Origin of the sequence: Lysinibacillus sp. NPDC093197 (assembly GCF_044754025.1) — a bacterium.
GTDB lineage: Bacteria > Bacillota > Bacilli > Bacillales_A > Planococcaceae > Lysinibacillus.
The window spans coordinates 173,015-230,685 of the sequence record NZ_JBIVOH010000003.1 but is presented as its reverse complement, the minus strand read 5'-3'; the positions used below and the strand labels follow the sequence as shown (position 1 = coordinate 230,685).

The window sequence follows — 57,671 nt, the reverse complement described above, 5'->3', positions numbered from 1 at the left end:
ATCCACCGATAAACGATGTAATGAATGCATTTACCTGTACGGCTTTTCGTGATGTAAAGGTTGTAATTTTAGGACAAGATCCATACCACGGTCCGAACCAAGCTCATGGCTTAAGTTTTTCTGTAAAGCCAGATGTTCCACACCCGCCAAGCTTACGCAATATGCTACAAGAATTACAGGATGATATAGGTTGCCCAGTTCCTCAGCATGGTACATTAACGAAATGGGCACAGCAGGGTGTATTGCTTTTAAATACTGTACTAACAGTAAGAGCAGGACAGGCCAATTCCCATAAGAACCAGGGTTGGGAACAGTTTACGGATGCTGTTATCGAAAAACTTGCAGCGAGACAAAAACCAATTATCTTTGTGCTATGGGGCAAGCCGGCACAGCGCAAAAAGCAAATAATTTGTCAGCATTCAACATCCCATGTGATTTTAGAAGCACCACATCCTAGTCCACTAAGTGCCTATAGAGGATTTTTTGGAAGCAAACCGTATTCAAAGATTAATGAGCAGTTAATTGAATGGGGAGAGCAACCAATTGATTGGTGTTTAGGATAAAGTGGCACAAATCGTTTGCTTTATACACTATAAAAATAATGATACAGTTAATAATAGAAGAAAGAGAGGCACACAATGCAGGTAAATTGTTTTAAATGTCAATATTTTAAAGTAACATGGGACCCGCAAACACCGCGTGCTTGTGTAGCATACGGCTTTAAAACAAAGCAAATACCATCAGTTGTTGTCAAACAATCATCTGGCACGGACTGCCTAAAATTTGTACCAAAAGTAGAAGGTGAGAGAGCGCAATGATTTCATATGAAGCTGTCATACAGCAACTTGAAAAACAATTAGCCAGTGCAAAAAATACAACGAATGACCAGCAAATTCGTGAGGCATTGACAGCCATTCGTGCATTATGTGATGTGGTACTGGATTTACCAACAGATAGCGCACAAATTCAGCCAAAGCATTTACCGCAAATGTTAAGTACAGAGCAAATGCCATCTACATTAAACACAGTAAAAATAAAACATGACGATGGCGCAAACGGAGATTCAATTTTTGATTTTTAGATTGTTTGCTAAACGTTCCTAAAAACTAGCGATGTTGAGCATTAAGATGAAAAAAGGTAGGGTAAATGAGATGAAAAAATTTATTGTCACAGGTGCACTTCATGGTTTTTTAGCAGTAGCATTAGGTGCATTTGGTGCACATGCATTAAAAGATATAGTAGATGAATATGGTCTGGGCATTTGGGAAACAGCTGTGCAATATCAAATGTTCCATGCTACAGGTCTACTTATAATTGGTCTATTAATGAGCTCGAAATTGCTAGGTGAGGTTAAACAATTAAAGTTAGCAGGTATCTTCTTTAATCTAGGGATTGTATTTTTTGCCGGAAGCCTATATGTGTTAGCGGTCAGCGGCATTAAAGTTCTAGGGGCAATTACACCAATAGGTGGAGTGTTATTTTTAGCAGGCTGGGTACTGATAATCGTTAGTGCCTTAAAACATGCCAAATGATTAACGGCTATTTTTTACACCACTTTTGTACAGTAATATTCCATTAAAATCAAAAAAATTAGTATGCTAGGTAATACTGGCATGCTAATTTTTTATAGATAAAACAACCACTGTTTGTTTATATTTTAATTCCTATTGTTTTTGTAAGGATTTGTAGGGTACACTAGTATTACTAAAAAAAGGAACAAAAAGAAAGCGGGGTTAAAGTTATGGAGAAATTATTTACATTACTTAATGAGAGCTATGATGAGATGGTAGCAATTCGCCGCCATTTACATCAGTATCCGGAAATATCCTTTGAAGAAGTGGAAACACCAGCTTACATAGCAGCTTTTCATAGAGCATTAGGGCATGAAGTACGAGAGCAAGTAGGCGAACGAGGTGTTGTTGCAACGTTACGTGGTGCCAAGCCAGGAAAAACTGTGGCGTTACGTGCTGATTTTGATGCATTAGCTATCCAAGAAGAAAATGATGTGCCTTATAAGTCTATGGTTGACGGTAAAATGCATGCTTGTGGACATGATGGACATACCGCGACTTTACTTGGACTTGCCAAGGTGCTAAATGCTATGAAGGATGAGCTTGCTGGCAATGTAGTGTTCATTCATCAGCATGCAGAAGAGGTTGCACCAGGCGGAGCAAAGCCGATGATTGAAGATGGTTGCCTCGATGGGGTCGACGTGATCTTTGGTACGCATTTATGGGCACCAACACCACTAGGGGACATTTTAGTGAGAGAGGGAGCTATAATGGCTGCCGCTGATAAAGCTGAAATTCTTATTCAAGGAAAAGGAGGGCATGGTGCAGAACCACATCATTCCATCGATGCGGTTGTACTAGCGTCTCAATTTGTTATTAATGCACAGCAATTAGTTGCTCGTCGTATAGACCCATTAAAATCTGCTGTCTTAACAATTGGCCATTTTGAGGCGATAAATCCATTCAATGTAATAGCTGATCGAGTAGCTTTAACTGGTACTGTAAGAACATTTGAGGAAGATGTACGTACACAAATGGAACAGGAGCTTGAGGCAATATTAAAAGCTACTTGTCTTGCCTTTGGGGCAAGTTATGAATATCGTTATACAAGAGGATATCCACCAGTTTATAATCATGCGAAAGAAACAGAATTTGTTGCACAGCTTGCAGCGGATATTCCAGGAGTAGAAAATGTTATTACGTGTCCACCGTTTATGATTGGGGAAGATTTTGCATATTACCTTGAGCGCATTCCCGGCACGTTTTTCTTTACGGGTGCCAAAAAACCTGAGTGGGAAACAGCCTATCCACATCATCATGCACGCTTTGATTTTGATGAACGTGCAATGCTAATCGCTGCAAAAACGTTAGGGAAAGCGACTTTGCAATTTTTGCAGGAAAATAACTAGTTAAAATGAGATTTAGACATAGCTTTATACTTAAAAACAACAAAATTGTTAATAAATTTCTGCCATAAAAGATGAAAAGTTGTTGGTAGCAAAGGCGGTGATTCCTGAGGAGGGCATTCAGCGCGTTCGCGACGGTTACGGCTGATACGGTGTGCACACGGAAAGCAACGCCGTAGTGGACAACAACTGCACAGCAAAAAAGTGTTAGATTGATTGCGGTCAATCTAACACTTTTTCTCTTTGGTTCAAACCTCATTTCAGTTATGGATTTTGATTGAAATAAGACATTTCCTCATCGAATTCAGCGAAATCAAAGTAAATCATTGGGAATAAAAAGCGATGATTTGATTTAATTTCTCTTAAAATAACGTGATCCCGACCTGCAGCTTCTACCACACCACGTACTGTCTTTGTATTTTTCCCTTGCTCAACAGCATGTTCAAAAGAAAAGTGGAAAGTACCAGGTTTTCCTCGATTCAAACGTAAGATATTTTCAATGTACGACTCCTCACGTCCAGGTGGCCGTCCGCTTGGAAGCGTCACTGGAGGAGGTGTCATTTGTTGTTGAGTTGTCGGTGTCCAATAGTAAGGCATCATAAGTATCGACCTTCTTTCATTTAAATTTGAGGACAATCTTCTTCGGTTGGTGAGAAGAAGCAATGCGATTTGTAACGCCCCGTATTCCATTGACCATACCATTGTTCAGGGCAATCACCCTCAGGTCTGAAAAACCACAGCGAGCGAGTAGCCGGATGGAACCTTTCACCTTCAATAACTCTTTTTGCTAATCGAATGTCTTGATCACGTGCCCGTTGATAAAAATAACTTTTTGTTGTTGCTTCAAACCCCCCTGGACGTTGATAAATCATTTGCTCGAGTGTTCGAATATCACCAAAATCTAGACAATCTGCTCGTACACGATTGACGCCAACATTGCCGACCATTAGCATGCCTAACTGACCTTCGCCTTCAGCTTCCGAACGCATAAGCCTTGCAAGCAAAGCTGTTTGTGCATCATTCGTTTTTATAACAGCGATTTTCAAACCTCCTCGCAACCAGTATATGCATGAAGGTATTGGAGACATGTTTAATTTTGATAAGAAAGAAATTCACATTTCAAATTGCTGAAGCATATATTAGTAATAACGAATAGTCCGTGGAAAAAAGGGTGTTTATAGATAGTTTCCATCTAAATGGGGTAAAGAAAAAATAGAAAAAGTTTAACTTGATTCAGCAGAAGTCCTTCACTTTTTAAGTTGGAGAAGAATGCCAAATAGCCACATGAGCGAAGTGGAGAGCAAACTCCTGCTGAATCAAGTTAAAGGCGCTGGCAGATGTCGCAGATTTTTCTAAGTATACTCGAAAAATTCTGGGCGCAAATACGCCGAGGCGTTATTGATGAGGGAAATGTAGATAGAAAATTGCATGTGTATTAATACATGTGAGGTGGAAGGGCATGGAAATTGGTGTTTGGATTGGGATTTTATTGAGTGCTGTACTAGCTTTTTTGCTCGGGAATATCTACGGTCAGCCTCTCCATTGGTATCTTTTTATATTAATAATTGTAGTTGGCTTTTTCATTAATACGATTATTATAATCTTAAAAGTTAAGGATGAAAGCTCGTAAAGTTTTTAATGTAGGTGAAAGCAAAGTAGTAGGTTGAACATTGTTAATAGGGTGCTTCCAGTTCAGTTTTGAACAGGAAGCACCCTATTTTATTGTCGTATTGAACGCATTAAATAATTTCAATGATGATATAGGATTAGTGTAGTTTATGAAAGATATTTGCGGATTATTGTGAAAAAACTTGTGGTTTGCAAGTATATTGAAATTTATTTGAGCCATACTAAATTGGATGATATAGCTTTCATAAAGGAGTAGTACTATGCGTATTTTCAGTATGTTTGTAGCAATTATCGTAAGTGCATTCATGGCTGTTGGAATTGCTGAGTATTACCATCAGCCATATAATTGGTATTTAGTATTTCTAATGATCCTTATAGGTTTTTTTATTCATACCATTATTTTAATAATAGAATCGGAAAACAGTGAGGAACATGAAGTATAAAAAAATGCGAGCCCATTTTATATGGACGCGCATTTTTTATTTATTTAACTGATAGGAAGTTCACTAATTTATCGTTATCAAGTAGGTTACCAACAAAGAATGCACCGAACTCACCGTAGCGAGCAGATACTTCGTCGAAACGCATTTCATATACTAATTTTTTAAATTGTAATACATCATCTGCGAATAAAGTAACGCCCCATTCGTGATCATCGAATCCAACAGACCCAGTAATAATTTGTTTTACTTTTCCTGCATAGCCTCGACCAATCATACCGTGTGAACGCATTAAAGACTTGCGCTCATCCATTGATAACATGTACCAGTTATCATTACCTTGACGACGCTTGTCCATTGGATAGAAGCATACATACTTAGAACGAGGAAGTTCAGGGTATAAACGTGCACGCACATGTGGATTTTGATAAGGATCTTCGTTTGATTCACCAGCTAAGTAGTTTGAAAGCTCGACAACAGATACATAAGAATATGTAGGAATTGTAAAATCAGCAATTGCTAATTTGTTAAATTCCGCTTCAAGCACTTGTAATTCATCCATCGTTTCACGTAATGTCATAATCATAAAGTCGGCCTTTTGACCAACGATTGCGTAAAATGCATGAGCACCTGTTTTAGCAACATCTGCTTCATTTAGCTTCTCTAAATAAGCAATAAATTCCTCAACTGCTGCTTGACGTTCTTCAGCAGAAACAAGTTTCCAAGAAGCCCAGTCGATTGAGCGGAATTCGTGTAATGCGTACCAACCATCTAATGTAATTGCTGCTTCATTCATTATTCAAAGCACTCCTTTATAAGTGAAAATCATTCTTAATTTAGTTTATCATAGTTTGTACGAAATCCCTAAATTGATGAGTGAATTTCACGAATTTGACACCTTCGTCGGATGATGTATGCTAAAGAGAAGAGATGTAAATAGAGGAGTTTCAAAAAAAATGAACAGTAATTTACTACAGCCGATTTGGCGTTTATATGATCAATCTATTAGCTTGAAAAACAGCACACCACTTGAATCATTTGCAACCGATGATACGCTGTGTCAATTAGTAGGACAGCTTGTATCGCCCCCGACTATACGAACTTGGGTACATAATGCCTCTGTGGTGCTCGGGATTCAAGATCATCGTTTACCATTTGTACAGCAAGGAATGGAGTTGCTTGAGGAACGAGGCTATCACCCAATCGTACGCAACTCAGGCGGGCTAGCCGTTGTGCTGGATGAAGGCATACTAAATATTTCACTTATTTTATCTGAACAAGCAACGGCAATTGGTATTAATGACGGCTATGATGTAATGGTAGCGCTAATCAAAGCATTACTACCAGAAGCTGCCGATAAAATTGAAGCCTATGAAATTGTAGGTTCTTATTGCCCAGGGTCCTATGATTTAAGTATTGAAGGTAAGAAGTTTGCCGGCATTTCACAAAGACGACTACGTCAAGGTGTTGCAGTGCAAATTTATTTATGTATTGAGGGAAGCGGTGCAGAACGTGCTGCACTAATTCGTGATTTTTACACTGAGAGTTTACGAGGAGAAGCAACGAAATTTACGTATCCCCAAATTATACCGGATGTAATGGCTTCATTAAGTGAACTGGTCGATGCCTCATTAACGGTAGAAGACGTTGTGATTCGTCTACAACAAATTGTCCAGACATTTGCCGATGAAGTTCGTATGGAGCCTTTTCATGATGAAGAATTACAACTATATGCATTTTATTTACAGCGTGTGTTCGAACGAAATGCTAAAATGCTTGAATTGAAATAATAGTAGCAAATCCTGAAAAAAAAAAAGGCGATTGTGCTAACTAAGCACATCGCCATTTTCTTTTTGATATGTTGGACCGCTAACAACTAGATTACCGTTTTTCTCCATTTTGAAAACAGGCGCAATACGTTCTTCCTCTTCATCTAGCGTTACAAGGCGTCTAGCACGGTTCATAATTTGTACAAACTGCTCATAATCTTTGCGAATCGCTCGATTTTCCTCTTCTAGCTGAGCAATTGTTTTCTCTAGTTTTTTATTTTTCTCAGAGGTTACGTGTACAAGTTGTCTCCATTTTGAAGACTCATTACCTATTTCACCAGAATGTTGTAAACGTAGTAAATATGCTATGACAATATCAAGAGATAGTGCAGATAGTGGAATTGACTTGCTATCTGTATCACTATTATTAATTGTAAACATATTTGTGGAACGACGTCTTGCTGGTGCACCCAACACTCGCATTCTCTCTTTTCTTTCTTTTTTCGCTTCTGCTAATTGCTCTTCATAAGTTTTACGAACAACTGCATTCCAGCGAAAACCACATGCTGCAGCAGTACGATTTAACGCATCACCAGCTTCTTCAAAGGCATTTAACTGTGTGCTACCTTCTGTTACGTGACGAATTACTGCCTCTGCTAGCAATTCATCGTTTTCTTCTAACCAAGCATCTTGTCTTACTTTACTCATCATATAATCCTCCCACCTTTATTTGGAACTTCCTTATTTATGTCTAGCATGACCAATCTTTTAACCTTTTATTCATCCAAGTGGAAGGAATTATGCTTGAATACAAGGGGAAAAATGCGATACAATACCGGATGTAGGATTGTGCGTATGCTGCATACTTAAATATGTGAAGGTTATGCGGACATTAGAAAATGTTATTTAACAAAATACTATATAGAAAGGGTTGTTGACAAAATGGCAAACGAATTTAAAGTTTGCGATGAATGTCAGGCCGTTAACTTAAAAACGTTAATTCCAAAATTAAAGGAAATCGATCCTGATGCAACCATCGAAATTGGATGTCACTCTTATTGTGGCCCGGGACGAAAAAAAACATTTACATTTGTAAATAGTCGCCCTGTAGCTGCATTAACAGAAGAAGAACTAATGGAAAAAGTTTTAGCTAAATTAAAAAATAGGTAATAAAAAACTATCTTCACATAGCTGAAGGTAGTTTTTGTTTTAGAGCGATAGTAACCTATTTAAAGTAAAAATTGCGTTCAATTAGGTTAATAGTCTCTGTAGTTACAGTGCAATCCCTATGCTAGTTCTATATTGTTTGCATATAATAGAAGAAAGATGAAATGGAGGTGCTGTACAATTGACACATTATGCAAAGGCAAAATTACAAGAGGAAAAAGTATTTAAAGATCCAGTACATCGTTATGTACATGTCCGTGATCAGGTTATTTGGGATTTAGTAGGGACAAAAGAATTTCAACGTTTGCGTAGAATTCGCCAACTTGGCACTACGTTTTTAGTATTCCACGGGGCAGAGCATAGCCGCTTTAGTCATTCACTTGGTGTTTATGAAATAGTGCGTCGTATTGTCGATGATATTTTTGTAGGTCGTCCGGATTGGGATGAGGACGAGCGGCTACTAGTGCTTTGTGCAGCCCTATTACATGATCTAGGGCATGGCCCATTTTCACATGCATTTGAAAATGTATTTGAGTTAGATCATGAATTTTATACGAGGCAAATTTTACTTGGCGATACAGAAGTACATGCAGTGCTAAAAAAAGTAGCACCAGATTTTCCTGAAAAAGTATCACAAGTGATTGAAAAAACGTATCCGAATAAGCAAGTCATAAGCCTAATATCAAGCCAAATAGACGCTGATCGTATGGATTACTTACAGCGTGATGCTTATTTTACAGGTGTAAGCTATGGGCATTTTGATATGGAGCGCATATTGCGAGTAATGCGCCCACGTAAAAATCAAGTAGTCATTAAAGCAACAGGTATGCATGCGGTTGAGGATTATATTATGAGCCGCTATCAAATGTACTTACAAATATATTTCCATCCTGTATCTCGTAGTGCAGAGGTTATTTTAAATAATATACTAAAACGAGCGAAGCAATTAAGCAAAGCAGGCTATAAGTTTAAACATGAGCCTACACATTTTTTAGCATTTTTCCAAAACTCGATTACGTTGGAAGATTATCTTGCTCTTGATGAAAGTATTCTTTTTACATATTTTCAACTATGGATGCAAGAAGAAGACGCGATATTAAGTGATTTAAGTCGCCGCTTTGTCAATCGTAAGCTATTCCAGTACATCGATTTAGATCCAGGCGTGGAACTAGAGAAATATCAAAAGCTACAAGAGTTATTTAAACAAGCAGACATAAATCCAGAATATTACCTTGTGCATGATACAACGGCAGATCTTCCATACGATTTTTATCGCCCAGGGGAGGAAGAAGTACGTGTTCCTATTTTTTTAGAGATGAAAAACGGGGAATTACGTGAACTATCAAGGGAATCTATTATTGTCGACTCCATTTCTGGTCGAATGAAACGAGATCATAAAGTATATTTCCCACTCGATATTTTAGAGGATGATAGTACAAAAGTGGGGGTTAAACAACAGATTTTAAAGTTATTACAAATGCAATAAAAGAAAAACTGAGGAATTATATCTATTTTAAGAATATACAAAACCAAATTGTATATATATAATATAAAAGCACTAAACTCACTTGAATATAGTGATAGTTTAGTGTTTTTTATTATGTACAATTTCTTATTAGTTTGAAGCGTTGGTGATATATCTAGGAAAAGATAATGAAAAAATATGGTAATGTTTAGAATTTGTTTAGATTTGTTTTTTATAATGAAGTAAAACCTAAAAGGGGGTGAGGCCATTATATTTGTAAAGGCGTCACATCAGCTTAGGATACATACAACTGTTTACAAACACAATGACTAGGCAGCATGAGAATTGACCGCGTGTAAGACGGTTTTAAATGTATTCGTAACGACGACGAGTTATTTAAGGGGAAGAGGGGCAAACCGAATGTTTGAAGTGAAGCTTTCGAGGTTGAGAAAGCATGCAAAGTCGTCAGCAAACGCCTATAGGAATCTCTCTGAACTTAGAAAAGGAGAGAAACATGAAAAAATTAAATTTAGCAATCATTACATTATTGCTTGTGTTCCAAACCGTACTTTCACCGATATCCGTATTTGCGGAAGAAGGAGATTCTTCTTTACCTCCATCAGTGGAATCCGGAAATGATGGAACTACTTCTGATACGACGGGCACGGGCGACCCAGATTCAACAGTGACAATACCAGGGGAAACGGGGGAAGCTGGTGGAGCAGATTCTGGTAGTGACTCAACTGAAATACTTCCAGATGAAACAGAAAAAGATGATGTGACTGAAGGTGAAGAAAAGCCAAGTGGCGAGAAGCCTGAGGAAAATACACCTGACGAAGAAGCATTGAACGTGGCGCCATTAGCATTAACTGCGGGCGATATGCAAGGTGATGTAGTCGCAACATTAGCAGGCATTCGTCTAACTGGTCCATCTGGCGATGTTATAACTGAAGCATCAGCAATTCCAGCTGACACTGCACCTAAAAAAGGGGACAAAGTATATTTAAATTATGTATTTGAAGTCAAACCTACGCAAGATTATGGTGTAGGCTCTACATTTGAGTTTAACTTACCACAATATATGATTGAACAAGTAGATAACTCTTTTTCTGGATCGAAATCAACGGATTATGCTACTTATTCTTATAGCTATGCTGCTGGTAAAATTATCGTAACTTTAGAAAGTGAGATACAAGATGGGGTTGATGGAGATATTGACTTCAACTTCATGGCCCAGTTTGGCAATTTCCAAGACGAGTCAACACTTGATCAAGTATTAGAGATGCCTGTTTTAGGAGAAGCAAATATTACATTACCATTTAAATTTAAACCTAAAGGTAGTGGTGATCCAATTACTAAAACTGCTGGTGCAATTACACGTGCAGCGGATGGCGCTGAAATGGATTGGACAGTCTGGGTAAACACAGAAGGGAAAACAATCGTTTCAGGTGCTACAGTAGCGGATACGCCAGATGCAAACCATGCATTTAAGGCAGGAAGCTTGCTAGTGGAGAAATATCCAATTGGATTAAATGGTATTGATAAAAATAACCCTGGAACGCCTGTAACTTATAACAGTGCTTCAATAGCGTTTCCTGTCGCTTTAGATGCTGGAGATTTTGCATATAAGCTAACGTATAAAACGAAAGTAACAGAAGATCCAACAAGCTCAAATATGACGTATAGAAATACGGCTGAATTTACAAACAATGGCGTTTCTAAAACGAGCCCAGGACAAACGAATATCACTTATGGACCAGCTTTACTAAAAACGATTACGTCTAATGATAAATACGAAGCATCTTGGGAAATTAAGTATAACTGGTTAGGAGAAGATCTTAGCAAAAAGAACGCCCAATCTTTAACGGATTCAATTCCAGCAAATAGCAAAGGTGCAAAGCACAATATACAATATGATGCTAATTTCCAAGTGTACCGTGTAACATTAAATGACAACGGTCAAACAGCCGCTTCAGAAACATTGTTAACAAAAGGTACAAATTACACTTTAAGTAATGATACGGCACAAGGATTTACAATTGATTTTTCAAATGACGTTGCCTTGAATCCTCGAGCAGCTTATTTGATTAAGTACAATACGAAGTTTGATCAAGAATTCGTGACAGATGCGAACGCAGGGAATATCCAAAACACTGTAACGCGTTTAGACGATAATAGCTCAAAATCAGCAACTGTCAATATTGCATCGAATATCTTTAAAAAAGAAAGTGGTGCAATTGATTATGTCAACAAAACGATTACGTGGAAACTGACAATTAACGCGGAAAAACCTTTAACAAACTTTGTGATTGCAGATACTATTTCAACGAAAAATGCGAACGGTAAAACGTTAAAGCATAAATTAATGTCGTGGGATGGTACAAGCAAAGTATTCGAAGTAAAAGGTAGTACCGCTCCAACAATTAATAGTGGTGGGCAAGTAGACGATGAAGCATTTACTATGACATTCGCATCTATCCCATCAGGAAATGTAACGATTGAATACAAAACGAAGTTTGATATTGAGTCAAACGGTGGCGTGGCACTTAGTTATGACAACGTTGCAGACGCTACATGGGATGGACAAACAAGTACAAATAATGAAGCGCAAAAAAGCGCTACCTATAAACCATCTGCAACGTCACCAACAAGTAAAAATGGCTATAAAGACAATGCAATAGTGGATAACGACAAACAAGAGTTTTCTTGGAAAATTGGTGTAAACATCAATAAGCAAAACATCGAGGGTGCAGTACTAATTGATACATTAGGTACAGGACATCATATTGTTATTCCAGAAGGGCAAACATTAAAACAAGTTATGACTGTAAGCAAATTAAAATTAGGTGTGAATGATGAACGAGGAAAAAAAGACGGTTCATTAGATCCTGCTAAATGGAATGCAGTCCCTGTTACACAGGATGCTAAAGGAAATGTTACAAGCTATAAACTAACATTTACAGGATTAACTGGAGCAGAGAATAACGAAGCGTATTTAATAGAATACAAATCAAAAGATTCAGATGACGTTTACGGGAATGGTAGTACGAATTCTCAAAAATATACGAATCATGCTGTTTTAGATACACCTGATAATGGTAGCTATTCGTATGATGCAGAGGCAACAATTACAAATAATGCGAACAAGTTAATTGAAAAGTCTGCTAATCCTCAACCTGCATCAGATACGATTGAATGGACAGTGAAAATTAATGAGTCTAACTCAAAGCTAGGTAACATTACGTTAACGGATAAGCCTTCAGCTAACCAAAAGCTATTAACAAACACATTTACAAAGCAAGAAATTAAATTAGATGCAGCAGGGAACACGCAAAATGTTGGGCTAGCCGTTGAAATTAGCCCTAATGATATTAAAATACAAGCCGATGGTTCATTTACATTAGATTTAGGAAATGTAGAAGGCAAGGGTTACATCATTAAATACAAAACATATTTTATGGGTGATCCTAATGCGGGCGAACAAGTTTCAAATGAAGCATCCATAAACTATGCAGGTGCAACTTCAGCGGGTACATCGTCCTCGGGCGGAGATAATAAGTTATTTAAATACAGCACATCTGATACAAATGCTTCAGGCAAAAAAGGTACATTTAAAATTAAGAAGCAAGGTGTTAACCCTAATACAGGTGTGACAACAACACTTAATGGCGTTGAATTTAAGTTATATAACCGTGATGGATCAATTGTCTTAGCAGAAGGTACGACAGTTGATGGTGAGCTTTCATTCGAAAATTTACGCTATGGTATTTATAAATTGGAAGAAAAAACTCCTACAGGCTATAAAGCAGTAGCAAAAGTTGATGTTAGGTTCAATGATACGAACAACTTCGAGGTAACAAACAAACCTTATACAATTATTAACGTTGAAGATGTTGCTCCACCAGCGAATGCCTGTGCGGAATTTGAATTAACTATTAAAGATATTGATGGTGCTTTAATAGCTGACCAAAATGTAACATTTAAAGATGCAAATGGTACTGTTAAACATACAGGTCCAACTATTGATGGAGTTGTCAAAGTTCCGAACACTGTATTGGCGGGTCAATACGATGTTTACGATTCAAATGATATTTGGCTAGGAAATGTGACTGTAAAATATACAGATGGCTGTAAAGATGAAATTGCACCATTACCGGCATGTCCAATATTTACAATTACATTGAATGAAAACAAAGCAGGTGTTGACGTACCTCGTCCAGGTGTTACGGTCACATTGAAAGATTCAGTAGGTAACGAAATCACAACAGTAACAACAGATAAAGATGGGAAATTTACTGTACCATCAATTCAAGTAGCAAATGGAGTTAAAGCAGGCGAATACTATTTATATGAAGGTAATCAATTCTTGAGTAAAGTTGATATTTCATATAAAGGTAATTGTGAGACTTCTCTAACACAAGCACCAAAATGCGAATCGTTTAAACTAACTGTAAAGGATGTTGACGGTAACTTAGTTGCTGATGGTACTTCTGTAACAGTTAAAGATGCTGGTGATAATAATGTTGCTACTAAAACTACAACTAACGGCGTTCTAGAGTTAAAAGATTTAGATCCGGGGATTTATACAGTAGTAGTAGATGGCAAAGAAATTGGCAGTTTCCAATCGAATATAGATTGTGAAGCGACAGTGCAACCAGCACCTTCTTGTCCAGAATTTACTTTAACTGTAAAAGATGAAAATGGAAATGTACGTCCTAATGTAAGCAACATCATTATTAAAGATAAAAATGGTGCAACTATTGCTGCCAATAAAACAACAAACGCATTAGGTCAAATTACAATACCATCTACAAATATTCCATCAGGTAAGTATGATGTATATCAAGGGGACCTATATATTGGACAAATTACAGTTCAATATTCAATTTCTTGTAACGCGGAAATTTTAGCAGCACCTACATGTCCTTCATTTACATTGACTGTACAAACTGCATTTGGCACACCTCTTGCAAATGCAGAAATAACAGTAAAAGATGCTAATGGTAATGTCATTAAGGATGCAGCGAACAATGAAAATTTAACTACTAGCATTGCAGGAACAATTGTTTTACCAAACAAGGCAATTCAACAAGGAACGTACAATGTATATGAAGGCAGTCGTTTAATTGGCTCATTCACAGTTAAAGATACATGTTCTGCACTTGTAAAACCGACATTACCAGGTGGCGGTGGTGGCGGCGGAGGTGGTGGCTCGACACCTGATCCAGAGAAACCAGTAGATCCAAACAAGCCAACACCAGATCCAGAGAAGCCAGTGGATCCAAACAAGCCAACACCAGATCCAGAGAAGCCAGTGGATCCAAACAAGCCGACACCAGATCCAGAGAAACCAGTGGATCCAAACAAGCCAACACCAGATCCAGAGAAACCAGTGGATCCAGATAATCCGTCAACAAATCCAGTTGACCCAGGTAATCCAGAAAATCCGTCAACAGATTCAAAAAATCCAACGACACCTGGAAAACCAGAAACGTCTAAACCATCTGTCCAAGATGTTATTGATCAAGGTAAAAACTTACCGCCATACAATCCTTCTACTGCAAATAAAGACACACTAGGTGCGTATAAGGATTTCCTTGATAAATATAATAATTTATCAAAAGAGGATCAGGCGAATGTTGCAAAAACACTTGATATTAATAAAATCAAGGAAGATGCGAGACGTTTGGAAGCTCAATTAAAAGCACAAGGTAAACTGCCACAAACAGATGGAGCAAATCAAACAGCACTTACTCTAACAGGTGTCATGCTTGTTTTAGGTGCATTGTTCTTCTTGCGTCGTCGTAATGCAGAAATGAAATAATGTACAATAATAACCCCCAAGACAATGAAGTCTTGGGGGTATTTCTATACTAAAAAGCTTCCGATAGTTTTGCAGGAGCATTATTCAATGGATATTGCTCCACAAAATCTGCTTGGATAGCAAGGCGTTTTGTGCCATTATCCGCACATGTAATAAGGGTCAAAACAGTTTGATTTGGGATATCATCAATGACATACACATCTGTTGCTGCAATCACTTTTTTTATTGTTAATTTGTACTCATAAATATTTTCCAAATCCGTTATGTAAATTACATCACCAATGTTTGCTTTATATAATGGACTGAATAATATATTTTTTTCTTCAAAATAATGACCAGCTAAGGCGTAATTGCCTTGTCCTAATGTTTGATTAGACTTCATGGTACCTGCTCCGACTGCAAGAGAAGCATTGCCGACTCCTTTGATAATAGGAAGGTGCATGTCTACATTAGGTATGGCAATACTTCCGATGACAGGTAAATGATCGATCTGTGTCTGTGCTTTTAAAACTTCTGCGATGGACAAAGATTGGACATCTTCGAATTCAAAATTTGCACTTGCATTATTGTTCATTTGCAACTCTTCTGCACTGTAATCAGTCGTATTTAGCTGTTTACTTAAATGAGCGATAACTGAATTCTGGATAGGATTGATAAAAATAAGTAATAAACCGATAATCAGCATACAAATGAGTAGTGTCATTTTGATTATTTTCATATTTTGTAGGATCACTTCCTTTAGTATTTAAGAATCGCCGATAGACTCCATGAAATCGCCGATAAATTAATGTTAATCGCCGAAAGAACACGAGGAATCGCTGGTAAACCTAAGTAAATCGCCGATAAATCCCTGATATTAGACACGGTAAATTTATATATACTAAAAAAAAGGGTAGAGCGGTATGTTGCTCTACCCGGGGTATTATTTATCGCTGAAGCGGACGCCTGCAACGCCGTAATGGTTTTTAGACATTTCTTCGATAAAAACTGTTACGTTTTCAACTGGTGCGTTTACTGTGCGTGAAACGGCTTCTGTTACTTCTTTTACTAGTGCGCGTTTTTGTTCTTCTGTACGACCTTCAATCATTTTTACTGTTACGTATGGCATAATAGTGCCTCCTTTTTGAATTATGTTGTATAGTTAGTTTATAAGAAATAATAAACTTCTTACTTATGCACAAAAGCGCAAGAATATGCTTTACTTTATAATAGCAGAATGGAGGGAATTAAAGTATGGCAAATGAAGAGAAACCGAAACAAAAAATGGGCTTTACGATTATAAAAAATGACCCGACAGATGGCCATAAAGGATATGGTATTGGTTCGCTTTCGTTAGAAAACGTATCACCGGTCATTATTGATATAGAAGAAGGTAAGGCTTCAGTTGAAGTAGGTGCGATGCATGCACGTAGCGATATAGAACGAGGCATCAAATTTACGACAAATCGTGCTGATTCAGAGGGTGGAAAACCTTACTGGTTAATATGGGTAACAATTGATCATAAAGCAGACGGCCCTTACTATGCAGGTGTAACTGCATGTGAAATGGTAGTAAATCGTGAAAAACGTCGTGGTTATAAAATTTTAGCTGACCACGTGAATAAGATGGATAAGTCGATGAAACGACAAATTATTGTTGATCATATGGATGAAGCCTCTAAAAAAGTGTTAGCTTCTTTCTTAGCGGAGCTAAATCCGGAACTTTGGGAGCGCAGTGACAATCAATTACGTCAAGACTTATTTGTATAAAAGACTATCAATGATTGAACAATCTGTGACATTTTGCAATCGCTTTCGATATTAGGTTGAAAGTAGATATGAAAAAAAGTACACTTGATTCAGAGCTTACATTTTAGTAAGCTAGGACACTTGGTTCCAAGAATGTGATGAGGGCTATGCGACATTTGACAACCCAAACCCAAGCCAAATGCCCCATGATTCTCATCCTTTCCCGGGCCAAAAAATAAGAAAAGCTTTCTGTTCCCACGGACACGTCTCCGGGGAAGAGAAAGCTTTTCTTTTTTCGCTTTATGTCTATAACTTTGTCGAGAGCTTTTCAATAAAATAAAACGATTATTCGAGAAAAAGGTTGCGCATTATTGTTTATTTTTGAAGAACGGAATCATATTCCAAAATTCTCCCCACGTATTGCTATCCAGAATATCAAAGTTAGTACATTTTTCAGTTGGTACATCTTTGGTATCTAAATAAACGAGACGTTGTTTAGGGCACGCATCTGTAGCGAGCTTTCCTGTTTCAATATCTATGACCACGCCTTTCACACCTTTTGGTTTTATGAAGTCCTCGTTTTTAGTACCTTTATTTACGCTTTCCATAAAGTCAATCCATATTTGCTTTGTAGCAGCTGTATCTTCTTTCGTAGAAAGGTTTTTACCTTGATCGTAGCCGTTCCAAACACCAGCCGTTAAGTTTGGTGTAAATCCGATAAGCCACTGATCACTATTTGTCGAGCCAGACTTTGCAGCATACGTATGAGTCATGCGTGAACGAATGCCAATCCCTGTAGCAGGAGAGTAATCACTAAATACAGGATCGAAAATACCAGTCATCATTTCTGTTAGAATATAGGAATTTTCTTTTGAAATCACCGTTTCATCCTGTTTTTCGACGTTCTTATTATCGTAAATAATGTCTCCATTGGCATTTTTAATGGAGATAATAGTTGTTGGAGCTGTTTCTTGACCTTCTGACGCTAAAATATTATACGCATTTGTCATTTCGTACAGTGTCGTTTCCATTGTTCCAAGAGCAAGCGATAAATTGTCCTTCGTACCAATCGTTACTCCAAAGCGGTCCGCCATATTATGAAATGCTTTAAATCCGATATCTTCTAATGTTTTAACTGCATAAATATTATCGGAAATCGCAATGGCTTGTGCCAACGACATATCATGGTCGGCAAATTGACCGTTTACGTTTTTAGGGGAGTAGGTCCCACGTCCATTATCATAAGTAAACGTTGTTTGTCCTACATCTAAAAACGTTAAAGGCGTATAGCCATTTTCTAATGCTGCTGCATATAAAACCGGCTTAATGGTTGATCCCGGTTGACGTTTTGCTTGTGTTACGCGGTTAAAGGAGCTAGTGGCATAATCCTTACCGCCAACAAGTGCTGTGACGGCGCCTGTTTTAGATTGCATACTAACAAATCCTGTTTGCAGATCATTAGCGGGCATATTTTTAGCTACTGCTTCTTCCGCAGCTTTTTGGTGGCCGAGGTTAAGTGTTGTTTGAATAGTCCAACCACCTTCGCTAATGTCTAGATTTTTTGCTTTTAAAATTTCACTTGCTTCCTGCCAAGCAACATCTAGGAAATAAGGTGCAACAGATTTGGAAGCAACCCACATATCATTCTTTAAGACAAGCTGCTCTTCCTCAGCACGTGTTTTTTCGTCTTGCGTTATTGCTCCTTGGTCTGCCATCAGTTTCAAGATTACGTGCTGGCGATTAGTAGCTTTTTCAATATTGGCGATTGGCGAATATATACTTGGACCTTTAGGTACGCCTGCAAGCATAGCAGCCTCTGCTAGCGTCAAGTCTTTTGCAGATTTCCCGTAATAATAACGACTAGCCGCTTCGATTCCGTACATTCCGTGTCCATAATATACAGTGTTTAAATAACCTTCTAATATTTCGTCCTTGTTATAAAAAACTTCTAATCTATAAGCATACAACGCCTCATTTGCTTTTCGAGTCCATGATTTTTCATGAGATAAATATAAATTTCGAGCATATTGTTGGGTGATAGTACTTGCCCCTTGAACTTTACTTCCGGCTTTAATATCAACTAATACGGCACCAGCAATACGAGAAAAGTCAAAACCGCTATGTTTGTAAAAGTCTTTATCTTCAACGGCCACTGCTGCTTTTACTAAATAGGGTGATATTTCATCAAGACCAACCCAATAGCGACGTTCATTCGTAAAGTGGTCTCCAATTTGGTTCTCGTTTTCATCTAAGAAAATAGAGGCTTTCGGTACAGTTAATGGCGGTGCACCAGCCACTTGAACATAGACGCGTAGTGCAATAAATGCTACTACTATTGCAGATGCAAAGGCGACAAAAAGTGTAAGCGCTTTGCGTGAACGCTTCACACGCTTTTGCTTACGTTGATAGATTTTTCTTTTCATCCGACTTCACCTCGTTTTCTAACAACTTGAGTTTAGTATGTGTCTGAATATTCTTCTTTAATCGGAATTCTAAGCAAAAACTATTGCACTTTATTCAAAAACATCTATACTTTTTTTGTACTGATATGAAACGCTAGCTTTCGACAAAAGTATTGCACTTTGTAGATTTTAATTGAAATTTGCTAGTCGTTCCAATAATGTATACGAGGATTGAGTAAATGAGGTTTCATTACAAACCTGTAAGTCCTCAATAAGTAACAAATATAAAAACTGAATTTCATAGGAAGTTCAGATATTAATGGAGGCAAAATATGAGATTTGATGAAGCTTATTCAGGGAATGTTTTTATAAAAAGTCATCCTACATATGAGGATGCTCAAGCAGTTATTTACGGCATGCCGATGGACTGGACAGTTAGTTATCGCCCAGGTTCACGTTTTGGCCCTCAACGTATTCGTGAAGTATCAATTGGACTAGAAGAGTATAGTCCATATTTAGATCGCGAGTTAGAAGAAGTGAAGTATTTCGATGCAGGGGATATTCCGTTACCGTTTGGTAATGCACAACGTTCTTTAGATGAAATTGAGAAATTCATTGTGAAGCTTTTAGAAGACGGTAAAATTCCTGTCGGCATGGGCGGCGAGCATTTAGTATCTTGGCCTGTTATGAAGGCAGTTTCTGCAAAATACGACGACTTAGCAATCATTCATTTTGATGCGCATACAGATTTACGTGTTGAATATGAAGGGGAGCCACTTTCACATTCAACTCCAATTCGTAAAATTGCAGAGCATATTGGACCAAAAAATGTCTATTCATTTGGTATTCGTTCAGGTATGAAGGAAGAATTTGAGTGGGCGAAGGAAAACGGCATGCACATTTCAAAATTTGAAGTACTAGAGCCGTTAAAAGAAGTGCTACCAACATTAGCGGGACGTAATGTATACGTTACAATTGATATCGACGTACTAGATCCAGCGCATGCGCCTGGTACTGGTACAGTAGATTGTGGAGGTATTACATCTAAAGAGTTACTAGCTTCAATTCATGCAATTGCTGCAAGTGGCGTGAACGTTGTAGGCTTTGACTTAGTTGAAGTTGCACCAATTTATGATACATCAGAAATGACAGCCAACACAGCGAGTAAATTATTACGAGAAATGATTTTAGGCTGGGTAAAATAATAGGAGCTTTGTATTAGTAGATATGAAGCGGTTTTAATGGGGTTAGCGATGAGCTAGCCCCATTTTTTATGTAAATTGTTTGAGAATTGTTTGAGTGACTGGCACCCCAAAAGACAAATGTTAATAGTGAAATATTAACATTTGTCAGTATTTTAAATAGAGACTCCCTTTTATAATTAAAAAGATATTTTAAATAGTAAAATATTGAGGGAGATTTTATGTCATTTGAATAATGTGTATGCCATGAGAATAAAGGATTAAACAAGGAGAAAAAAGCGATTGAGGAAATAAATTGGAATTCAATTTAAATTATTACCGTAGTGATTTTAGAAAATTTAATAGAAAGGGAGTTTGTATGATGAGAAAGAAAATAGCTTCGATTGTTAATTTATTGCCTTTGGTAGTTAGTTTGGGCATAATCTTTATTTTTAGTAATCAAGATGTAGCATTTGCCAATAACAGTTTGGTACCAATTTATGCAACTGAGGACACGACAATGGTATACGAAGGTATTGATGCTGGATTTACTTATGAGGATGGGAACCTGGGATATCTTGATGTAGGCTTTCAGGGAACATATGGTACGCCTTTGGAGGTTCAAGTATTGCTTAAGTTTCAGTTACCACCCATTCCTGTAGGGTATAAGGTTGAAAGTGCAAATCTTTATATTCCTGTAACAGGTGGTACTCTCCAAGCAACTACTAATTTTTCATTAAAAGTTTCTACAAGTACTAATCATAACTGGATTCAAGATACTGGGATAACATCACCACCAGCTCCTACTTCAGGATCTACCCAAACAAGAATTCTAGCCAATGATGTCACGATGCTTAAACCTACGCTAGCGCCATTTGATTTTACTAGCTATATATCAGAGGAGTCCACGAAAGTTAATTCTAGAGCAACCTTTATTCTTTCAGGAATGACTGCTCAAGAAGCTGCTCAAAACGGAATACTATCTATGGACCATTATATAAAAATGACGGAATCAAATATGCAGGGCGGTAGTCTGGGTCCATATTTAATTATTACATACTCCGAAAATGTCGAAATTCAGGTAACAGGAGTTCAAAATGGTGGCCTATACAGCACGAGTGTAACGCCACAGTTCAACATTGGCACAGCAACTTTGAATGGAAGTCCATTTACAAGTGGGACACAGATTACTGCTGAAGGTTCATATACATTAACAGTTTCAGCAGGTAGCCAATCAAAAAACATCCAATTCCAAATTGATAAGACCCCTCCGACAGGGACGGTAATTGTAAATCAAGGTAACCAATATACGAATAGTACAGGTGTATCCGTTTCAATAACGCCAAATGTGGGTGTAAATGATATTACGCATATCCGTTATTCGGTTAATGGAAATCCATTTACACAAATGCCTTACGTACCAAACTTTATGCTTGCTATAGGAACTGTTAACGGAGAAAAAATATTGTCCTTTAAGCTTGTTGATGGAGCGGGAAATGACTCTCCAGAATATCAAAGAGTTATAACACTGGATACGGTAGCACCAACAGGCTCTGTTGATATCAATAATGGGAATCCGTATACAACGAATCGTGTTGTAACGCTTAATTTATCCTTAGACAGTGGTGTGACAGATGTAGTAGGAGTACAGTTTTCTAGTAACAATAGTTCTTGGTCGGGTGTCGAAGCCTTTAGTCCAACTAAAAGCTATACATTACCAGCAGGAGATGGAAATAAAACGGTGTATGTACGTTTAATTGATCGTGCGGGCAATGTAGGGTTAGCTCAAAACAGTATCACTGTGGATACGATCGCCCCTGTTGTCAATGGTGTAACAAACGGAGCGAGCTACAATGTTAACCAGACAATAACGTTTAATGAAGGTATAGCAAAATTGAACGGAACTTTCTTTACAAGCGGCTCGTCTGTAGACACGGAAGGCTCCTATGTACTTGTTGTTACGGATAGCGCTGGTAATACTACAACCATTGCATTTTCTATCGATAAGACCGCCCCAATTGTCAGCGGTGTAGCGGAAGGAGGAAGTTACAATTCCTCAAAAACCATTACATTTAACGAAGGTACTGCAACACTAAATGGGCAATCGTTTGTGAGTGGGATGTCTGTGGACGCGGAAGGCTCCTATGTGCTCGTAGTTACGGATGACGCTGGTAACTCAATTACCGTAACATTCAGTATCAATAAAACAGCTCCGATTAAATATACAGTAAAATACGACGGAAACGGAGCAACTGGAGGACAAGCACCAGTCAATAGTCAAACTTATGAAAATGGACATAGCGTTACAGTAGCTGATAATACTGGCAATCTAGTAAGGACTGGATTTACGTTTAATGGTTGGAATACAAAAGCAGATGGCAGTGGGATAACCTATGTGGCAAATAACAAGTTTACTATTAACGCCTCCAATGTCACACTGTATGCCTTGTGGAAAGTTAATCGTTATACATTATCATTTGAATCAAATGGAGGCAGTGGTGTCACGCCTCAAAATGTATCATACAACGGAAAAATAACAGAACCAACTGTACCGACAAAACTAGGTTATACATTTGGTGGTTGGTATAAAGAGGTTACTCTTGTTAATTCGTGGGATTTTACAAAAGATACGGTAGTAGGGAATACAACGCTATATGCGAAGTGGATAGAAAATAGTTCATCAGGTGGAGGTGGTGGTTATATTCCAACGCCGGAAACAAAACCAAATCCTAAACCAACACCAACACCAGAGATTCCAGTAGAGCCAGAAAAGCCTACAGAACCTGAAGTACCCGAAAATCCAACACCAACAATAACATTCAGTGATATTTCTACAAACTGGGCAAAAGAAATGATTGAGGATATAGCAATGCGTGGAATAATCAATGGCTACCCAGACGGAACATTCCGTCCAAATGATTCAATTCAACGTCAGCATGTTGCAATTATTATCGCTCGTGCTTTTGAGTTAGTACCAAGTCGCGAGATAACACCATTTAATGATATTGCAGCAAATCATCCATACTATGAGGGCATTATGAAGTTGCAGCAGGCAGGGATTATAGACGGGTCCAATGGATTCTTCCATCCAAGCGAATCATTAACACGAGCGCAATTGGCGAAAATAATAGTGTTGGCCTTTGGATTGACTTCAGAAGGGACAAGTCATTTCGAAGATGTTCCTACAACACATTGGGCTCATGATTACATTGCCATTCTCGAAAATTATGGGGTTGCGTTAGGGGATAATGGCAGTTTTAGACCGAATGAACCTGTAACACGTGCGCAGTTTGTTGCTTTCTTATACAGGGTACTTCATTTGTAACAGCCATTCGTTTGGTCGCAAAGAAATTATTCTTTTTAGTAAGTTTTGATACAGCTTAAAGGCGAAAGAGCATCCACAGTTTGCATTGCGGATGCTCTTTATTAAGTTACCTAAAAAAGAGAGTGGGGTTAGCTATGAGCTAGCCTTATTTTTTATTTAAATTGTTTGAGTGCCTGGCACTGAGCCTTCTATATTGTAAAGATCCACTTCACTTTCCGCGGGAACGTTGTAAATCGCAAACCTCCCAACACGTGGTTGGTTGCGGCTTACGTTACGTGCGTTCCCTTAGTAGTTTCAGTGGATCTTTACTTTGATAGTAATAAAGTTTTCAAAATTGTTTGAGTGCCTGGCACTTAAGATAATTGTATTTTTCGGCCATGCCATTTAAAGTTTGTGTTCGCGTATCTTGTTGTCTTAACGACAGGTATTGATGTGCACTGAGCAAGACTGCTTGAAGAAAGTCATTTTCGTTGCAAACACCTTTAATGATTTTTCCCATACCATGCTTTGAAGAAAAAACTACTAAATGATTTGGTTTCGTAATAATTTTTTCTAAAGTCCATTGAATATCATTCAATGATATAGCAGTTTCACCAAAACCATCATGTAAATAATCAATAACCATTGTTAAAAACCCTGGCCATATTAAGTCACAATCATCCCAATCAAACAACGACGTAATTTGAACACCATCAATTTCTACAATAATAGCCCCGTGTAAAAAATGACCTTTACTTTGCGTTAGATTTTTTGAGATAATCTGTAGCGCATTTTTACTTTGAATACTCGTAAATTCATGTTGGAGTTGTTCAACCGTATGTGAATAGAAACTTTTTGTTTCGATTGCAATAAATGTATCAATTTTAATCATATAGCTCACCTTCGTACTTTAAATGGTAACCACCTTATAAATTGTGTAATTGATTTAACCCAATATTGCCGCCTGAAATAAGAAAGCAAACATGATCATTTTTAGTAATAGGTAAATTCCCTTGAAGAGCTGCCCCGATTCCGATAGCAGAGGATGGTTCAGCCATTACCTTGCCTGCTAGTAGTAATGTTTTCATCCCGCTTTCAATAGAAGCTTCGTCTACCCGAACAATATCATCGACAAGCTTTTGAACAATGGGGAAGTTTCGCTCACCAGGTTGTAAAGTTAAGAGTGCATCTGCCAAAGACTTTTGCTCTTTTAAAAGTAATCTTTCACCGACTAACAAACTATCAGCATAGCGTGATACAACAGCTGGTTCCGCGCCGATGATTTTAATATGAGGTGCTAAAGATTTTACCGCAGTCGCGACACCACTAATTAGCCCACCACCGCCAATTGGTATAACGATTGCACTAGTTTGAGGAAATTGCTCTAAAATTTCTAATCCTACCGTTCCTTGACCAGCCATAATGTCATAATCATCATAAGGGTGGATGATGGCATAGCTGTGTTCTAAGCTAAGTTTTTCCGTAATATCGTGTCTTTCAGCAAGCTTACATTGTACAACGTTTGCACCTAGTGCTCGAATACCTTCAACTTTAATACTTGGTGCTGAATCTGGTAAAACGATTGTTGCCGGAATATTTAATAGTTTAGCTGCGAAGGCAACACCTTTACCATGATTACCTGACGATGCCGCAACAACGCCCTGTTGTAATTGTTCAAGTGGCATCGAGAGCAGTTTATTCAGAGCACCACGCAATTTGAAGGAGTTTGTTTTTTGCATATTTTCGGCTTTTATCGAAACATTGCAATTTAACAGTTCATCGAGTCCATGTAAGCGAACAACAGGTGTTTCATAAATATAAGGCGCAACTTTCATTTTAGCAGCTTGGATATTCTCAAGTGTTAACATACAGCAATCCTCATTTCTATATTTAGATTGAAAATTCTGAAATTATAATATAAATGTAGTGTTATAGTGAATATCTGTCAACGACTAATAGTGGAGGGGAAAAGAAAAAGAATCTGCGTTACTTTCGCAGATTCTCGTGTATTAGACCAAATATTAGTTTTCTGTGCGGAAGTCAATATTATTGGCGTGTAATACTTTGTTGCCACCTAAAGCTTTTATATCGGTTGTAACTTGTGCAGCAATAATGGCAAGTTCATCAAACTCTACACCGTTATCAGGACTTGAGCTAATACCGATGGAAACCGTTAATGGCGTAGTTTGCACAGTATTGATGTTGAAAGAATGAAGTGCAATTTGATGTCGCAGTTTCTCGGCATGATATAGAGCAATAGCTGGTGGGGCATCCTTTAATATAATATAAAATTCCTCCCCTGCAACCCGTGCAGCAATACCGTTTATAGCTTCTACATAGTCATTAATGATTGTGGCGAGTTGTTTAATAACCCCATCACCAGCTAGATGGCCATACTTGATATTAATTTCTTTCATATCATCGACGTCAAAATGGAGCACTGAAAAATGGTCCGTTTCTAAAACCATACCTTGCGCAAAGGATCGAATTGCCAAATTGTTTGGGAGCTGCGTTAAATAGTCCTTTTCTTTAAGGTGGTAGGTGAGTTGTACTTTTTCACTTGTCGCTTGTAAACGTTTAATAACAGTGAAAATTGTAAAAAATGTAAAAAGTGCATAGGCAACGAACCCTAATATAATCTTTATTTTTAGTATAGCTGGTAAAGTAACGATAAGAACTAACATCACAGTGATTTCAATCGTCAGGCTATAAAAATAGGCTGTTAATGTGTGAAAAGTAATTGGTTTTTTTAATGCAAAAAGCGCAAGAACAATGGAAATTACTAATAAATTAATATTTGATAAACTTGTTATCGATAGTACTTCTTGTGTAGGGATGATGATTAAGCTTCCTATTGCCATGATTATGCCACTAATAACAATCGACCACGGGCCACCGATAAGTCCGCTAAAAAGAAGAGGGACAATATGGATGTTTATAAGTGTTCCATTCAAATAGTTTAACGAAATGCCACTTAGTATAAGACCTGTTAGACCAAAAGAAATACCTACCAAAATGGGCTTAAAATCTTTAATTAGTGATTGTCCTCGAGCCGGATGTGTAAATGGCCAATACGTTAAAATGATTAATGTAAAGGTAATACAAAAGCTGACAAAAATGTGAAGTAACATCTATAATAGTAGTTCCTTTCTCGAAGATCTATAAATAATAGTAAATCTTTTCACTTTGTCTGCCAATGCTTGAAAACAATACTCACTTCTATCTGTGCTTTTCGGCATCCAAAATAGCATCATAGCCTTTAAACTCTAAGATGATCAATCCACCAGGAAGTAGTAAAAGAACATCAGGACGACGACCGCCGCTTCTAGGGTTATTATATTCAAAAATACGATACCCATCTTTATTTTCTACATGAATTAATTGTGATTTTAAATCTTGTATACATTTGAACTAAGCTCTTAATTGTGGAATTGTACTTTCTTCTAATGGAGACGTTTTTGCTTGTTCAACTGTCTGATCATAGATGTGTTGACAAAGCGTATTTAAAAGATCTGGTGAATCTATACTGAGGAAGTTAATAATTGTGCCATCCGCAATTTGTAATAAAATTACCTCCTAAATTTGGTAATATTGTTTTAGCATAAAATATGGGAGAGGAATTTTCATTTCATGTCACAAGAAAATAATATTCATAACGAATGATGATGTAAAAAAGTTATTTACTCTTTCCGATAGTGAACTTAGAAATTACCGTAATAAGGGGATGTCATTTACTAAGAACGTTTGAGATTATAATTATAAAAAAGTGAAATTGTAGAATGGCAAATAGGAACAGTAGCCTTGTTCACTGATACAAATGGTAATATAAATCCGTGGATTAATGAAATTCTGCATTATACAGGAATGGGACAAACAGGAGCTCAAAAATTAAAAGGAAATGCTAATTTTGTCCTAGCTGAGACTTTTAGTGGAACTTTAACAGATGTTCATTTGTTTTAAACGTACGTGGTAAAGAAGCCTAAAAAGACATTTCATCGTTATATTGGATTAGTTGAATGGTGGAAAAGAAATATACCGAATTTGAAAATAATAGGTCTGTATATAAATTTTCTCTTAAGGTAGTTAAGGGAGAAAAAGTTTATAAGGCAAATTTAAATAATGTTGAAACTGAAAGTCAACAAAAGATAAGTATATTAGGTGAAGAAGAAGTAAAAAGTAGAGCATTATTAGCATCAGAAAATAACGAATAGGGTAAATAAAAAAGGTGAAAAACATTCCAAACGGAAAAATATTATTAAAGCAGAAATGTATCATCGAAATGAATGTATTTCTACTTATGTTAAAATTACTTGAAAAAGGTAAATGCTAACTCTATGAGCGGAACGCACCATTTATAGATTAATACGGCTCACAATATTTAGAGTGTCACCACTTTATCTGGCTGTCTGAAGGTGGCGAGGATACTTAGAAATCGCGCTGCTCTTTGTCCTAATAGCCATAGAAAAATGTATAGTTTAGCAATTAAATAAGACATAGATAAACTGGAAAATAAAGTAAAAACCTATAATTTAAAATGAATTGAATTGTTATGGAGGTATGTAAGATATGGTGAGTAATACTTCTACTATTGATTTAGAAGCTGCATTTAGAAGTTTTAATATTATTGAAGCAGCAAATAATATTATTGAGTTATATTTAGAAGATACTTCGAATTTTAAGAAAAAATTTTTACATTTGAATTTTATAAAAGAACCAATTAGCCCAAAATTTTCAGAAGCTGATATGGACTTTATGGAAAAAGTTATAACTGAAGTCATTTTAAAAACAGAAGAAGATCCATTATTTATAGAACTTAATAATGATATTCGTGAAATTTTCTTTTCTTATTATTCAATTTATCGAAACTTGTTTTCAAATAATGAAAACCTTAACCGTTTAAAAATTTCTTCATTATCTTTAAAAGAACAATTATATTGTATTTTATCGTTCATATCCAATAAATTAGTTGAACTAAATAAGCATCAAATAGAAACTACTAAAAATTTATACACGGGCAGTGAAATAAATATCTCAAAGTTTAAGACTGGAAATTTGGGTGACTTGGAGGTTTCTTATACAGAAATTTTTGATACTTATATGGAGAGCTGTAATACCTTAATTCCGTATTTATATTTTATAAAACAAGATTCTATTGAAGATGGCTCAAAAACAAATATTAATTTAATAAATAAGGATAAGGACCAAAGCGAAATAAAAAAGCTAATTATTCTTGCTCAACAAAGATGGATGTTAACAATTCTTTGGGCAAGGTTTAAATATAGTAATTACAACTTTAAATATATTGATAATTTTGAAGATAATAAGATTTTTTTAATTGAACCTAGTAGTTCAGTATATGAATTAGAGAAAAATATATTTATAGGTGGACAAAGATTAGCTTATCACCAACATGTCAATATGAGTAAATCCATTGATAATAAAGTTAAAGAAAAGCTCACTCATAGTATGAATTATGTAGATAGAAAATTATCCAAGCATAGTCTGAAAGAATTTTTAAATATCTCAAAAGAGGAATATAAAGAGTGTATTATTTTTGCTCAAATGGATATTAATTCTCAAGAAAAATTAGTTGACCCATATTACACTTCTATTGATTATAAGAAAAAATCTTATGACGAGATAATAAAATGTATCGAATTCATATTAACAGTCGCATTTTTTATGGATAGACATTCAAAAAATAATTTAGAAATAATAAATTTAGATTTATTAGTTAAATCATTTTCATATTTATATAGCCTAGATATAATCAAAGCTAGAAATATACTAAATTTATTTATCTCTAAACCAAAAGAAAAAACAGATTTATTTTCAAAACCTCTAATTTATTGTGGGAATAGTGAAGTTTTGATATTTAGCGAATTTGTAAATCAAATTAATATTCCAAGAATATTTGATGTACTAATAAAAAATATGCGGATTAATAATTTTAAAAAAGGAATTACTTATGAGAATGAATTGAGAGAAGTTTTAACAAATGCTAATTTTATAAATGTAAATACAGCTAATATAAAATTTGAAGCCTCGGATGGAAAGGACGTTGAGTATGACTTCTTAGGCTATTTTAATGAATATTTGATAATAATGGAATTTAAAAATTGTTTTACTCCGTATTCAAATAAGGAATATGACTCGGCTTTAGATACCATGAAGTTTGGAATTGAACAAGTAAATAGAAGACAAAAAATACTTCATTCAGATTGGCATATTATAAAAAAACTTGCTAATATCGAATTACCTACAGAGCCACCAAAAGAGGAAAAAATTATAAAAATTTTATGTACTAATATATATCATTTTACTTCTTTAAAAATTAATGATGTTTTTATAACGGATAGCTCAGCTCTAATAAAGTTTTTTTATTACCCAATGAATAGTATTGGTATTTCTGGGAATGATTTAACATCTGAATACGTCGATGCCGCTATTTGGTCAACAATTCCTCCTTCGGTAGAAGACTTTAGACACTATTTGCAAAATCCTTCAGCAATGAAAGAGTATAGAAAATGTGTAGATGCATTATTAAAGCCTATTATAAGTTTTAAAGAAGGGGATCCGATAATTTATTATCATGATTTTTCATTAATAGAGGATCCATATCGATCAATAGTAATGACTGAAGAAAATAAAAAATTTTTAGCTAAGAAAATGTTCGATTCGAAAAGGATTGGTAGAAATGATAAATGTTTCTGTAGAAGCAATAAAAAGTTTAAGTATTGTTGCTTAAAGTTACTAAAATAAATTTAGCTTGAATAAAAATGGTAGATTAAAAGAAGCTAATATAATTTTGTATTAGCTTCTTTCATATCCCTCTACATCACACCGCCAAGTAAAAATATTATTTAGCCCCACATTAGCCTCAAATCAGTTCATTAGTATTTATTATTCTGCAAAGCTACAGAGATTAAGAAAATGAAGAAACCCTTATTTACCAATGTTTGAGAGTACGGTGTGTTGTAATATGCAATTTATTTATTGTATAATAAAAAGGTTATAGTAAAAAGAATAAAAGGGAGCGTCCATGATGGTGAACGAAGAAAAATCGCAGGTGAACATTAAGCTCATTTCGACGATTCGTCCGATTGATGGGGAGTCCGAAACCCTTGAAATGTGGTTAAATGGGCAGCTAATAAATAAAGCAGATTCCCTATATTTAAAATATGAAGAGATGCAGGATGAAAAAACAATCCGCACGACGATGAAGTTAGACAAAGAACGGGCACTTATTATGCGCGCAGGAGCAGTAAAAATGCGCTTACCACTCAATATTTTTGAACAACAAATAGGCCATTATGAAAGTGAATTTGGTTCGATGCCACTCGTGACTCAAACGAAAAACATGTTATTTACTAGACATGAAATGCGTGGAGATTTTCATGTGCATTATGATTTATTAATGGGTGGACAAAATGTTGGCAATTATACATTAGACATTACATTTACGGAGGTACAATGATGAACGCAGTAGAACAAGTACAACAAGCCATTAAGACGGCGATTGCACAGGCTGTTGAAAAAGCTGGCTTAGTTGAAGCTGGCACAGAATTAACGATTCACTTAGAAACACCAAAGGATAAAGCAAACGGTGATTATGCAACGAATATTGCAATGCAATTAACGAAACTAGCTAAAAAGCCACCACGTGCGATTGCAGAAGCAATTTTAGAAAACCTTGAAACTGAAGGTACTGATATCGAGAAAATTGATATCGCAGGTCCTGGCTTTATGAATATTACTGTCCGTAAAGATTTCTTAACAGGTGTTGTAACAGCTGTCCTTGAACAAGGTGCAGATTATGGACGTTCAAACGCAGGAGCTGGTGAGAGAGTACAAGTTGAATTTGTGTCAGCAAATCCGACAGGCGACCTTCACCTAGGTCATGCACGTGGAGCATCTGTAGGGGATTCATTGTGTAATGTTTTAGATATGGCTGGTTATGCAGTATCTCGTGAGTACTACATTAACGATGCTGGTAATCAAATTAATAACTTAGCTTATTCATTAGAAGCGCGTTATAAGCAAGCTTTAGGTCTTGCTGCAGATATGCCAGAAGATGGTTATCACGGTCAGGATATTATCGATATTGCAGGTAAATTAGCGAGTGAGCATGGCGATTCGATTTTATCAAAATCTGATGAAGAGCGTTTTGCATTTTTCCGTCAACATGGTTTAGCATTAGAATTAGATAAATTGAAAACAGACTTAGCGAATTTCCGCGTGAATTTTAATGTATGGTATTCTGAAACATCATTATATGAAAACGGCAAAATCGAAGTAGCATTAGATAAATTAAAAGCAAATGGCCATGTTTTTGAAGAAGATGGTGCTACTTGGTTCCGTTCAACAACATTTGGCGATGATAAAGATCGTGTATTAATAAAAAATGATGGATCTTTCACATATTTAACACCTGATATTGCTTACCATGAAGATAAAATTGTCCGTGGCTTTGATAAACTAATTAACATCTGGGGAGCTGACCACCACGGCTATATCCCACGAATGAAAGCGGCTATTCAAGCACTTGGTTATGACCGTGACACGCTTGAAGTAGAAGTTATTCAAATGGTTCAGTTATATAAAGACGGCGAGAAATTTAAAATGTCGAAACGTACAGGGAATGCCGTAACGATGCGTGAGCTTGTTGAAGAAGTGGGATTAGACGCAGTGCGTTACTTCTTCGTGAAAACAGCTGGTGATTCACATATGGACTTTGACCTTGATCTTGCGGTATCGCAATCAAACGAAAACCCGGTATATTATGCTCAATATGCGCATGCGCGTATTTCTTCAATTTTACGTTCAGCAACTGAACAAGGCTTTGCTACATCAACAGCGAATTTAAGCCTGTTAACTGCTGAAAAAGAGATTGATTTATTGAAAAAAATCGGTGATTTCCCGAAAGTAGTGGCGGATGCAGCAAAACACCGTACGCCACACCGTATTGCCAACTATATTCAAGATACGGCAGCTGCGTTCCATAGCTTCTATAACGCTGAAAAAGTGTTAGATGCTTCGAATAAAGAGCTAACGGAAGCACGTTTAGCACTTATTACGGCTGTACGTACTACTATTGCTAACGCATTACGTCTAATCGGCGTATCTGCACCTGAAAAAATGTAATATGATTTTTAGACCCCGACACAATTGCGTGTCGGGGTTTTTTATTCGGTGGAAATTGTTTGAGTGCCTGGCACTTCGAATTTTTGCTACGCGCGGTTTGTTGCGTCTTACGTTACATGCGTTCTAAGCAGGAGTTTCTAAGCAAAATTCAGAATTGTTTGAGTGCCTGACACTGAACTTACTTCTTTGTGTATTGATTTTTCTGTTTATTTCTAATTTTCTGTTGAAGTTTACGTTAACGTTAATGATATACTGATGAAAATTGTGAAGGGGGAGCTTGCTTGAAAACGATTCAGGAGGTAGCGAAGCAATTTAATGTGTCTACACGTACAATTCGTTATTACGAGGAGCTTGGGCTTCTATGTCCTCATCGTTCGGCTACGAATCAGCGCACCTTCTCAAAAAAAGAAATGGCGAAGCTCAAGCTTATTTTTAGGGGGAAGCGTTATGGTTTCTCATTAGAAGAAATCAAGGAAATGGTGTTGCTTTTTGATTTTGATCGCTCAGGAATTCAACAATTGGAACGTACTGTGGCATATGGAGATCAAAAAATTCAAGAAATTGATAGTAAAATAGCCGAACTTACACAAATGAAAAATGAATTACTGCAATTACATGGCATGTTTAGTGAGAAATTATTAACTTTAAAGGGAGAGATGCACGATGAATAGTTCAAATTTGTTAGCACGAAATGCCCGAAAGTATGCTGGAAAAGAAGCTGTTGTTTGTCATGGAAGAAGAGTGACTTATCGTGATTTAGATGAGCAAGTGACTCGACTCGGTCATGCTTTGATAGAACTGGGTATTCGTCCAGATGATAAAGTAATTATTTTTATGCCAAATGTTGTAGAGTTTGTTGTTAGCTATTTTTCGATTCAACGTATTGGTGCAATTGTCGTTCCCGTAAATGCAAAATTTACATTGCAGGAGGTTGAATATGTTGCACAGCATGCAGAAGCTAAAGCCATTTTAGTGCATGAGGCTATTTTTGCTGCGGTCGAGCATATCAATGTCGTGCCGTTGAAAATTAAAACAGGACATGTGGAGGCAGGGTGGCTTCATTATGAAACGCTAATACAACATGCCAGTACACAACCAATAGATTGTCAGCTAAATGAAGACGATGCATCAACGATTTTATATACATCAGGCACAACAGGAAAACCGAAGGGCGTTCTATTTAGCTATCGTAATATTTTAACTGTAGCCCAGATGATTGCAGTAGAAATGGAAGTTAAGCCTACAAGTCGCATTCTCCTTATGATGCCATTAACGCATTCAGCACCATTGCATTTATTTTTAATGGCTGGCGTACTTGTTGGCTCAACAAATGTACTAACGCCAACATTTACACCAGATTTATTGATAGATTCGATTGAACACGAAAAAACGACGCATTTTTTCGGGGCTCCTGTTGCCTATTTATTAACTGCCCAAACAAAGAGATTGCAAACAGCGGATTTATCTTCGATGAAATGGTGGGTTTACGGAGGTGCACCGTTATCACAAAATGAAATTCGCCATATACAAAAAGCTTTCCAAACAGAAAATCTAACATGTGTTTATGGATTAACAGAGGCTGGGCCAAGTGGTTCCTTAATGTTCGGACAAGAGCATGAAGAAAAGGCAGGGAGTATCGGTCAGCGTGCACCTCTAGGGACGGAGTTTCGTATTATTAACGACAGCGGGGAAGATGTCGGAGTGAATGAAGTGGGCGAAGTTGTGTTATTTGGTGAAGGCAATATGTTGGGGTATTACAGGGATGAAGTAGCAACAAAGGCAGCGTTTATAGATGGCTGGCTGAAAACAGGAGATTTAGCTCGAAAAGATGAAGACGGCTATATTTGGATTGTCGATCGCAAAAAGGATGTTATTATTTCGGGCGGTGTCAATATTTATCCAAAAGAGATTGAAGATTTACTTTTAAGCTATGAAGGAATTTTTGAGGTGGCTGTTATCGGTGTCCCTCACCCGCAGTGGGGAGAAACCGTAAAGGCAGTGTATGCTGCAAAGGCAGAGATTGATGATAGTGCACTAAAAGCATATTTAGAGGAGCATCTAGCAAAATATAAAATTCCACGCTTATTCGAACAAGTGGAAGCGCTACCAAGAAATGCATCCGGAAAAATATTAAAACAATCGTTGAAGGAACTAGAGGTGAGATAAATATGAAAGTATTACAGCAAGATGCAAATCGGACGACTAACTTTTTCACAGAGGATGAAACACTACACAAACTACTAGAAATGATGCTAGATAAAGAACTTCTAGTCTATGCTAAGCGAGAGTTAAAGGATTTCGGCGAGCTTTGTGCAAATGACATCGACGTGAGGGCGAAGCATACAGACAGAGAGGGAGAGCCCAAACTGCAGCGATACAATGCTTATGGTGAGGATATTTCGGAAATTTGGGTCAATGAAGGCTACAAAAAAACGATTGAAGAAACATATAACACAGGAATCGTTGGCTATGTGCATAAGGAAATTCCGCAGTTAGGTAGAAAGGGAAATTATGTGTATAGCTTTGCACAAGGCTATTTACTTTCACATGCAGAGCCTGGCTTCTATTGTCCAGTTACCTTAACGATGGCAACAGCTTATTTGCTTGATCATTATGCGAATGATGAGTTGAAGGATAGGTTTTTACCACATGTTTGTGCAACAGGGGATACAGAGCTATATGAAGGAGCAACATTTTTAACGGAGCGGCAAGGAGGCTCAGATGTCGGCGCAAATGTTGTAGAGGCTGTCGAGGAAGGAAGTCATTATCGTTTGTATGGAGAGAAGTACTTTGCATCAAATGTTGGAATGTGTGGTGTAGCGATGGTATTAGCACGTATAGAAGGCGCCTCAGCAGGTTCGAAAGGTTTAACATTATTTGCTGTACCTTGGCGTCAAGATGACGGCAAGGTTAACCACCTTCGCATTCGGCGTTTAAAGGATAAACTCGGTGTCAGAGCAGTACCATCAGGAGAGGTGGAATTCGATGGTGCAGTAGCGTATATCGTTGGAGAGCCGAATAAAGGAATTTATTATATGTTAGAGGCACTTAATTTATCTCGAATTTGTAACGCTGTTGCTTCCATTGGTATTATGCGTCGAGGTTATTTAGAGGCGAAGCATTATGTAACAAACCGAAATGCGTTCGGTCAACCTTTAATTCAATACCCAATGATTCAGGATACATTAGGAAAATATGCTGCTAAGCTACATGTAGAGGTCGCTACTGTTTTTGATCTTATTCAATTATATGACAAGGTAACGAGTGGTCAGGGGAACAAGGAGGACATCATTCTTAATCGTTTAAATATCGCCATTATGAAAAAAGAAACGGCTGAACAGGCGGTACATTACGCAAGCGAAGCCATTGAATTGCATGGAGGAAACGGTTATATCGAAGATTTTGTAACACCACGTTTACTTAGAGATGCTCAAGTACTTACGGTGTGGGAAGGAACGGCTAATATTTTAGCACTTGAGCTAATTCGCTTAGTAGATAAATTTAATGCCCATGAATTATTTGTACATGTGATGCGCGAGCGTTTGACGAAGTTAACTGATTGCTCATTGGTACAAATTGTAGGCGAGCAACTGAAGAAAACCGAAGTAACATTGCAAACTTTTAGTCGTTTGGATGAGGCTACGAAGTCGTATGAGGCAAAGGGTGTAGCAGAAAAAATGGCTCATCTATACGAAAGTGTAGTGGCAGTCGAATGGGCAGTCCAATTTGGTGGCAAGTATGAAAAGCTAGCAGATATTTATTTAGAAGATACATGGGCATTGCGCGAAATAGGCGCACCAATGAAAACTGTTCAATATTTTTCGGAAATTATGTAGTGGGTGACAGGCACGCAAACAATTTTGAAAATTTTTTTTTTAGTAAAAATCCACGTAGACTCCTGTGGGAACGCACGCAATGTAAGCCGCAACAAACCAGGCGGGTAGCGACTTTTGCGGCTTACGTGTGCGCCCGCAGAAAGCGAAGTAGATTTTTTCGATTTAGATCTCGACATTATATTAGGTTCTATTTAGTGACAGGCACTCAAACAATTATACTAGTTGATTGAAGTGGAAAGTGTCCGCACGCAGCGGAATTCAATGATCATAAACAAGAGACACTAACTTAGGGTCTCTTTTTTTATCGTTATCTATTTCTATTTTCATGTATAATAAAATCAACTGAATATTATAAAGGTTCTTTACTAAAGTAAAGTGAAAAGGGAAATCGGTGTAATTCCGATGCGGTCCCGCCACTGTAAGTGTGAGTTTTTTCAATCTATGCCACTGAATTTTTTTGGGAAGGCATGAAAAAGCATTTGGAGCACGAGCCAGGAGACCTGCCTTTATAGAACGATACATTGCAGCCTACGAGGATAGGATGGTGGTTTATTTGTGCAAGCACCGCCTCTCGTTATGATGACGAGAGGTTTTTTTGTTTTGGAAAGCTACTGACGATAAATAATTGAACATAAAGGCAATAAGTTCGGGTAGAAATGCCAACATTATATCGATCAATCAAGTGAACAGAGCTGAAAAATGCACATACAATCTAAGGAGGTCTCACAATGAAAAAGTATTGGAAAATAGGGTTATCAGCATTTTTAGCAATGGGCATTCTAGCAGCATGTGGAGAAGAGCCGAAAAATGACAAATTAACAACAGAACAGCAGGAGCAACAGGATACAAAGCAGCTAGACGAAGCAACGTTCCCGCTAACAATAACAGATGCTACTGGCAAAGATATTGTACTAGAAGCACCGCCAGAGAAAATTATTTCTCTTATTCCAAGTAACACAGAAATTTTATTTGAACTTGGCTTAAATGATAAAATCGTTGGCGTAAATGATTATGATGATTATCCGCCAGAGGTAGCTGACAAGGAAAAGGTCGGCAGTATGGAATTTAATATAGAACAAATTATTGCTTTACAGCCTGATATTGTTTTTGCACATGAATCAGGTATAGCTTCTTTAGGGGGAGCGATGGATCAACTGGAAGCAGCGGGTGTTAAAGTATTTGTTGTAACAAACGCTAGTGATTTTAATGAGACATATACGACGATTGAGCAATTAGGTCGCGCCACTGGTAAGCTACCAGAGGCAGAAAAAATAATTGCCAATATGAAAGCGAAGGTTGAGGAAGTCCAAGCAAAATTACAGGACGTGAAGCCGAAAAAAGTCTTTGTAGAAACGTCAGATGAACCAGAAATCTACACACCTGGCAAGGACACATTTATGCAGGAGATGCTAGAGATGATTCATGCCGAAAATATCGCGGCTGATACGGATGGCTGGTTCAAAATTGATGCAGAACAAATTATTACAAAAAATCCAGATGTCATCGTGGTTACTTATAATTATGTGCCCGATATTTTAACGAAAATTCCACAACGTGCAGGCTTTGATACAATTACCGCTGTTAAAAATAAGGCTATTGTGCAAGTAGATGAAAATACGACAAGTCGTCAAGGCCCGCGGTTAGCAGATGGGCTTGAAGAGTTAGCGAAAGCCATCTATCCTGAGGCTTTCGAGTGAGCAAAACAGTTTTTGCCTATGTAACAGCCATTACGTTACTTATCGTTAGCATCTGGTGTGGCGTATCAATAGGCTCAGTTCATATTCCGTTAGAAGTATTTTGGAATAAAGCGGCAGATGAAACTGCTGCCAATATTTTATGGAAAATTCGTTTGCCACGTGTATTGCTCGCAGGTCTTGTAGGAGCATCGTTGGCTATTGCAGGGGCAGCTTTTCAAGGATTGTTAAAAAACCCGTTAGCAGATCCGTATACGCTTGGTGTATCGTCAGGAGCGTCAGTCGGTGCTGTCATGACATTGTTTTTCGGCATTTCTATACCAGTTGTCGGTTTGTATGCATTGCCAACGCTCAGTATGGTAGGGGCTGTACTAACGATGGTAGCTGTGATGAGCTTTGCCAGAATAGTAGACCGTTCATTGAAAATGGAGACGCTTATTTTAACGGGGGTTATTTTTAGCTCATTTTTAGGTTCACTTATCTCATTAATGATTGCGTTATCAGGTGAGGAGCTCCGCCAAGTGATTGGCTGGTTACTAGGTTCAGTCTCGATGCGAGGATGGCCGTATGTGCAAATGATTACCCCATTTGTTGTCATTGGCTCTATTATTTTGTGGACGCAAAGACGCGAGCTAAATGTTCTGCTATATGGAGAGGAACGCGCGAAGCATTTAGGTGTCAATGTAAAGCGCAGCAAATATTTAATTTTAGTAGGCGGCTCCATGCTTACTGGGGCGGCAGTCGCTGTTTCAGGAACAATCGGTTTTGTCGGCTTAGTTGTACCGCATATGACGCGTATGATATGGGGTTCAGATCACCGTCATTTATTGCCGTTATCCTTTTTGAATGGTGCAACATTACTGATCATTTGCGATTTAGTGGCGCGTACGATAATTATCCCACGTGAGCTACCGATAGGTGTTATAACTGCATTTATTGGTGCACCTGTCTTTTCTTATATTTTTTATAAGCAGCGTAGAAGCAAGGGGGTACGTGTATGATTATCGTTGAACATCTATCAGGTGGCTATGAGGACGTACCAATCGTTAAGGATGTAAGTTTTACGGTAGAAAAGGGGAAAGTACTTGGCATTTTAGGGCCAAATGGAAGTGGCAAATCAACATTATTGAAAGTAATTAGTGGCGTATTACCAGCAACGGCAGGGACTGTTTTATTGGATGGCAAAAATATTAAAACATATAGTCCGCGCACGTTGGCAAAAAAGATGGCCGTACTACCACAATTACATGCCAATGCATTTTCAAATACAGTACGTGAGGCAGTATCGCTTGGTCGTTATCCACATCAAACTGGCTTTTTTTCTCATTGGTCAGAGAGGGATGAGCAAGCAGTTCAATATGCCATGGAGCAAACGGGCGTCACGCGCTATGAGCATACATCCATGGAGTTTCTATCAGGCGGTGAGCAACAACGTGTTTTTGTAGCACAAGCTTTAGCGCAAACAGCGGAAGTATTATTGCTAGATGAGCCGACAAATCACCTAGACATTGCGCATCAACGTCAAATTTTAGATATGGTGCGTAAGGAAGCAATTGAATGTGGTTTAACTGTTATTATGGTACTGCATGACATGAATTTAGCCTCCCTCTATTGCGATGAATTGTTATTAATGGAAAGCGGCTGTGTACGCGCTTTAGGTGCACCACATAAAGTATTAATAGCGTCTCAAATTGAGGACGTATATCAGGCAAGAGTGACAACCTATGCCCATCCAGAAATACCTAAACCGCAAATTACAATCATGCCATCATCAAGTGAATATCAGCAACGAGCTGTCATTGTAAAAGAAGATTTTAAAGTAACAACAGATTATATCCAACTGAAATCAAATGTCCCGCTAAAAACAGTTTCTTCAGCTGTTCATAATCCTGGCATAGGGTGGTATGACTGCCTATTGAATCGCTCTGTACCAGGAGACTATGTTGTTAATGATGTAAAACAAGAGGTCGCAGATTTTTTACAAAGAGAGCATTTTTCGCCGACTAGCACGGTTGTCATGCTAACTGCTGTTCCTACACAACTCTATGCACTAAATGAATATAGCACTTCTTTCGGTAGTGTGTTTGTCGTTGTCACTGCGGGTGTTGGAAATGCTGTAGATGTCTCTCGCACACACGAAAGACAGGATACGCCATATATTGGTACTATTAATACATGGGTCATCATCAATGGTTGTTTGTCGGAAGAGGCATTTTTTCAAGCATTGATGACTGCAAATGAAGCAAAAACAAAGGCATTGCAAATGGAAAACATTCGCGATTACCGTAGTGATACAATTGCAACGGGCACTGCGACAGATAGCTTGCTTATTGCGGCAACGCAAAAGGGCGAGGAAATGCGCTACGGTGGGCCGATTACAGATGTCGGTAAGATTATTGGTAAAGGCGTTTATGAGACGACGATACAAGCGATACAAAATTATAAAAATAAAGCATAGGAGTGAAAAAGGGATGAAACTTTACACGAAAACAGGCGATACAGGGAAAACAAGCTTAATTGGTGGGCGTGTCGACAAAGACAGTCTACGTGTTGAAACATACGGGGCAATTGATGAATTAAATTCTTTTATCGGCAAGGCAGTGAGCGAACTAGATCGCGAATTATTCAAAGACATTTTAGTTGATTTAGAAACAATTCAACATGAACTTTTTGATGCTGGTGGAGATTTAGCCAATGTTATGAAGGAGCGTCATTACAAGCTAGCGGAAGCACCGATTGAAGTATTGGAGGCGCGTATCGATGCATTGTCTGATGAAGCGCCCCCATTAGAGCGATTCATATTACCAGGAGGGGCTCCTGCAGCTGCAACATTACACATAGCACGAACTGTTGCCCGTCGAGCAGAGCGTCAAATGGTAACGCTAATGAAAGAAGTTCAAGATGTACCTACTATTGTGCAAAAGTATTTAAACCGTTTATCAGATTATTTATTTGCCGCTGCACGTGTTGTTAATGCTCGTTTAAATTTACCTGATATTGAATATATTCGCAGTGGGAAAGTGTTTAAAAAATAAGTTGATTTTCTAAACAATAGTGGCTCGAGCCTGCCTGTGGCAAGCATTTGCACGGTGCGTACCGATGTGAATAATCATTTTTAAAAATAAATATTTTAAATGAAACATATTACAGAGAACACTAGTAATTGGAAGAAAAAGTGCTAGTTACGTTAAATTAATATACAAAAAAGCTACTTTGAAGGAAAATTCAGGGTAGCTTTTTTTCTTATAAAATGTAAGAATATAAAATTATCAGAAATATTTTTGTTTTAATGTTGACTGAATGCTCACTCATTTATTAAAATGTGAATATAGTGGTGGAATATCATACATTTACGTATGAGCTAGAAAATTTAACACAAAGAGAGAAAATTCACGACAAACTAAAAGGGGGGACCAACCATGAGTCCATTAGTTATTGCAAACATTGTTCTAACAATCGTGGTTGTGCTTTATGCAGTAGGGTTATTTATCTATCTGTTAAAAACACGCTATAAATTCGTACAACTGGGGAAAAAGGTTGAGTTTGATGAAAGTGTCCAAGAACGTATTCGTTATTTAATGGTGAATGTGTTTGGTCAAAATAAGCTATTAAAGGATCCTAAAAGTGGTTTAATTCACGTTATGTTCTTTTACGGCTTCTTAATGGTTCAGTTAGGAGCCATCGATTTAATTTGGAAGGGGTTAGCTCCTGGGTCGCATTTACCACTTGGCATGTTCTATAGTGTATTCACTTTCTTCCAAGAGCTAGTAGTATTAATGATTTTAGTAGCGGTAGTATGGGCATTTTATCGCCGCTATGTAGAAAAACTAGTACGTCTAAAACGAGGCTGGAAAAATGGTCTTGTCTTAATTTTTATTGGAGGCTTAATGCTTTCAACATTATTAACAAACGGTATGGGCCTTATCTGGCACGGAGAAGGTTTAACGTATACTGAGCCTATTGCTTCAAGCATTGCAGCTATTTTTGGCTTTTTACCAGCAACGGCAGCAGCCGCTATTTTCTATATTTCATGGTGGGCTCATTTATTAATTTTACTAACGTTCTTAATTTATGTGCCGCAATCGAAGCATTTCCACTTGATTGTCAGCCCACTTAATGTGTACATGAATCGTTTAGATCGCACAGGTACATTGACACCGATTGACTTCGAGGCACTAGAAGAAGCAGGTGAAAATGCTGAAAATGAAGAAGATATCCCATCTATTGGTGTAGGACGTATTCAAGATTTTACACAAAAGCAAATGCTTGATTTATATTCTTGTGTAGAATGTGGGCGTTGTACAAATATGTGTCCTGCAACAGGAACAGGGAAAATGCTATCACCAATGGATTTAATCGTTAAGCTTCGTGACCATTTAACGTTCACAGGTGCGGTTGTAACAAAGCAAAAACCGTGGGTGCCATATCAATTTTTTGCAAATACAAAGGGTAATCAACTTGCGATGGCAGCTGGTGCTGAAGGTGCAGTTATTGAGGATATTTATAGTCCTTCATTAATCGGTGACGTTATTACAGAGGAAGAGATTTGGGCATGTACAACTTGCCGTAACTGTGAGGATCAATGTCCAGTTATGAATGAGCATGTCGATAAAATCATTGACCTACGTCGTTACTTAACGATGACAGAAGGAAAAGTAAACTCGGATGCTCAACGCGCAATGACAAATATAGAACGTCAAGGAAATCCTTGGGGTCTAAACCGAAAAGAAAAAGAAAACTGGCGTGACTTAGATCCAACGATCAATATTCCAACAGTGAAAGAATTGAAAAAATCAGGCGAAGAAATGGAGTACTTATTCTGGGTAGGCTCTATGGGTGCATTTGATAATCGATCACAAAAAATTGCACTAGCGTTCTGTCGTCTATTAAACGAGGCGGGCGTGAAGTTTGCTATTTTAGGAAATAAAGAGAAAAACTCTGGAGATACACCACGTCGTTTAGGAAATGAGTTTTTATTCCAAGAGCTAGCGACAGCAAATATCGATGAATTTGAGAAAAATGATGTGAAGAAAATTGTAACGATTGATCCGCATGCATACAATATCTTTAAAAATGAATATCAAGATTTTGGGTGGAAAGGCGAGGTTTATCATCATACTGAACTACTAAATGAATTGATAGAGGAAAATCGTTTAGTACTGAATCATGAAGTGGATGAAACAATTGTATTCCACGACTCTTGTTATTTAGGTCGTTACAATGATGTGTATGATGCACCACGTGAAATTTTACGAGGCATTCCAGGCGTCAAGCTTGTGGAAATGGAACGTAATCGCGAAACGGCAATGTGCTGTGGCGCAGGTGGTGGCTTAATGTGGATGGAAGAGCATGTAGGTAATCGCATCAATGTTGCGCGAACAGAGCAAGCTTTAGCAACAAACGCTTCCGTAATTTCTTCTGGATGCCCATACTGTTTAACGATGTTAGAGGATGGTACGAAGGCAAAAGAGGTTGAAGATACGATTAGTACGTTCGATGTAGCAGAATTATTAGAGCGCTCTGTGTTTGGTGAAAAAGTTAAAGCAGTGACAGAGAGCGATGAAGAAGTAACAGAAGAGATGCTAGAAGAGGTAGTAGCTTCAGTGGAGTCCCTGGAGCAAAACAAGAATGAAGAGTTAAACGCAGAAAAATAATAATTATTGTAGAAATATTTTCTTTATCTGAAAAATATAAATTGCACAATAATTAATTGTTTTGTAGAATAAGATTAATTAGAAATGGGAGTTGCTTAATAACTCCCATTTTTTTATCGGGAAGAGTCGAGCGAGCGTTCAGTCAATGGAGATTGCTTTGATGCTTCATCGATAAACGTAAAACAAAAGGGGTGTTTTACTTGAATAGAGCTGTAATTTTAGCAGGAGCAAGAACGGCATTTGGTAAATTTGCTGGATCACTTTCCGCACTTAACGCAAGTGATTTAGGTGCGATTGCCATTAAAGGTGCACTTGAAAGAGCAAATATAGCACTAGATGCAGTGGATGAAGTAATTTTAGGTACCGTTTTACAAGGTGGGCAAGGTCAAATACCGTCAAGACAGGCTGCACTAAAAGCAGATTTACCTGTAGCAGTCAAAACAGAAACGATTAATAAAGTTTGTGCGTCGGGGATGCGCGCTGTAACTTTAGCCGATCAGTTAATTCGTTTAGGGGACGAAGAAGTGATTATTGCTGGTGGTATGGAGTCTATGTCAAACGCGCCTTACTATCTTCTAAATGGTCGAACTGGCCTACGTATGGGTGATTCTACAATGGTAGATGGAATGCTTTATGATGGGTTAACTTGTGCCTTTAATGAGGCAAGACCACCAATGGGGAGCTATGGCAATAAGGCTGCAATCGAATTTTCATTAAGTCGTCAAGAACAAGATGCATGGGCTGTTCGCAGTCATGAACGTGCTCTTGCCGCAATCGAACAAGGCTATTTTGCAGAGGAAATTGTACCTGTACAAATTGCACAACGTAAAGGTGAGCCGCTCGTAGTAGATACTGATGAAGCGCCAAGACCAGGTACTACACAGGATGTGCTTGCTAAACTTAAACCAGCTTTTGAAAAGGATGGTTCAATTACAGCTGGCAATGCTCCTGGCGTCAATGATGGGGCATGTGCACTCGTTGTAATGAGTGAAGAACGTGCAATGCGTGAAGGTAGAGAACCACTTGCCGTAATTATCGGGCATGCAGAGATTGCAATTGATCCGGAAAATTTCCCGCAAACACCAGGTCTCGTTATTAATAACTTGCTAAAAAAGACGGGTAAAACATTAGCTGACATCGATGTCATTGAAATCAATGAAGCCTTTGCAGCAGTGGCTCTTATTAGTAACCAGCTTGCTGACCTAGATGCAGAAAAAGTGAATGTTAATGGTGGTGCAGTGGCACTTGGCCATCCTATAGGCGCTTCTGGTGCTCGCATTATATTAACATTAGCACATGAGTTAAAGCGTCGTGGTGGAGGAATCGGTATTGCTGCAATCTGCTCTGGTGGAGGGCAAGGCGATGCAATCATGATTGAAGTACCAAAACAAAGGGGACATGAATGATGGGAATCCAAAAGGTAATGGTGATTGGTGCTGGGCAAATGGGCTCAGGAATTGCACAAGTTTGTGCGCAGGCAGGCTATGATGTTTTATTGAATGATATAAAACAGCCGTTTTTTGAACGTGGCATAGGCGTTATTACGAAAAACTTAACGCGTGATGTCGAAAAGGGCCGTAAAACCGAAGATGAAAAAACGGCTATTTTAGGTCGTATCACGATGTCACTAGATTTAGAGGATGCTAGTGATGTAGATATTATTATCGAAGCAGCTGTTGAAAACATGGAAGTAAAGCAATCCATATTCAAGCAATTAGATGCAATTGCACCGGCACACGCCATTCTTGCGACAAATACATCATCACTTCCAATTACAGAAATTGCAGCTGTCACAAACAGACCAGAACAAGTGATTGGCATGCACTTTATGAATCCAGTACCTGTCATGAAGCTTGTCGAAATTATTAGAGGTTTAGCTACAACTGACGAAGTATACAAAGCTGTGGAAGGAATGACTGTACAGCTATCCAAAACTCCAGTGGAAGTAAATGACTTCCCAGGCTTTATTGCAAACCGTATTTTACTGCCAATGATAAATGAAGCAATTTATGCGTTGTATGAAGGTGTTGCAACGAAGGAAGCAATCGATGATGTGATGAAGCTTGGCATGAATCATCCAATGGGACCTTTAACATTAGCGGACTTTATCGGTTTAGATACATGTTTATCAATTATGGAAATTTTACATGAGGGCTTAGGTGATAGTAAGTACAGACCTTGTCCTTTATTACGGAAATATGTAGCAGCAGGCTGGCTTGGTAAAAAATCAGGAAGAGGCTTTTACGTTTACGAATAGTCCTATGGGGATGGGAAGATTCAGATTAATTACTTACGTCTCGGCGTAATTTTGTCCAGATTTTTCGAGTTATTCGAAAAGCTTTTTAAAATCTGTGACAACCGCCGAGGACTGTAACTTGATTCAGCTAGGGGATGAATGCTAAATCAAATTAAAATGTAATGCTACGTGACAGCATAGAGGGGTGACATTATAGATGCATTTACAATTTACAGATGAGCAGTTAATGATGCGTGATATGGTGCGAAGTTTCTCACAAGAGAAAATTGCACCGTGGGTAGAACGTATGGAGGCAGGAGAGTTTCCACGTGAACTCCTGCAACAGATGGGTGAGCTAGGTTTAATGGGGATCACAACGCCAGAAGAACTAGGTGGCTCTGCGATGGATTTTACATCATACATCATCGCTATCAATGAACTATCAAAAGTTAGTGCAGTAATGGGAGTTATTTTATCAGTACATACTTCAGTAGGTACGAATCCTATTATTTATTTTGGTAATGATGAGCAGAAAAAGCGTTATGTTCCGAAGTTAGCTGCGGGTGAATATTTAGGCGCATTTTGTTTAACTGAGCCTAGCGCAGGTTCAGATGCAGGCTCACTACAATCAAAAGCGATACGCGATGGTGATGAGTATGTTATTAACGGCTCAAAAGTATTTATTACAAACGGAGGCGAAGCGGATGTTTATATCGTTTTTGCCTCAACCAATCAAGCTGAAAAAACACGTGGCATCTCAGCATTTATTGTTGAAAAGGGCACACCGGGCTTAATTATTGGTAAGGATGAACATAAAATGGGCCTACACGGTTCGCGTACAGTCCAATTAACATTTGATAACTGCCGAATTCCAGTTGGAAACCTTCTTGGGGAGGAAGGGGAAGGCTTCAAAATAGCAATGGCTAATTTGGATGTTGGACGAATAGGAATTGCAGCACAAGCTTTAGGAATCGCTGAAGCGGCACTTGAAGCAGCAACTAGCTATGCCAAAGAGCGTGTGCAATTTGGTAAACCTATTTCAGCACAACAAGGAGTTGGCTTTAAGCTTGCTGATATGGCGACTGCCGTGGAAGCGTCAAAACTGCTTGTGTATCGAGCAGCTGATTTACGTGCAAAAGGTTTACCATGTGGAGCAGAAGCTTCGATGGCAAAGCTCTTCGCTTCACGTACAGCCGTACAAACAGCGATTGAAGCTGTACAAATTTTTGGAGGCTACGGTTATACGGAGGATTATCCGGTAGAACGTTATTTCCGTGATGCCAAAGTGACTGAAATTTACGAAGGTACAAGTGAAATACAAAAACTCGTTATTAGCAAACATTTAATTTAATAGAGAGCACCATTGTAAAAGAGTTAGTGCACGCGTGTTTATTAGGAATCCAATGAAGTCTTAGATGAAATTCATTAAAATTAAAGGGGAAATGGACAATGAACTTTCAATTAACAGAAGAACATGAACAATTACGTGAAATGATTCGCGACTTTGCTTTAAACGAGGTAGCACCATCAGCAGCGGAGCGCGATGAAAATGAGGAATTTGATCGTGCAATTTTCGACAAAATGGCTGAGTTAGGCTTAACAGGGATTCCGTGGCCAGAAGAATACGGCGGTGCAGGTTTTGATTATCTTGCTTATGTAATTGCTGTTGAGGAATTATCGCGTGTATGTGCTTCTACAGGCGTAACATTATCTGCGCATACATCTCTTGCTGGTTGGCCATTATATAAATTTGGCAATGAAGAACAAAAACAAAAATATCTTCGACCAATGGCAGAGGGTAAACATATCGGTGCTTATGGATTAACAGAGCCAGGATCTGGATCCGATGCGGGTGGTATGAAAACATATGCAAAACGTGATGGCGATGATTATATTTTAAATGGTTCAAAGATTTTTATTACAAATGGTGGAGTAGCAGATACATATATCGTATTTGCTGTAACAGATCCAGAAGCGAAAAACGGTACTTCTGCTTTTATCGTTGAAGCTGGCTACGAAGGCTTTTCTGTTGGTAAAAAGGAGAAAAAGCTAGGGATTCGTTCATCACCAACAACAGAAATTATTTTCGATAACTGCCGTGTGCCAAAAGAAAACCTACTTGGGGCTGAAGGAGAAGGTTTTAAAATTGCTATGACAACACTTGATGGTGGTCGTAACGGCATTGCTGCACAGGCTGTGGGGATTGCTCAAGGTGCATTAGATGCTGCGGTTGACTATGCAAAAGAGCGTGTACAATTCGGTAAGCCAATTACGGCAAACCAAGGTGTTTCCTTTAAATTAGCTGATATGGCAACACAAATTGAAGCATCTCGTCTTCTTACATACCAAGCTGCTTGGTTAGAGACGAATGGTCTTCCATATGGTAAGGCATCGGCAATGGCTAAGTTAATGGCTGGTGATACAGCAATGAGCGTCACAACTGAAGCGGTTCAAGTTTTTGGTGGTTATGGTTATACGAAAGATTATCCAGTAGAACGCTATATGCGCGATGCAAAAATTACACAGATTTACGAAGGTACACAAGAGATTCAACGTCTTGTTATCTCACGTATGTTGACGAAATAATTTATGACAGAAAAAAACAAAAGGCCCCAAGTCCAGTCAACCGTGAAAGACGAAAATCTCATTGCCATTCGCCGAGAACAAATGATTCAAGGTGCCATTAAATTATTTAAAGAAAAAGGTTTCCATCGTGCGACAACAAGAGAAATTGCAAAAGCAGCGGGTTTTAGTATTGGTACATTGTATGAGTATATTCGTACGAAAGAAGATGTACTTTACCTCGTCTGTGATAGCATCTACCACCATGCGATGGAGCGACTATCAAGCTATGAAATAAAAGCAGGTACGATAGAAGAGTTAAAAGAAATGATTCGTGAGTATTTTTTACAAATTGATAGCATGGTTGATGAATTAACAATTATGTATCAGGAAACGAAATCATTATCCAAAGAAGCACAGCGTTATGTTTTCGGTAAAGAGTTTGAGATGGTTGCCACTTTTGAAAGGCTGTTGCAACGCTGTGTGCAGTCAGGGGAACTAACAATGACTGATAAGCAAATTCATTTGGCAGCGAATAATTTAGTTGTTCAAGGACAAAGCTGGGCGTTCCGTAAATGGGCGCTTCATCGTCAACATTCACTTGACGAGTATATCGAAATGCAAACAACATTGTTCATTTCAGGCATTAAGGGGTTTTAATAAGTTCCAAAGGGGTTCGTCGGTAATTGCATAAAGCGACATTGCAATTACCGATTTTTTTCATGATTTTGTATGGCAGAAAGCTCATAATAACGTCAAAACCATACAAACGGGTCAATTTAATAAGTAGTTTTTCTAAAAAGATATATGAACAAGTGAAGCGGAAGTAGCTCGGTGCTTGCCTGCGGGAAGTGTCTGCATTGAGCAAAATGATGCGTTTGAAAATAATATGAATTGAAATTAACTTAAACATCAATGAAAAGGTTTACTAAGGGGAGAAAGTGGGGGTTTCATATGACAAAGGTAGAAGTGTATCGTCCAAAAAATCACGTACGTTTTGTAACAGCATCAAGTCTTTTTGATGGACATGATGCTTCGGTCAATATTATGCGACGTATTTTACAATCAAGCGGTGTGGAAGTTATCCATCTAGGACATAATCGCTCTGTAGAAGAAGTCGTTAATGCTGCGATTCAAGAAGATGCTCAAGGTATTGCTTTGTCTTCTTATCAAGGTGGCCATATGGAATACTTTAAATATATGTTTGATTTATTGCGCGAAAAAGGGGCACCGCATATTAAAATATATGGCGGCGGCGGTGGTGTTATTTTGCCACGTGAAATTAAAGAATTACATGCTTATGGCATTGCGGGTATTTTCTCACCTGAAGATGGTCGAGTTCTAGGGCTGCAAGGAATGATTAATGAGCAAATTAAAGGAACTGATTTTCCAACTGCAACAGGCGACTATCTAGCAAAGCTTGATACTTTAACAACAGAGACACCAGAATTATTGGCGAACTTAATAACTGCTGCTGAATCGAATGACGATGAAGAAACGAAAAAGATGTTAGTGGAAGCACGTAAACGCTCAAAAGGAACACCAATTTTAGGGATTACAGGTACAGGTGGTGCAGGTAAATCTTCTTTAACAGATGAGCTTATCCGTCGTTTCTTAAAAGAATTCCCGGATAAACGTGTAGCGATTTTATCAGTCGATCCAACAAAGCAAAAAACAGGTGGAGCATTACTAGGGGACCGCATTCGTATGAATGCCATTTTCAATAACCGTGTTTATATGCGAAGTTTGGCGACACGTGGTTCTCGTACAGAGCTCTCTGCTTCTATTGGCGATGTGTTAGATGTCGTTCGTGTAGCAGGCTATGATTTAATTATTGTTGAAACAAGCGGAATTGGTCAAGGAGATGCAGAGATTACAAATTACACGGATCTATCCATGTACGTTATGACGAGTGAATTTGGTGCACCGACTCAGCTTGAGAAAATAGATATGATTGATTTTGCAGATGTTATTGCCATTAATAAGTTCGAACGTAAAGGCTCAGAAGATGCGCTACGTCAAGTGCAAAAGCAATACCAACGTTCACGAGAACTTTGGGATGAGCCAATTGATAAAATGCCTGTATACGGTACGATTGCTAGTCAATTTAATGATAAAGGGACGAATGCTTTATTTGCTGCATTAGTTCACATTATTAATGAAAAAACAGGTAGTGACTGGGAAACAGGCTATGAGCAATTTGCTAAAACGCAAAAACAAGATGTTATTATTCCGAATGATCGCCGTTATTATCTACGCGAAATAACAGATACAGTGCGTGGATATCATAAAAAAACAGAACAACAAGTTGCATTTGCCCGTCGCCTATTCCAACTAGAGGGCGCCATCGTAGCAGTGAAAGAAAAGGCACCAGATGATGCACTTGTCGCATCGCTTACATCTTTAGCGGAAGGTGTCCGTGATGAATTAACAGCAGAGTCTAAGCGTATTTTAGATAATTGGCAAGCTTTGAAAGAAGCGTATGCTGGAGATGAATTTGTAACGAAGGTGCGCGATAAGGAAATTCGCACAATTTTAAAAACAACGAGTCTTTCAGGGACAAAAATACCGAAAGTTGTACTACCGAAGTTTGTTGACTATGGAGAAATTTTACGTTGGGTATATCGTGAAAATGTACCAGGCGAATTCCCATATACTGCAGGTGTGTTCCAATTCAAACGTGAAGGTGAAGATCCGAAGCGACAATTTGCTGGAGAGGGTACACCAGAGCGAACAAATAAACGCTTCCATTATTTATCGAAAGACGATGATGCAAAGCGTTTATCAACAGCATTTGATTCGGTTACGTTATACGGTGAGGACCCAGATTACCGTCCAGATATTTACGGAAAAGTTGGAGAATCAGGTGTCTCAATTTGTACGCTTGAAGATATGAAGAAGCTCTATGCAGGATTTGACCTTTGTGCACCTTCTACCTCTGTATCCATGACAATCAATGGACCTGCGCCAATTATTTTGGCGATGTTTATGAACACAGCGATTGATCAGCAAGTAAAGCTGCGTGAAGCAGAACTTGGTAGACCTTTGACAGTTGAAGAATTTACAGAGACACGTGCGAAAACATTACAAGTTGTGCGTGGTACGGTACAGGCTGATATTTTAAAAGAAGACCAAGGGCAAAATACATGTATTTTCTCAACGGAATTTGCTCTAAGAATGATGGGCGACATTCAGCAGTATTTTATCGACAAAAAAGTACGTAACTACTACTCTGTTTCCATTTCGGGCTATCATATTGCAGAGGCTGGAGCCAATCCAATTTCCCAGCTAGCGTTTACACTCGCAAACGGCTTTACGTATGTTGAATACTATTTAAGTCGTGGTATGAATATTGACGATTTCGCACCAAATCTATCATTCTTCTTCTCAAATGGATTAGATCCAGAATATACAGTGATAGGCCGAGTTGCTCGTCGTATTTGGGCAGTTGTTATGCGCAATAAATACGGGGCAAATGAACGTGCTCAAAAGCTGAAGTATCATGTCCAAACATCTGGACGTAGTTTGCATGCACAAGAAATTGACTTCAATGATATTCGTACAACGTTACAAGCGCTTATGGCATTGCAGGACAATTGTAATTCATTGCATACAAATGCATATGATGAAGCAATAACTACTCCAACAGAGGAATCTGTACGTCGAGCTATGGCAATTCAAATGATTATTACGAAAGAGCATGGTTTAGCGAAAAATGAAAACCCATTACAGGGGGCATTTATCGTTGAAGAATTAACAGATTTAGTAGAGGAAGCTGTGCTAGAGGAGTTTGATCGTATTAATGATCGCGGTGGTGTACTAGGTGCTATGGAAACACAATATCAACGCGGAAAAATTCAAGAAGAATCGATGCATTATGAAATGTTAAAACATTCGGGTGAATTACCGATAATCGGGGTAAACACATACTTAAATCCGAATCCACCAACGGATGATGCAATCGACAACATGGAAATTGCACGTGCATCGTCAGAAGAGAAAGAAACGCAAATTCGCAATTTGCAATTGTTCTGGCAACAACATGAAGGACAAACAGAAGCAGCAATTGCCCGCTTACAAGAGGTAGCTGTCAACAATGGTAATATTTTCGAAGAACTAATGGAAACCGTAAAAGTAGCTAGCCTAGGACAAATTACAAAGGCTTTATATGAAGTTGGTGGACAGTTCCGTCGCAACATGTAAAACAAATAGATGTTAATTTGCTAATTTGTGGAACGTAAATGCTAGTTTATCCGACATGCTGCTGTATTTTAAAGTGTCTAGTCATACGATTAGGCACTTCTTTTCATTTTCGTTATAATAGAAATGTAAAAAAGAGGGGGCGCAGTAGAGGATGAAATCAATAATTCACTACATTATTGTTTTAGCTTTAGTATTGGGAGTTATTTTCCTGTATAATAAGCAAATTGGCGCTATTCCTTTATTGTTATTATCGATTTATTTATTTTTTCTAGGGATAAAAAAAATGTGTAATATAAAAAACAGTAATTGAAGCTAGCAAAGAGACTAAAACATTGTATATAATGGGTATTATGCTTATGGTATGGAAAGTTACTTTTGTGCGGTCTTTTTTAGCTGCGCTCCGAAAATAAAGCACTATTTAATTTTAAAACGTCCATTGTGATGAGAGGAAGGAAGTGCACGAATTGAATTTTCGTGAAATGACAAAGGAACAATTAGCGGAAGAATCGTTAATTAACTTAGCTTATGCAATTTTAACTGAAAAACGTGCTTCAGTGTCATTTAATGACCTGCTTACAATTATTAAAGAGCTAGTTGGCTATAGTGATGAGGAAATTAAATCACGCCTACTACAATTCTACACTGATATGAATGTTGATGGACGTTTCTTATTTAATCAAGAAACTGGTTGGGGCTTACGCGAATGGTTTAAAGTAGAACAAATCGAAGAAGAAACAGCTCCATCTGTGAAAACACACAAGAAAAAATCTAAAGCTACTCTTGATGATGATGATTTAGAAGAAGATATTGAAGAAGATGAAATTGACTTCGATGAGGATTATGAAGAGTTCGTTGAAGAAGAGGAAGAAGAAGAAGAAGATATCGATGGAGAAAAAGAAGATATTGACTTCGACGAAGAAGATATAGAAGACATCGAGGATGAAATTGATGAAGATTTCATTGAAGATGAGGAAGAGTTTGAAGAAGAAGAAGAGGAAGAAGTGTAACACAAACACACTTTGAATTTTCTTACTTCTGTACTTGTATTAAAAATTCTTGACTTATTTCACGGTTCCGTTTAATCTTTTACTTGGGCTCCTTAAAAAAAGGAGAAAGACCGTGTATATAATACGCTCCCCCTGCAAACCTATGCAGGAGGGGCGTTTTTTTTGTTTTTAACTTGCTGAATCAAGTTAAAGATCAAGGCGAATATCAATGATTTTAGGAGGAGCTTTTTGACCAGGCTCCAATAAAATTTGGAAGTACTCGCCGAGATGTAATGAATAATCAGTCAAGCTCTCCCAGCTAATAAATAATGATTTGAATACGAAAGTGGTAAACTAATCATTATGTATATTAATCGGTGACTGAGTTATATGGTAAAGCTTCTCATAGCGATAATAATTAGATTGCTTATAGGCGATGCTAACTATGAAAGTTTTACTACGAAGAACAATTTAGAAAAGTAAAAAAGATATAGAAACGATTACAGCTTCGAATCGACTGCATTTACATGTAGGCATTCTCGGCTTTTCTTATTTTAGGGATAGGAAAGCATCAAGTTTCTTTTTCATGTCCATACAATTGTGTTGTCAGTTTACATTTCCTTCCTGCAATTAGGCGATTGGTAAACGGTATGACAGAATGGATGGACGCAATATACTTTTTTTACTAACAAGATCTAGTACAACATAAGGAGGAATTTTTCATGACAAAGTATATTTTTGTAACAGGTGGGGTTGTGTCATCACTTGGAAAAGGGATTGTAGCAGCATCTCTAGGACGTTTATTAAAAAACCGTGGGTTAGAAGTAACGATTCAAAAATTTGACCCATATATCAATATTGACCCAGGTACAATGAGCCCATATCAACATGGTGAGGTTTTCGTTACAGATGATGGCGCTGAGGCTGATTTGGACTTAGGTCACTATGAGCGTTTCATTGACATTAACCTAGGCAAACATTCAACTGTAACATCTGGTCGCGTATATCAATCTGTATTACAAAAAGAACGTCGTGGTGACTATAACGGCGGAACAGTTCAAGTAATTCCTCATATTACAAATGAAATTAAAGAACGTATCCAACGCGCAGGACGTGAAACGAATGCAGATGTTGTTATTACTGAGGTTGGAGGAACTGTAGGGGATATTGAATCACTACCATTCCTAGAAGCTATTCGTCAAATGAAAACCAATTTAGGCCATAACAATGTAATGTATGTTCACTGTACGTTAATTCCTTACATTAAAGCTGCCGGTGAATTAAAAACAAAACCAACACAACATTCTGTTAAAGAATTACGTTCTTTAGGGATTCAGCCAAATATTATCGTTGTGCGTACAGAACAAGAAGTGCCAGAAGAAATGAAAGAAAAATTAGCATTATTCTGTGACGTTCAACCTCATGAAATTATCGAATCTCGTGATGCAGAGCATTTATATGAAGTACCATTAAATCTTCATGCGCAAGATTTCGATGATATCGTACTTGATCATTTCGGTATTGAAGCACCAGAGGCAGATATGGAAGAATGGCGCGACCTTGTTGCAAAAGTGAAGAGCCTACCAAATAAACGAAAAGTGGCATTAGTAGGTAAGTATGTAGAATTACAAGATGCTTATATTTCAGTTGTAGAGGCGTTAAAACATGCAGGTTATGCGTTTAACTCTGATATCGATATTGATTGGATTAACGCAGAGCATGTAGATGCTGACAATGTTGTAGCATTACTTAAAGATGCTGATGCTATTTTAGTACCAGGTGGCTTTGGTGATCGAGGCGTTGAAGGTAAAATTTTAGCAACTCAGTATGCTCGTGAAAATAACGTACCGTTTTTAGGTATTTGCTTAGGTATGCAACTAGCAACAATAGAATTTGCTCGTAACGTACTAGGCTTAAATGGAGCGCATTCTACAGAACTTGATGCGGAAACACAATATCCTATTATTGATTTCTTACCAGATCAAAACGATAACGTAGATATTGGTGGTACATTACGTTTAGGTTTATATCCATGTAAGTTAAAAGAAGGCTCAAAAGCAAGTGATGCTTACGATAAAGAGCTTGTGTACGAACGTCACCGTCATCGTTATGAATTCAATAATGAATACCGCGAGGCAATGGAAGCGGCAGGTCTTGTATTCTCAGGTACAAGCCCAGACGGAAAATTAGTGGAAATTATTGAGCTACCAGAAAACAACTTCTTTGTAGCTTGCCAATTCCACCCAGAATTCGTATCACGTCCAAACCGTCCACAACCATTATTCCGTGATTTCATCGGAGCAACATTTAAATAAAACTAAAAAGGATGTCTCGTTATTTCGAGGCATCCTTTTAGTCTGTAGGCAAACTCGAAAAATATTGATTTTGCCTACAATTTTTTTAGAACACTATGGAAAACGCCGAAAACCTTCCTGAATTGCTGAAAGCATGGAAATGTACGTTTCAGCGAGGAGTCGATATCTTCTGCTTCATTCTAAATAAATTCCATTTTAAGGCATGCTAAAAGGCACCAAAAATGAACTTCTCGATGCCTTTGTGTATAGCGGTTTAATTTTTATATAGTGAAGCTTTATAGCTCTTCATCATCAAATCCGAGCATTTCATCATAAGCGATTTTTATAGCTTCATAAATGAATAGGGCAGCTATTGCATGCGGTACAACAATGCGCTCACCTAAATCATTAGGTAACAATCCTCCGCGCATACGAGTAGAGATATATGTATACGCTAAATCGGCTAATGGATTTTCTGCATTTGCTACTTCACTAGCTACGGCTGCAAATGGAATAAAGTGTTCGTTCAATTTTTTTGCTAAAGCTAAAGCTTCCTGATCGTGTGCACTACGGGTAAAAATACAAATACGATCGGCTTCACTAACTTCAGAATGCTCTGTCCAAGGGAGTAGCTTAGCGAAACGCTCAACACCTTGAAGTGCATTTAACTCGACAACTTGCATTTCGCCAAAACAAGCAAAGTAAACATTTCCTTCGCCTATTGCTGCTTGTGCAAGTAAACGTGCTGTTTCTTCAATAGATTCTTCTTCGCTTTGTGTTATTCTTTGTAATAATCCGCTCAGCTGTGTTGTTAATATTTTTGACATGATTCCACCTCAATCAATATTATATGTATGTGTGAAGCATAAAGCAAAAGTAGATAATTTATAATACTAGAAGGTATTAAGCTGTAAAAGGAGAATAATACATAATATAGATATCTTTGTGCAAAATAATAATTCAAAAAGGGCGGAATGCAATGTGAAACGATTACTAATTGTTGATGATCAGCAGGGAATTCGTTTGCTATTAAATGAAGTTTTGAAAAAAGAAGGTTATGTTACATATTTAGCAGCTAATGGCGCTGAAGCACTACGTTATGCAGAGGAAGAATCAATGGATTGTGTATTGCTAGATATGAAGATTCCTGGCATGGATGGCATAGAAATTTTAAAATGTTTAAAAGAGAAATGGCCGCAATTACCTGTCTTTATGATGACCGCTTACGGTGAATTA

47 protein-coding genes and 1 riboswitch (2 of these 48 running past the window's edge) are annotated in these 57,671 nt (G+C 37.8%); of the genes, 36 read left to right on the top strand and 11 right to left on the bottom strand.

Translation table 11 applies throughout. The annotated features are described in order from the left end of the window. The 5 genes from ACIP9G_RS11085 to ACIP9G_RS11065 all read left to right on the top strand — a co-directional run. On the top strand, positions 1-563 hold the 3' portion of the coding sequence (locus ACIP9G_RS11085; RefSeq protein ID WP_401019262.1) for a uracil-DNA glycosylase. 115 nt of this gene lie to the left of the window's left edge; 563 of the gene's 678 nt are visible here — the last part of the coding sequence; the start codon falls outside the window, past its left edge; it ends in the stop codon at positions 561-563. A 75-nt stretch (positions 564-638) separates the two neighbouring features. Then, positions 639-818 (top strand): uracil-DNA glycosylase, encoded by a 180-nt coding sequence (locus ACIP9G_RS11080; RefSeq protein ID WP_340821041.1) that lies wholly within the window; start codon positions 639-641, stop codon positions 816-818. Further along, entirely contained in the window at positions 815-1,081 is a 267-nt protein-coding gene (locus ACIP9G_RS11075) for a YwdI family protein (RefSeq protein WP_401019260.1), read from the top strand. Before ACIP9G_RS11080 ends, ACIP9G_RS11075 begins: the two co-directional genes overlap by 4 nt. A gap of 70 nt (positions 1,082-1,151) precedes the next feature. Further along, a complete protein-coding gene (locus ACIP9G_RS11070) occupies positions 1,152-1,532 on the top strand; it encodes a DUF423 domain-containing protein (protein ID WP_340821039.1) in 381 nt (126 codons plus the stop codon). Positions 1,533-1,741: 209 nt separating this feature from the next. Beyond that, a complete protein-coding gene (locus tag ACIP9G_RS11065) occupies positions 1,742-2,920 on the top strand; it encodes a M20 family metallopeptidase (RefSeq protein ID WP_401019259.1) in 1,179 nt (392 codons plus the stop codon). Between the two features lie 261 nt (positions 2,921-3,181). Here the strand turns inward: ACIP9G_RS11065 and gerQ are convergent, their stop codons facing one another. Both gerQ and ACIP9G_RS11055 read right to left on the bottom strand, forming a co-directional pair. Further along, positions 3,182-3,517, bottom strand: a complete 336-nt coding sequence (gene gerQ, locus ACIP9G_RS11060; RefSeq protein WP_173478664.1) for a spore coat protein GerQ — start codon at positions 3,515-3,517, stop codon at positions 3,182-3,184. A gap of 20 nt (positions 3,518-3,537) precedes the next feature. Beyond that, positions 3,538-3,963, bottom strand: coding sequence for a cell wall hydrolase (locus tag ACIP9G_RS11055; RefSeq protein ID WP_340821037.1), 426 nt, complete (start codon positions 3,961-3,963; stop codon positions 3,538-3,540). Between the two features lie 413 nt (positions 3,964-4,376). On the opposite strand from ACIP9G_RS11055, the gene ACIP9G_RS11050 reads away from it, so the two are divergent. Together ACIP9G_RS11050 and ACIP9G_RS11045 are read left to right on the top strand one after the other, a co-directional pair. Continuing rightward, positions 4,377-4,547 carry a hypothetical protein gene (locus tag ACIP9G_RS11050; protein ID WP_340821036.1) on the top strand — a complete coding sequence of 57 codons (171 nt, stop codon included), beginning with the start codon at positions 4,377-4,379 and terminating at the stop codon, positions 4,545-4,547. 259 nt (positions 4,548-4,806) lie between these two features. Then, positions 4,807-4,989: a hypothetical protein gene (locus ACIP9G_RS11045; RefSeq protein ID WP_340821035.1), complete on the top strand. Its 183-nt coding sequence runs from the start codon at positions 4,807-4,809 to the stop codon at positions 4,987-4,989. 40 nt (positions 4,990-5,029) lie between these two features. On the opposite strand, the gene hemQ is transcribed toward ACIP9G_RS11045, so the two are convergent. Then, positions 5,030-5,782: a hydrogen peroxide-dependent heme synthase gene (gene hemQ / locus ACIP9G_RS11040; RefSeq protein WP_340821034.1), complete on the bottom strand. Its 753-nt coding sequence runs from the start codon at positions 5,780-5,782 to the stop codon at positions 5,030-5,032. A 160-nt stretch (positions 5,783-5,942) separates the two neighbouring features. Here hemQ and lipL point away from each other — a divergent pair, with 160 nt between their 5' ends. Then, positions 5,943-6,776: an octanoyl-[GcvH]:protein N-octanoyltransferase gene (gene lipL, locus ACIP9G_RS11035; RefSeq protein WP_340821033.1), complete on the top strand. Its 834-nt coding sequence runs from the start codon at positions 5,943-5,945 to the stop codon at positions 6,774-6,776. A gap of 36 nt (positions 6,777-6,812) precedes the next feature. Here lipL and ACIP9G_RS11030 read toward each other — a convergent pair whose 3' ends face one another. Then, complete coding sequence (locus tag ACIP9G_RS11030) at positions 6,813-7,463, bottom strand: RsfA family transcriptional regulator (RefSeq protein ID WP_340821032.1); 651 nt, start codon at positions 7,461-7,463, stop codon at positions 6,813-6,815. 234 nt (positions 7,464-7,697) lie between these two features. On the opposite strand from ACIP9G_RS11030, the gene ACIP9G_RS11025 reads away from it, so the two are divergent. The 3 genes from ACIP9G_RS11025 to ACIP9G_RS11015 all read left to right on the top strand — a co-directional run bounded on the left by ACIP9G_RS11025 (position 7,698) and on the right by ACIP9G_RS11015 (position 15,211). Further along, on the top strand, positions 7,698-7,925 hold the full coding sequence (locus tag ACIP9G_RS11025) for a YuzB family protein (RefSeq protein ID WP_340821031.1): 228 nt from the start codon (positions 7,698-7,700) through the stop codon (positions 7,923-7,925). A gap of 178 nt (positions 7,926-8,103) precedes the next feature. Continuing rightward, on the top strand, positions 8,104-9,408 hold the full coding sequence (locus ACIP9G_RS11020; protein ID WP_340821030.1) for an HD domain-containing protein: 1,305 nt from the start codon (positions 8,104-8,106) through the stop codon (positions 9,406-9,408). Between the two features lie 493 nt (positions 9,409-9,901). Continuing rightward, a complete protein-coding gene (locus ACIP9G_RS11015; RefSeq protein WP_401019255.1) occupies positions 9,902-15,211 on the top strand; it encodes a collagen binding domain-containing protein in 5,310 nt (1,769 codons plus the stop codon). Positions 15,212-15,260: 49 nt separating this feature from the next. On the opposite strand, the gene ACIP9G_RS11010 is transcribed toward ACIP9G_RS11015, so the two are convergent. After that, on the bottom strand, positions 15,261-15,929 hold the full coding sequence (locus tag ACIP9G_RS11010; protein ID WP_401019254.1) for a class A sortase: 669 nt from the start codon (positions 15,927-15,929) through the stop codon (positions 15,261-15,263). A 204-nt stretch (positions 15,930-16,133) separates the two neighbouring features. Then, entirely contained in the window at positions 16,134-16,319 is a 186-nt protein-coding gene (locus tag ACIP9G_RS11005) for a 2-hydroxymuconate tautomerase (protein ID WP_024362848.1), read from the bottom strand. Between the two features lie 125 nt (positions 16,320-16,444). On the opposite strand from ACIP9G_RS11005, the gene ACIP9G_RS11000 reads away from it, so the two are divergent. After that, positions 16,445-16,960, top strand: a complete 516-nt coding sequence (locus ACIP9G_RS11000) for a YwhD family protein (protein ID WP_401019253.1) — start codon at positions 16,445-16,447, stop codon at positions 16,958-16,960. 347 nt (positions 16,961-17,307) lie between these two features. Here the strand turns inward: ACIP9G_RS11000 and ACIP9G_RS10995 are convergent, their stop codons facing one another. Then, positions 17,308-19,362 (bottom strand): transglycosylase domain-containing protein, encoded by a 2,055-nt coding sequence (locus tag ACIP9G_RS10995; RefSeq protein WP_401019252.1) that lies wholly within the window; start codon positions 19,360-19,362, stop codon positions 17,308-17,310. A gap of 311 nt (positions 19,363-19,673) precedes the next feature. On the opposite strand from ACIP9G_RS10995, the gene speB reads away from it, so the two are divergent. Both speB and ACIP9G_RS10985 read left to right on the top strand, forming a co-directional pair. Continuing rightward, complete coding sequence (gene speB / locus ACIP9G_RS10990; protein ID WP_069512861.1) at positions 19,674-20,546, top strand: agmatinase; 873 nt, start codon at positions 19,674-19,676, stop codon at positions 20,544-20,546. 358 nt (positions 20,547-20,904) lie between these two features. Next, positions 20,905-23,847: an S-layer homology domain-containing protein gene (locus ACIP9G_RS10985; RefSeq protein ID WP_401019251.1), complete on the top strand. Its 2,943-nt coding sequence runs from the start codon at positions 20,905-20,907 to the stop codon at positions 23,845-23,847. A 328-nt stretch (positions 23,848-24,175) separates the two neighbouring features. On the opposite strand, the gene ACIP9G_RS10980 is transcribed toward ACIP9G_RS10985, so the two are convergent. The 3 genes from ACIP9G_RS10980 to ACIP9G_RS10970 form a co-directional block, all read right to left on the bottom strand. After that, positions 24,176-24,718 (bottom strand): hypothetical protein, encoded by a 543-nt coding sequence (locus ACIP9G_RS10980; RefSeq protein ID WP_401019249.1) that lies wholly within the window; start codon positions 24,716-24,718, stop codon positions 24,176-24,178. Between the two features lie 34 nt (positions 24,719-24,752). Beyond that, positions 24,753-25,694 (bottom strand): threonine ammonia-lyase, encoded by a 942-nt coding sequence (locus tag ACIP9G_RS10975; RefSeq protein WP_401019248.1) that lies wholly within the window; start codon positions 25,692-25,694, stop codon positions 24,753-24,755. 153 nt (positions 25,695-25,847) lie between these two features. Further along, positions 25,848-26,957, bottom strand: coding sequence for a GGDEF domain-containing protein (locus ACIP9G_RS10970; RefSeq protein WP_401019246.1), 1,110 nt, complete (start codon positions 26,955-26,957; stop codon positions 25,848-25,850). Positions 26,958-27,627: 670 nt separating this feature from the next. On the opposite strand from ACIP9G_RS10970, the gene ACIP9G_RS10965 reads away from it, so the two are divergent. The 21 genes from ACIP9G_RS10965 to ACIP9G_RS10865 all read left to right on the top strand — a co-directional run bounded on the left by ACIP9G_RS10965 (position 27,628) and on the right by ACIP9G_RS10865 (position 56,456). Beyond that, positions 27,628-27,786 (top strand): hypothetical protein, encoded by a 159-nt coding sequence (locus tag ACIP9G_RS10965; protein ID WP_401019244.1) that lies wholly within the window; start codon positions 27,628-27,630, stop codon positions 27,784-27,786. A 56-nt stretch (positions 27,787-27,842) separates the two neighbouring features. After that, positions 27,843-28,037, top strand: coding sequence for a hypothetical protein (locus ACIP9G_RS10960; protein WP_401019242.1), 195 nt, complete (start codon positions 27,843-27,845; stop codon positions 28,035-28,037). A gap of 355 nt (positions 28,038-28,392) precedes the next feature. Then, the gene (locus tag ACIP9G_RS10955; protein WP_401019241.1) at positions 28,393-30,588 is read left to right on the top strand and encodes an SEC-C metal-binding domain-containing protein; all 2,196 of its coding nucleotides are present in this window, start codon (positions 28,393-28,395) and stop codon (positions 30,586-30,588) included. A 280-nt stretch (positions 30,589-30,868) separates the two neighbouring features. Further along, on the top strand, positions 30,869-31,303 hold the full coding sequence (locus tag ACIP9G_RS10950) for a YwiB family protein (protein ID WP_401019239.1): 435 nt from the start codon (positions 30,869-30,871) through the stop codon (positions 31,301-31,303). Further along, the gene (gene argS, locus ACIP9G_RS10945) at positions 31,303-32,970 is read left to right on the top strand and encodes an arginine--tRNA ligase (protein ID WP_401019237.1); all 1,668 of its coding nucleotides are present in this window, start codon (positions 31,303-31,305) and stop codon (positions 32,968-32,970) included. The genes ACIP9G_RS10950 and argS overlap by 1 nt, the downstream gene beginning before the upstream one ends. Before the next feature lie 281 nt (positions 32,971-33,251). Continuing rightward, positions 33,252-33,641, top strand: coding sequence for a MerR family transcriptional regulator (locus ACIP9G_RS10940; protein ID WP_340821019.1), 390 nt, complete (start codon positions 33,252-33,254; stop codon positions 33,639-33,641). After that, entirely contained in the window at positions 33,634-35,136 is a 1,503-nt protein-coding gene (locus ACIP9G_RS10935) for a class I adenylate-forming enzyme family protein (RefSeq protein ID WP_401019236.1), read from the top strand. Before ACIP9G_RS10940 ends, ACIP9G_RS10935 begins: the two co-directional genes overlap by 8 nt. Before the next feature lie 2 nt (positions 35,137-35,138). Further along, positions 35,139-36,806, top strand: a complete 1,668-nt coding sequence (locus ACIP9G_RS10930; RefSeq protein ID WP_401019234.1) for an acyl-CoA dehydrogenase family protein — start codon at positions 35,139-35,141, stop codon at positions 36,804-36,806. Positions 36,807-37,144: 338 nt separating this feature from the next. Next, positions 37,145-37,328, top strand: a riboswitch (cobalamin riboswitch). Positions 37,329-37,534: 206 nt separating this feature from the next. Beyond that, on the top strand, positions 37,535-38,503 hold the full coding sequence (locus tag ACIP9G_RS10925; protein ID WP_401019232.1) for an ABC transporter substrate-binding protein: 969 nt from the start codon (positions 37,535-37,537) through the stop codon (positions 38,501-38,503). Continuing rightward, positions 38,500-39,501, top strand: coding sequence for a FecCD family ABC transporter permease (locus ACIP9G_RS10920; RefSeq protein ID WP_401019230.1), 1,002 nt, complete (start codon positions 38,500-38,502; stop codon positions 39,499-39,501). The genes ACIP9G_RS10925 and ACIP9G_RS10920 overlap by 4 nt, the downstream gene beginning before the upstream one ends. Continuing rightward, the gene (locus tag ACIP9G_RS10915) at positions 39,498-40,958 is read left to right on the top strand and encodes an adenosylcobinamide amidohydrolase (RefSeq protein ID WP_401019228.1); all 1,461 of its coding nucleotides are present in this window, start codon (positions 39,498-39,500) and stop codon (positions 40,956-40,958) included. The genes ACIP9G_RS10920 and ACIP9G_RS10915 overlap by 4 nt, the downstream gene beginning before the upstream one ends. A gap of 13 nt (positions 40,959-40,971) precedes the next feature. After that, entirely contained in the window at positions 40,972-41,535 is a 564-nt protein-coding gene (locus ACIP9G_RS10910; protein WP_139860146.1) for a cob(I)yrinic acid a,c-diamide adenosyltransferase, read from the top strand. A gap of 384 nt (positions 41,536-41,919) precedes the next feature. Then, the gene (locus ACIP9G_RS10905; RefSeq protein WP_401019227.1) at positions 41,920-44,154 is read left to right on the top strand and encodes a (Fe-S)-binding protein; all 2,235 of its coding nucleotides are present in this window, start codon (positions 41,920-41,922) and stop codon (positions 44,152-44,154) included. Positions 44,155-44,354: 200 nt separating this feature from the next. Then, a complete protein-coding gene (locus ACIP9G_RS10900; RefSeq protein ID WP_401019226.1) occupies positions 44,355-45,560 on the top strand; it encodes an acetyl-CoA C-acetyltransferase in 1,206 nt (401 codons plus the stop codon). Then, a complete protein-coding gene (locus tag ACIP9G_RS10895; RefSeq protein ID WP_401019225.1) occupies positions 45,560-46,411 on the top strand; it encodes a 3-hydroxybutyryl-CoA dehydrogenase in 852 nt (283 codons plus the stop codon). Before ACIP9G_RS10900 ends, ACIP9G_RS10895 begins: the two co-directional genes overlap by 1 nt. A gap of 196 nt (positions 46,412-46,607) precedes the next feature. Further along, a complete protein-coding gene (locus tag ACIP9G_RS10890; RefSeq protein WP_401019223.1) occupies positions 46,608-47,741 on the top strand; it encodes an acyl-CoA dehydrogenase in 1,134 nt (377 codons plus the stop codon). 98 nt (positions 47,742-47,839) lie between these two features. Then, on the top strand, positions 47,840-48,976 hold the full coding sequence (locus ACIP9G_RS10885; protein ID WP_340821010.1) for an acyl-CoA dehydrogenase: 1,137 nt from the start codon (positions 47,840-47,842) through the stop codon (positions 48,974-48,976). A 3-nt stretch (positions 48,977-48,979) separates the two neighbouring features. After that, positions 48,980-49,612, top strand: a complete 633-nt coding sequence (locus ACIP9G_RS10880; protein WP_173478637.1) for a TetR/AcrR family transcriptional regulator — start codon at positions 48,980-48,982, stop codon at positions 49,610-49,612. A 294-nt stretch (positions 49,613-49,906) separates the two neighbouring features. Next, positions 49,907-53,155 carry a fused isobutyryl-CoA mutase/GTPase IcmF gene (gene icmF, locus ACIP9G_RS10875; RefSeq protein WP_340821009.1) on the top strand — a complete coding sequence of 1,083 codons (3,249 nt, stop codon included), beginning with the start codon at positions 49,907-49,909 and terminating at the stop codon, positions 53,153-53,155. Positions 53,156-53,619: 464 nt separating this feature from the next. After that, positions 53,620-54,162, top strand: a complete 543-nt coding sequence (gene rpoE / locus ACIP9G_RS10870; protein WP_340821008.1) for a DNA-directed RNA polymerase subunit delta — start codon at positions 53,620-53,622, stop codon at positions 54,160-54,162. 701 nt (positions 54,163-54,863) lie between these two features. Continuing rightward, the gene (locus tag ACIP9G_RS10865; RefSeq protein WP_340821007.1) at positions 54,864-56,456 is read left to right on the top strand and encodes a CTP synthase; all 1,593 of its coding nucleotides are present in this window, start codon (positions 54,864-54,866) and stop codon (positions 56,454-56,456) included. A gap of 275 nt (positions 56,457-56,731) precedes the next feature. Here ACIP9G_RS10865 and ACIP9G_RS10860 read toward each other — a convergent pair whose 3' ends face one another. Further along, positions 56,732-57,262, bottom strand: a complete 531-nt coding sequence (locus ACIP9G_RS10860) for a DUF2529 family protein (RefSeq protein ID WP_401019220.1) — start codon at positions 57,260-57,262, stop codon at positions 56,732-56,734. 154 nt (positions 57,263-57,416) lie between these two features. On the opposite strand from ACIP9G_RS10860, the gene ACIP9G_RS10855 reads away from it, so the two are divergent. Next, positions 57,417-57,671 carry the 5' portion of a response regulator gene (locus ACIP9G_RS10855; RefSeq protein WP_340821005.1) on the top strand. It continues 105 nt past the right edge of the window, so 255 of the gene's 360 nt are visible here — the first part of the coding sequence; the start codon lies at positions 57,417-57,419; its stop codon lies beyond the right edge, outside the window.

What these genes read in the sequence shown, in the direction of transcription:
- ACIP9G_RS10910 (WP_139860146.1), top strand. Translation starts at nt 40,972, where the DNA reads ATGAAACTTTACACGAAAACAGGCGATACAGGGAAAACAAGCTTAATT.
- ACIP9G_RS11015 (WP_401019255.1), top strand. Translation starts at nt 9,902, where the DNA reads ATGAAAAAATTAAATTTAGCAATCATTACATTATTGCTTGTGTTCCAA.
- ACIP9G_RS11075 (WP_401019260.1), top strand. Translation starts at nt 815, where the DNA reads ATGATTTCATATGAAGCTGTCATACAGCAACTTGAAAAACAATTAGCC.
- speB (WP_069512861.1), top strand. Translation starts at nt 19,674, where the DNA reads ATGAGATTTGATGAAGCTTATTCAGGGAATGTTTTTATAAAAAGTCAT.
- ACIP9G_RS10905 (WP_401019227.1), top strand. Translation starts at nt 41,920, where the DNA reads ATGAGTCCATTAGTTATTGCAAACATTGTTCTAACAATCGTGGTTGTG.
- ACIP9G_RS11000 (WP_401019253.1), top strand. Translation starts at nt 16,445, where the DNA reads ATGGCAAATGAAGAGAAACCGAAACAAAAAATGGGCTTTACGATTATA.
- ACIP9G_RS11070 (WP_340821039.1), top strand. Translation starts at nt 1,152, where the DNA reads ATGAAAAAATTTATTGTCACAGGTGCACTTCATGGTTTTTTAGCAGTA.
- ACIP9G_RS10930 (WP_401019234.1), top strand. Translation starts at nt 35,139, where the DNA reads ATGAAAGTATTACAGCAAGATGCAAATCGGACGACTAACTTTTTCACA.
- ACIP9G_RS10985 (WP_401019251.1), top strand. Translation starts at nt 20,905, where the DNA reads ATGAGAAAGAAAATAGCTTCGATTGTTAATTTATTGCCTTTGGTAGTT.
- ACIP9G_RS11050 (WP_340821036.1), top strand. Translation starts at nt 4,377, where the DNA reads ATGGAAATTGGTGTTTGGATTGGGATTTTATTGAGTGCTGTACTAGCT.
- ACIP9G_RS11030 (WP_340821032.1), bottom strand. Translation starts at nt 7,463, where the DNA reads ATGAGTAAAGTAAGACAAGATGCTTGGTTAGAAGAAAACGATGAATTG.
- ACIP9G_RS10915 (WP_401019228.1), top strand. Translation starts at nt 39,498, where the DNA reads ATGATTATCGTTGAACATCTATCAGGTGGCTATGAGGACGTACCAATC.
- ACIP9G_RS10890 (WP_401019223.1), top strand. Translation starts at nt 46,608, where the DNA reads ATGCATTTACAATTTACAGATGAGCAGTTAATGATGCGTGATATGGTG.
- ACIP9G_RS10980 (WP_401019249.1), bottom strand. Translation starts at nt 24,718, where the DNA reads ATGATTAAAATTGATACATTTATTGCAATCGAAACAAAAAGTTTCTAT.
- ACIP9G_RS11010 (WP_401019254.1), bottom strand. Translation starts at nt 15,929, where the DNA reads ATGAAAATAATCAAAATGACACTACTCATTTGTATGCTGATTATCGGT.
- ACIP9G_RS10975 (WP_401019248.1), bottom strand. Translation starts at nt 25,694, where the DNA reads ATGTTAACACTTGAGAATATCCAAGCTGCTAAAATGAAAGTTGCGCCT.
- ACIP9G_RS10970 (WP_401019246.1), bottom strand. Translation starts at nt 26,957, where the DNA reads ATGTTACTTCACATTTTTGTCAGCTTTTGTATTACCTTTACATTAATC.
- ACIP9G_RS10960 (WP_401019242.1), top strand. Translation starts at nt 27,843, where the DNA reads ATGGTGGAAAAGAAATATACCGAATTTGAAAATAATAGGTCTGTATAT.
- lipL (WP_340821033.1), top strand. Translation starts at nt 5,943, where the DNA reads ATGAACAGTAATTTACTACAGCCGATTTGGCGTTTATATGATCAATCT.
- ACIP9G_RS10925 (WP_401019232.1), top strand. Translation starts at nt 37,535, where the DNA reads ATGAAAAAGTATTGGAAAATAGGGTTATCAGCATTTTTAGCAATGGGC.
- ACIP9G_RS10935 (WP_401019236.1), top strand. Translation starts at nt 33,634, where the DNA reads ATGAATAGTTCAAATTTGTTAGCACGAAATGCCCGAAAGTATGCTGGA.
- ACIP9G_RS10880 (WP_173478637.1), top strand. Translation starts at nt 48,980, where the DNA reads ATGACAGAAAAAAACAAAAGGCCCCAAGTCCAGTCAACCGTGAAAGAC.
- gerQ (WP_173478664.1), bottom strand. Translation starts at nt 3,517, where the DNA reads ATGATGCCTTACTATTGGACACCGACAACTCAACAACAAATGACACCT.
- icmF (WP_340821009.1), top strand. Translation starts at nt 49,907, where the DNA reads ATGACAAAGGTAGAAGTGTATCGTCCAAAAAATCACGTACGTTTTGTA.
- ACIP9G_RS10950 (WP_401019239.1), top strand. Translation starts at nt 30,869, where the DNA reads ATGATGGTGAACGAAGAAAAATCGCAGGTGAACATTAAGCTCATTTCG.
- ACIP9G_RS11005 (WP_024362848.1), bottom strand. Translation starts at nt 16,319, where the DNA reads ATGCCATACGTAACAGTAAAAATGATTGAAGGTCGTACAGAAGAACAA.
- ACIP9G_RS10865 (WP_340821007.1), top strand. Translation starts at nt 54,864, where the DNA reads ATGACAAAGTATATTTTTGTAACAGGTGGGGTTGTGTCATCACTTGGA.
- ACIP9G_RS10995 (WP_401019252.1), bottom strand. Translation starts at nt 19,362, where the DNA reads ATGAAAAGAAAAATCTATCAACGTAAGCAAAAGCGTGTGAAGCGTTCA.
- ACIP9G_RS11065 (WP_401019259.1), top strand. Translation starts at nt 1,742, where the DNA reads ATGGAGAAATTATTTACATTACTTAATGAGAGCTATGATGAGATGGTA.
- ACIP9G_RS10860 (WP_401019220.1), bottom strand. Translation starts at nt 57,262, where the DNA reads ATGTCAAAAATATTAACAACACAGCTGAGCGGATTATTACAAAGAATA.
- ACIP9G_RS10955 (WP_401019241.1), top strand. Translation starts at nt 28,393, where the DNA reads ATGGTGAGTAATACTTCTACTATTGATTTAGAAGCTGCATTTAGAAGT.
- ACIP9G_RS10885 (WP_340821010.1), top strand. Translation starts at nt 47,840, where the DNA reads ATGAACTTTCAATTAACAGAAGAACATGAACAATTACGTGAAATGATT.
- ACIP9G_RS10895 (WP_401019225.1), top strand. Translation starts at nt 45,560, where the DNA reads ATGGGAATCCAAAAGGTAATGGTGATTGGTGCTGGGCAAATGGGCTCA.
- ACIP9G_RS11025 (WP_340821031.1), top strand. Translation starts at nt 7,698, where the DNA reads ATGGCAAACGAATTTAAAGTTTGCGATGAATGTCAGGCCGTTAACTTA.
- hemQ (WP_340821034.1), bottom strand. Translation starts at nt 5,782, where the DNA reads ATGAATGAAGCAGCAATTACATTAGATGGTTGGTACGCATTACACGAA.
- argS (WP_401019237.1), top strand. Translation starts at nt 31,303, where the DNA reads ATGAACGCAGTAGAACAAGTACAACAAGCCATTAAGACGGCGATTGCA.
- ACIP9G_RS11080 (WP_340821041.1), top strand. Translation starts at nt 639, where the DNA reads ATGCAGGTAAATTGTTTTAAATGTCAATATTTTAAAGTAACATGGGAC.
- ACIP9G_RS11045 (WP_340821035.1), top strand. Translation starts at nt 4,807, where the DNA reads ATGCGTATTTTCAGTATGTTTGTAGCAATTATCGTAAGTGCATTCATG.